Origin of the sequence: Chelativorans alearensis, assembly GCF_010993735.1 — a bacterium.
Classification (GTDB): Bacteria; Pseudomonadota; Alphaproteobacteria; order Rhizobiales; family Rhizobiaceae; genus Chelativorans; species Chelativorans alearense.
In genome coordinates this window covers 339,834-397,504 of sequence record NZ_WQNI01000005.1, presented here as the reverse complement: position 1 = coordinate 397,504, position 57,671 = coordinate 339,834, and the positions used below count along the sequence as shown (strand labels likewise).

General features: G+C 64.2%; 48 protein-coding genes (2 of these 48 cut by a window edge). 30 read left to right on the top strand and 18 right to left on the bottom strand.

All coding sequences use genetic code 11. The features are described 5' to 3' along the window. Window positions 1-2,173, top strand: partial view of a Wzz/FepE/Etk N-terminal domain-containing protein gene (locus GPJ75_RS10200; protein ID WP_163267668.1) — the 3' portion only. Its footprint begins 128 nt before the window's first position; only the last 2,173 of its 2,301 coding nucleotides appear in the window; the start codon falls outside the window, past its left edge; it ends in the stop codon at window positions 2,171-2,173. Here the strand turns inward: GPJ75_RS10200 and GPJ75_RS10195 are convergent. Beyond that, window positions 2,152-2,970 (bottom strand): metallophosphoesterase, encoded by an 819-nt coding sequence (locus GPJ75_RS10195; RefSeq protein WP_163267666.1) that lies wholly within the window; start codon window positions 2,968-2,970, stop codon window positions 2,152-2,154. The genes GPJ75_RS10200 and GPJ75_RS10195 overlap by 22 nt on opposite strands. A gap of 268 nt (window positions 2,971-3,238) precedes the next feature. On the opposite strand from GPJ75_RS10195, the gene GPJ75_RS10190 reads away from it, so the two are divergent. Then, a complete protein-coding gene (locus GPJ75_RS10190) occupies window positions 3,239-4,156 on the top strand; it encodes a polysaccharide pyruvyl transferase family protein (protein ID WP_163267664.1) in 918 nt (305 codons plus the stop codon). A gap of 96 nt (window positions 4,157-4,252) precedes the next feature. Here the strand turns inward: GPJ75_RS10190 and GPJ75_RS10185 are convergent, their stop codons facing one another. The 4 genes from GPJ75_RS10185 to GPJ75_RS10170 are packed head-to-tail and all read right to left on the bottom strand — an operon-like array spanning window position 4,253 to window position 8,206. Beyond that, window positions 4,253-5,023 carry an SDR family NAD(P)-dependent oxidoreductase gene (locus GPJ75_RS10185; protein ID WP_163267662.1) on the bottom strand — a complete coding sequence of 257 codons (771 nt, stop codon included), beginning with the start codon at window positions 5,021-5,023 and terminating at the stop codon, window positions 4,253-4,255. Window positions 5,024-5,072: 49 nt separating this feature from the next. Further along, window positions 5,073-5,627, bottom strand: a complete 555-nt coding sequence (locus GPJ75_RS10180; protein WP_425483139.1) for an SIS domain-containing protein — start codon at window positions 5,625-5,627, stop codon at window positions 5,073-5,075. A 34-nt stretch (window positions 5,628-5,661) separates the two neighbouring features. Then, window positions 5,662-7,077 carry a sn-glycerol-1-phosphate dehydrogenase gene (locus GPJ75_RS10175; RefSeq protein ID WP_163267660.1) on the bottom strand — a complete coding sequence of 472 codons (1,416 nt, stop codon included), beginning with the start codon at window positions 7,075-7,077 and terminating at the stop codon, window positions 5,662-5,664. A gap of 1 nt (window position 7,078) precedes the next feature. Beyond that, the gene (locus GPJ75_RS10170) at window positions 7,079-8,206 is read right to left on the bottom strand and encodes an ABC transporter ATP-binding protein (RefSeq protein ID WP_163267658.1); all 1,128 of its coding nucleotides are present in this window, start codon (window positions 8,204-8,206) and stop codon (window positions 7,079-7,081) included. Window positions 8,207-8,363: 157 nt separating this feature from the next. Here GPJ75_RS10170 and GPJ75_RS10165 point away from each other — a divergent pair, with 157 nt between their 5' ends. From GPJ75_RS10165 to xylB, 6 genes are all read left to right on the top strand, one after another. Then, window positions 8,364-9,707, top strand: coding sequence for an ABC transporter substrate-binding protein (locus tag GPJ75_RS10165; protein ID WP_163267656.1), 1,344 nt, complete (start codon window positions 8,364-8,366; stop codon window positions 9,705-9,707). A gap of 245 nt (window positions 9,708-9,952) precedes the next feature. Beyond that, a complete protein-coding gene (locus GPJ75_RS10160; protein ID WP_163267654.1) occupies window positions 9,953-10,879 on the top strand; it encodes a carbohydrate ABC transporter permease in 927 nt (308 codons plus the stop codon). Between the two features lie 3 nt (window positions 10,880-10,882). Then, a complete protein-coding gene (locus tag GPJ75_RS10155) occupies window positions 10,883-11,713 on the top strand; it encodes a carbohydrate ABC transporter permease (RefSeq protein WP_163267652.1) in 831 nt (276 codons plus the stop codon). Further along, complete coding sequence (locus GPJ75_RS10150) at window positions 11,710-12,510, top strand: HAD-IIB family hydrolase (protein WP_343036179.1); 801 nt, start codon at window positions 11,710-11,712, stop codon at window positions 12,508-12,510. Before GPJ75_RS10155 ends, GPJ75_RS10150 begins: the two co-directional genes overlap by 4 nt. Further along, window positions 12,507-13,496 (top strand): sugar-binding transcriptional regulator, encoded by a 990-nt coding sequence (locus GPJ75_RS10145; protein ID WP_163267650.1) that lies wholly within the window; start codon window positions 12,507-12,509, stop codon window positions 13,494-13,496. The genes GPJ75_RS10150 and GPJ75_RS10145 overlap by 4 nt, the downstream gene beginning before the upstream one ends. A 7-nt stretch (window positions 13,497-13,503) precedes the next feature. Then, window positions 13,504-14,985 carry a xylulokinase gene (gene xylB / locus GPJ75_RS10140; RefSeq protein WP_163267648.1) on the top strand — a complete coding sequence of 494 codons (1,482 nt, stop codon included), beginning with the start codon at window positions 13,504-13,506 and terminating at the stop codon, window positions 14,983-14,985. Window positions 14,986-15,006: 21 nt separating this feature from the next. Here the strand turns inward: xylB and GPJ75_RS10135 are convergent, their stop codons facing one another. Together GPJ75_RS10135 and GPJ75_RS10130 are read right to left on the bottom strand one after the other, a co-directional pair. After that, entirely contained in the window at window positions 15,007-16,749 is a 1,743-nt protein-coding gene (locus GPJ75_RS10135) for a M14 family metallopeptidase (protein WP_425483138.1), read from the bottom strand. Window positions 16,750-16,778: 29 nt separating this feature from the next. Next, window positions 16,779-17,216, bottom strand: a complete 438-nt coding sequence (locus tag GPJ75_RS10130) for an Lrp/AsnC family transcriptional regulator (RefSeq protein ID WP_163267646.1) — start codon at window positions 17,214-17,216, stop codon at window positions 16,779-16,781. Between the two features lie 131 nt (window positions 17,217-17,347). On the opposite strand from GPJ75_RS10130, the gene rocF reads away from it, so the two are divergent. Further along, window positions 17,348-18,268, top strand: coding sequence for an arginase (gene rocF, locus GPJ75_RS10125; RefSeq protein ID WP_163267644.1), 921 nt, complete (start codon window positions 17,348-17,350; stop codon window positions 18,266-18,268). A 5-nt stretch (window positions 18,269-18,273) separates the two neighbouring features. After that, the gene (locus tag GPJ75_RS10120) at window positions 18,274-19,353 is read left to right on the top strand and encodes an ornithine cyclodeaminase (RefSeq protein WP_163267642.1); all 1,080 of its coding nucleotides are present in this window, start codon (window positions 18,274-18,276) and stop codon (window positions 19,351-19,353) included. A gap of 27 nt (window positions 19,354-19,380) precedes the next feature. Here the strand turns inward: GPJ75_RS10120 and GPJ75_RS10115 are convergent, their stop codons facing one another. The 3 genes from GPJ75_RS10115 to GPJ75_RS10105 all read right to left on the bottom strand — a co-directional run bounded on the left by GPJ75_RS10115 (window position 19,381) and on the right by GPJ75_RS10105 (window position 22,236). Then, entirely contained in the window at window positions 19,381-20,457 is a 1,077-nt protein-coding gene (locus tag GPJ75_RS10115; RefSeq protein ID WP_163267640.1) for an NAD(P)H-dependent flavin oxidoreductase, read from the bottom strand. 163 nt (window positions 20,458-20,620) lie between these two features. Next, window positions 20,621-21,259, bottom strand: coding sequence for an NAD(P)-dependent oxidoreductase (locus GPJ75_RS10110; protein WP_163267638.1), 639 nt, complete (start codon window positions 21,257-21,259; stop codon window positions 20,621-20,623). Window positions 21,260-21,291: 32 nt separating this feature from the next. Beyond that, complete coding sequence (locus GPJ75_RS10105; RefSeq protein WP_246249007.1) at window positions 21,292-22,236, bottom strand: DMT family transporter; 945 nt, start codon at window positions 22,234-22,236, stop codon at window positions 21,292-21,294. A gap of 132 nt (window positions 22,237-22,368) precedes the next feature. Here GPJ75_RS10105 and GPJ75_RS10100 point away from each other — a divergent pair, with 132 nt between their 5' ends. After that, complete coding sequence (locus GPJ75_RS10100; RefSeq protein ID WP_163267636.1) at window positions 22,369-23,277, top strand: LysR family transcriptional regulator; 909 nt, start codon at window positions 22,369-22,371, stop codon at window positions 23,275-23,277. Here the strand turns inward: GPJ75_RS10100 and GPJ75_RS10095 are convergent. The 5 genes from GPJ75_RS10095 to GPJ75_RS10075 form a co-directional block, all read right to left on the bottom strand. Beyond that, window positions 23,271-24,593 carry a TRAP transporter large permease gene (locus tag GPJ75_RS10095; RefSeq protein WP_163267634.1) on the bottom strand — a complete coding sequence of 441 codons (1,323 nt, stop codon included), beginning with the start codon at window positions 24,591-24,593 and terminating at the stop codon, window positions 23,271-23,273. The two genes, GPJ75_RS10100 and GPJ75_RS10095, sit on opposite strands and share 7 nt — an antisense overlap. A gap of 4 nt (window positions 24,594-24,597) precedes the next feature. Further along, entirely contained in the window at window positions 24,598-25,164 is a 567-nt protein-coding gene (locus tag GPJ75_RS10090) for a TRAP transporter small permease (RefSeq protein ID WP_246249006.1), read from the bottom strand. Beyond that, window positions 25,161-26,198: a TRAP transporter substrate-binding protein gene (locus GPJ75_RS10085; RefSeq protein ID WP_163267632.1), complete on the bottom strand. Its 1,038-nt coding sequence runs from the start codon at window positions 26,196-26,198 to the stop codon at window positions 25,161-25,163. The genes GPJ75_RS10090 and GPJ75_RS10085 overlap by 4 nt, the downstream gene beginning before the upstream one ends. A 205-nt stretch (window positions 26,199-26,403) precedes the next feature. Further along, complete coding sequence (locus GPJ75_RS10080) at window positions 26,404-28,116, bottom strand: thiamine pyrophosphate-requiring protein (RefSeq protein ID WP_163267630.1); 1,713 nt, start codon at window positions 28,114-28,116, stop codon at window positions 26,404-26,406. 10 nt (window positions 28,117-28,126) lie between these two features. Continuing rightward, window positions 28,127-28,618, bottom strand: a complete 492-nt coding sequence (locus GPJ75_RS10075; protein WP_163267628.1) for a MarR family winged helix-turn-helix transcriptional regulator — start codon at window positions 28,616-28,618, stop codon at window positions 28,127-28,129. Between the two features lie 234 nt (window positions 28,619-28,852). Between GPJ75_RS10075 and GPJ75_RS10070 the strand changes: the two genes are divergently transcribed. Genes GPJ75_RS10070 through GPJ75_RS10060 form a run of 3 tightly spaced genes read left to right on the top strand, consistent with a single transcriptional unit; the run spans window position 28,853 to window position 32,628 of the window. Further along, window positions 28,853-29,845, top strand: coding sequence for an ABC transporter substrate-binding protein (locus GPJ75_RS10070; RefSeq protein ID WP_163267626.1), 993 nt, complete (start codon window positions 28,853-28,855; stop codon window positions 29,843-29,845). 12 nt (window positions 29,846-29,857) lie between these two features. Continuing rightward, the gene (locus GPJ75_RS10065) at window positions 29,858-31,561 is read left to right on the top strand and encodes an ABC transporter permease (protein WP_163267624.1); all 1,704 of its coding nucleotides are present in this window, start codon (window positions 29,858-29,860) and stop codon (window positions 31,559-31,561) included. Beyond that, on the top strand, window positions 31,549-32,628 hold the full coding sequence (locus GPJ75_RS10060) for an ABC transporter ATP-binding protein (protein ID WP_163267622.1): 1,080 nt from the start codon (window positions 31,549-31,551) through the stop codon (window positions 32,626-32,628). The genes GPJ75_RS10065 and GPJ75_RS10060 overlap by 13 nt, the downstream gene beginning before the upstream one ends. 111 nt (window positions 32,629-32,739) lie before the next feature. On the opposite strand, the gene GPJ75_RS10055 is transcribed toward GPJ75_RS10060, so the two are convergent. Further along, entirely contained in the window at window positions 32,740-33,771 is a 1,032-nt protein-coding gene (locus GPJ75_RS10055; RefSeq protein WP_163267620.1) for a hydroxyacid dehydrogenase, read from the bottom strand. Window positions 33,772-33,895: 124 nt separating this feature from the next. On the opposite strand from GPJ75_RS10055, the gene GPJ75_RS10050 reads away from it, so the two are divergent. From GPJ75_RS10050 to GPJ75_RS10025, 6 genes are all read left to right on the top strand, one after another. After that, complete coding sequence (locus GPJ75_RS10050) at window positions 33,896-34,954, top strand: LacI family DNA-binding transcriptional regulator (protein ID WP_246249005.1); 1,059 nt, start codon at window positions 33,896-33,898, stop codon at window positions 34,952-34,954. Window positions 34,955-35,027: 73 nt separating this feature from the next. After that, window positions 35,028-36,005: a sugar ABC transporter substrate-binding protein gene (locus GPJ75_RS10045; RefSeq protein ID WP_205602499.1), complete on the top strand. Its 978-nt coding sequence runs from the start codon at window positions 35,028-35,030 to the stop codon at window positions 36,003-36,005. A gap of 57 nt (window positions 36,006-36,062) precedes the next feature. Then, a complete protein-coding gene (locus tag GPJ75_RS10040; RefSeq protein ID WP_163267616.1) occupies window positions 36,063-37,055 on the top strand; it encodes an ABC transporter permease in 993 nt (330 codons plus the stop codon). Beyond that, entirely contained in the window at window positions 37,052-37,825 is a 774-nt protein-coding gene (locus GPJ75_RS10035) for an ATP-binding cassette domain-containing protein (protein WP_163267614.1), read from the top strand. The genes GPJ75_RS10040 and GPJ75_RS10035 overlap by 4 nt, the downstream gene beginning before the upstream one ends. A gap of 2 nt (window positions 37,826-37,827) precedes the next feature. After that, window positions 37,828-38,682 (top strand): sugar phosphate isomerase/epimerase family protein, encoded by an 855-nt coding sequence (locus GPJ75_RS10030; protein WP_163267612.1) that lies wholly within the window; start codon window positions 37,828-37,830, stop codon window positions 38,680-38,682. A 337-nt stretch (window positions 38,683-39,019) separates the two neighbouring features. Continuing rightward, window positions 39,020-40,312, top strand: coding sequence for an NCS2 family permease (locus GPJ75_RS10025; protein WP_163267610.1), 1,293 nt, complete (start codon window positions 39,020-39,022; stop codon window positions 40,310-40,312). Between the two features lie 31 nt (window positions 40,313-40,343). On the opposite strand, the gene bhcR is transcribed toward GPJ75_RS10025, so the two are convergent. Next, complete coding sequence (bhcR, locus tag GPJ75_RS10020; RefSeq protein ID WP_163267608.1) at window positions 40,344-41,168, bottom strand: HTH-type transcriptional regulator BhcR; 825 nt, start codon at window positions 41,166-41,168, stop codon at window positions 40,344-40,346. A 229-nt stretch (window positions 41,169-41,397) separates the two neighbouring features. On the opposite strand from bhcR, the gene bhcA reads away from it, so the two are divergent. The 10 genes from bhcA (at window position 41,398) to GPJ75_RS09965 (ending at window position 56,819) form a co-directional block, all read left to right on the top strand. Further along, entirely contained in the window at window positions 41,398-42,600 is a 1,203-nt protein-coding gene (gene bhcA / locus GPJ75_RS10015; protein WP_163267606.1) for an L-aspartate--glyoxylate aminotransferase BhcA, read from the top strand. Window positions 42,601-42,615: 15 nt separating this feature from the next. Further along, the gene (gene bhcB / locus GPJ75_RS10010; protein ID WP_163267604.1) at window positions 42,616-43,569 is read left to right on the top strand and encodes a beta-hydroxyaspartate dehydratase BhcB; all 954 of its coding nucleotides are present in this window, start codon (window positions 42,616-42,618) and stop codon (window positions 43,567-43,569) included. 31 nt (window positions 43,570-43,600) lie between these two features. Continuing rightward, window positions 43,601-44,755, top strand: coding sequence for a DSD1 family PLP-dependent enzyme (locus GPJ75_RS10005; RefSeq protein ID WP_163267602.1), 1,155 nt, complete (start codon window positions 43,601-43,603; stop codon window positions 44,753-44,755). A gap of 9 nt (window positions 44,756-44,764) precedes the next feature. Beyond that, window positions 44,765-45,730: an iminosuccinate reductase BhcD gene (bhcD, locus tag GPJ75_RS10000; protein ID WP_163267600.1), complete on the top strand. Its 966-nt coding sequence runs from the start codon at window positions 44,765-44,767 to the stop codon at window positions 45,728-45,730. A gap of 196 nt (window positions 45,731-45,926) precedes the next feature. Then, entirely contained in the window at window positions 45,927-46,205 is a 279-nt protein-coding gene (locus GPJ75_RS09995; protein WP_163267598.1) for a hypothetical protein, read from the top strand. A 575-nt stretch (window positions 46,206-46,780) separates the two neighbouring features. Beyond that, window positions 46,781-48,142, top strand: coding sequence for a TolC family protein (locus GPJ75_RS09990; protein WP_163267596.1), 1,362 nt, complete (start codon window positions 46,781-46,783; stop codon window positions 48,140-48,142). Further along, a complete protein-coding gene (locus GPJ75_RS09985) occupies window positions 48,139-50,334 on the top strand; it encodes a type I secretion system permease/ATPase (RefSeq protein WP_163267593.1) in 2,196 nt (731 codons plus the stop codon). Before GPJ75_RS09990 ends, GPJ75_RS09985 begins: the two co-directional genes overlap by 4 nt. Window position 50,335: 1 nt before the next feature. After that, complete coding sequence (locus GPJ75_RS09980; RefSeq protein WP_163267591.1) at window positions 50,336-51,544, top strand: HlyD family type I secretion periplasmic adaptor subunit; 1,209 nt, start codon at window positions 50,336-50,338, stop codon at window positions 51,542-51,544. 295 nt (window positions 51,545-51,839) lie between these two features. Then, window positions 51,840-55,487 carry an Ig-like domain-containing protein gene (locus GPJ75_RS09970; protein ID WP_205602498.1) on the top strand — a complete coding sequence of 1,216 codons (3,648 nt, stop codon included), beginning with the start codon at window positions 51,840-51,842 and terminating at the stop codon, window positions 55,485-55,487. Window positions 55,488-55,667: 180 nt separating this feature from the next. Continuing rightward, entirely contained in the window at window positions 55,668-56,819 is a 1,152-nt protein-coding gene (locus tag GPJ75_RS09965; RefSeq protein WP_163267585.1) for a polysaccharide deacetylase family protein, read from the top strand. On the opposite strand, the gene recQ is transcribed toward GPJ75_RS09965, so the two are convergent. Next, window positions 56,816-57,671 carry the 3' end of a DNA helicase RecQ gene (gene recQ / locus GPJ75_RS09960; RefSeq protein ID WP_163267583.1) on the bottom strand. Its footprint extends 947 nt past the window's final position, so the window shows 856 of its 1,803 coding nt (coding positions 948-1,803); its start codon lies off the right edge, out of view; it ends in the stop codon at window positions 56,816-56,818. The genes GPJ75_RS09965 and recQ overlap by 4 nt on opposite strands.

Below are 57,671 nucleotides of genomic sequence, written 5' to 3'. Positions count from 1 at the left end.
CGCGCTGGGCCTGGCGCTCGGAGTTGCTTATCTGCTCGTTACGCCGCCCGTCTATACCGCGGTCACCCGCATCCTGATCGATGAGGAACTGGCGAAATTCACGCAAGAGGAACCGCCCGTAGCCAACAGCATGCGGACCGATTCCATGATCCTGAGTGAAGTGGAAATTCTCAGGTCCGCACGGCTCGCCCGCACCGTCGTCCTCGCCGAGGGCCTGCATGAGAATGAGGTGTTCCTCAATCCGCCACAGGCTCCCGTGGCGTGGCTGAAGTCCAGCGTCAAGGCGGCGTTGAGAGTATTTACGCCGTCAAAGCCCGCACAGACCGGGGCGTCGGCAGAGGAGGCGGCCATCGGCAAGGCAACTGCCCTCCTTCAGCGATATATGTCGGCCGAGCGGGTCGGGCGCAGTTTCGCTCTCGAAGTGTCTTTAACCGCCTACGACCCGAAACTGGCCGGATCGATCGCGCGTGCGTATGCCAACGCCTATCTTTCCGATCAGCTCGAAGCCAATTTCGATGCCACTCAGCGTGCCATGGTGTGGCTGCAGAGCCGGCTCGATGAATTGCAGCAAAGCTCGCAGGCCGCCGCGCTTGAAGTCGAGACGTTCCGGGCCGAAAACGGGCTGACGGCAGCCAGCGGCGAACTGCTCTCCGAACAGCAACTGTCGGACCTGAACAACCAACTGATCCTGGCGCGGGCCGAGACGGCAAATGCGCGCGCACGCTACGAGCAATACAAGTCCATCATCGAAAGCGGGCCCGAAAATGCCGTGCGCAATGCCACCATCCCCCCGGACCAGCCCAACAGCACCCTCATCAACGAGTTGAAATCCCGCTATCTGACAATTAGCAGCCGCGCGGCGGACATCGAAGCTCGCTTCGGCGAGGAGCATCCGCAGCTCATCAACCTGCACCGCGAACAAGCCGAGCTCGAGCGGCAGATATTCAGCGAACTCCAACAGCTCACCGAGTCCTATCGCAACGAATATAACGTGGCTCTTGCCCGCGAGGAATCGTTAGGCGGCAATGTCGGAACCATGGCCGATGAAAGCTCGCAGACGGGCAGGGCTATGGTCAGGTTGCGTGAACTCGAGCAGAGATCGACCACCCTCTCCAATCTCTATCAGACCTACCTGGCGCGCTACGAGGAAGCCTCGCAGCAGCGTTCGCTGCCGATCGCCAAGGCGCGGGTGATCTCGGAAGCCGAAAACCCGGTTGGGCCTTCGAGCCCCAGCAAGACTATGGTACTCGCTCTGTCGCTCGTCCTGGGACTTTTCGCCGGCGGCGGCGTGGCGGTGCTGCAGGAGTTTCGGGAGCGCTTCTTCCGTACCGGCGAAGACGTCAAGGACGCGCTGGGCCTCAAGTTCCTTGGATATCTGCCGCTTCTCCAAGGGGCGGCACGGAGAGGAAAAAACTCCGGGAGCAAGCCGGAGGGCGAGAAGGCGATCACGATTTCGCCGGCCATTCTGCGTGTCACCAAGGACGCACCAGGGTCATCCTTCGCCGAAACCATGCGCAACGCGCGGCTTTCCGCCGATCTTGTGTTGCAGGGCACAAGCAGTAAGGTGATCGGCTTTGTTTCGGTTCTTCCCGACGAGGGCAAGACGACGGCCGCGGCGAATTTCGCCTGCCTCGCGGCCGCCAGCGGGGCGAAGACATTGCTGATCGATGGAGACCTGCGCCACCGGGGCCTCAGCCGAAGCCTTTCGGGTACACCCGGCGGGGGGCTTGCCGAAGCCGTGATGGGCGAAAAGCACTGGCCAAGCTACGTACGTATAGACCGCAGCATGCACCTCGCCATCCTACCCGCCAACGGCAAGCACTTCGCGCATACCAGCGAGTTGCTTTCGGGCCCCAGCATGCAGCGGCTCATCGAGGAGGCGCGTCGCATGTTCACCTACATAGTGATCGACCTGCCGCCGCTGGGGCCGGTGATTGACGCCAAGGCATTCGAGCCGATGGCCGACGGCTTCATCGTCGTGGCCGAATGGGGTGCCACGCCGCGTGCCCTGCTGCGCTCCACGCTCCAGTCGGATCGCCGGATCGCTTCGAAGACGATCGGCGTCATCCTCAACAAGGCCGATATGAAGAAACTCTCACGCTATGCCGCGCCGGGCGGGGCGGAAGGCTACATGGGCCGCTACGGCGCCTACTACGGGGACCGTTTTGAATGAGGAGGTCGCATCCTGGATGCGCGGCTTTGCAGGAAGCGTCCCTTGCCCCGCCAGATGCGCAAGGCCGTAAGCGGCCCTCCGAGACAGGCGCCGGTATCGATATTGCACCGCTTGCCTTCGAGGCGTGGCTCCGAGACCGGGGTGTGCCCATGCACCACAATTCGCTCGAGCAGATGCGCGCGTTCGTAGAAAGGCGAGCGAATGGAGACAAGTTGGTCATCCGATTGACGGTCGAGCGGAACATCGGGACGAAAGCCTGCATGCACGAAAACAAGCCTCGGCGTCTCGACCAATACCGGCAGGGACCGGAGGAAGGCGATATGCGAGCGCGGTATTGCCTTGCGGATGACCGTATCGATCTCGCTTGGCTGGCGGTAGACGTGCGACAGACGGTCATGATCGATGCCGTAAGACAGGAGCGTGGTCCCGGCTCCGAGTTCCAACCACTGCGAAAGCGCGCAGCGCCCTTCGAGGTAGGCGAGCATGAGCAGTTCATGGTTGCCCGTAAGACAGATGCGCTCGAATCCGGCCGGCGGTCGCCCTTCCAGATGGTCGAGTACTTGCGAGGAGGCGGGACCCCGGTCGACATAGTCGCCCAGCATGACGATCAGCTTTTTGCCCGGCAGCGTTTGCGCGTCCATGGCGATCTTTTGCTCCAGATCCAAAAGCTGCTCCAGGCAGCCGTGCACGTCGCCGACGGCATAAATCGCGGTATCCGGCTCGTTCAGCCGCAGCCTCGGACGCCGCTTCGGCGCCGTACGGCTGCTCAGCTTCAAAAGGCCGGTAAGTTTATCCATCGGCATCCTCATGGGCCTGTTGTGGCATACGCCTTTTCGCGGAACCCGGTTTCTTCTTATCCCAAGCGCGCTGGATGGGCGACTGTCGGAGGCTTCATGCATCTGCGCCTGAGTGACGCTGCATCGAACGGAAAAGGCGAAATTCCGCGCTGCCCGCACAAGGTGGGCGCCTTGTCGTCGCCTTCCGGGGTCTCCTCATGGGTGTGACGACGGCGCCGAGAACGCCCAGGCGCGTGCTGTCGGGCGCGGCATTTCACAGGAGACGTGGATGAAGCTCACCTACTTCCAATGCAAGATTCCCAATTTCGGCGACGATCTCAACGCTTATATCTGGCCACGGCTCCTGGAGGAGGGGTTCTTCGATGACGACGAGCGCGAGCTTTTCGTCGGCATTGGTTCGATCATCTACGACAGCTATCCGCGAGAGGCTTACAAGATCGTCGCCGGCTCCGGCTACGGCGGCTATACCGACCCGCCCGACGTGCATGACGGCTTTTGGGAGTTCGTCTTTGTGCGCGGACCGCGCTCGGCGGATATCCTGAAGATACCGCGCGATCGGGTCATCACCGATGGCGCCGTGCTTTTGCGGGCGGTAGAGCTTCCGCCGCCGGCGCCGGAAACGTCTGTTATTTTCATTCCGCATTTCCAGAGTCTCGACCGGGGCAATTGGAAGGAGACATGTGCGCTAGCCGGAATCCGCTTCGTCGATCCTTCGAGCGATGTGGAGACTGTGCTCAGCGAGATACAGGGCGCGCGTCTGGTGATCACCGAATCCATGCATGGCGCAATTGTGGCTGACGCCCTGCGAACTCCGTGGGTGGCCGTCACACCCATCGCGAAGGTGCATCGCTTCAAGTGGACCGACTGGGCCGAGTCACTGGACGTCCCGCTCAGGGCGCACAAGCTCTTTCCCTCCACGATGCGCGAGGCCTGGTCGGCACTCTCGGGTGGCCAGGGAACCGGCCATAGGAGCCGCAGCTTAGACCGCTCACCAGTGGCGCGCCCCTTCAATCTGGCGCTGAAGCAAGCCGCCGCTCGCGGTCTCCAGCGGCTTGCGGAACAGGAACCGCAATTGAGCGCCGATACGACCATCGCACGCGCCACCGAACGCGCGGTCGCCGCTGTGGAAGCGATCAGGCTACGGCATCTCAAAGTGCGAAAAGCTGCACAGACGATGTCACGATGAAGGTTGATCCCTATCAAGGTCACGATCGTCATTCCGCCGCCGCACGAGCTGCGCATCGTCTCGCAACCGGACGGCGGCCCCAGCGTGGCGCGCCGCTCAAAGGGAGGTGTAGCCTCCCTCGATCATGATCAGCGCACCATTGATCAGGTCGGAAGCGGGGGAGGACAGATAGAGGGCACAGTCGGCGACTTCGACCGGCTCGCCGAACCTTCCGGCCGGCGTCTTGGCGAGCATGGGACCGCTCTTTTCCGGCGGGCTCCACACGCGCCGTCCCATGGGCGTCATGACCACGGTCGGGCATATGGCGTTGATCTGGATGTTGTGGCGCGCCCATTCGGCGGTCATGGACTTTGTCAGCGCGTTGAGTGCCGCCTTCGAGCTGGCGTAGGCGGCATGGTCCTCCAGCGCCACGACGCCGGTCTGCGAGGAGATGTTGACGATCTTACCCCGGCGCTGGGCAATCATGGCAGGCGCGACAGTGCGTGCGATGAGGAAAGGCGCGCGCAGGTTCACATTCATCGTCGTGTTCCAATCCTCGACCGATAGATCGAAGATCGGAGCCACATGCGCGACGCCGGCACAGTTGACCAGAATGTCGATCGTGCCGAAGTGAGCCAGCGCCTCTTGCGCCGCCAAAACGGGTCCCTCGACGTCTGCAAGATCGGCTTCGATGCAGATGAGGTCGCGGCCTGCGGAGGCGGCCTCTTCCTTAAGCGCAGCCAGTCCGGAAGGGTCGCGCCCGACCGCTGCGATGTCGGCGCCGGCATCGAGAAAGACCCGCGCGATCTCCGCGCCGATACCCTTGCTCGCGCCCGTCACAAGAGCGTGCTTGCCGGTGATGGAAAAACGTTTGCGCCACTCGTTCATCTGCGCAGGAACCTCCTCCGGCGCGAAGCCAGGATAGGCTGGCGGTGTATCATTCAAGGTTCGTGTGCCGTGCCCGCATCGTTTCGGCACTTTCGCCCAGCCGCTCCTTGAGCGCCAGGACCAGAAGCTCGAAGGCGACATACTCGACACCCTCGAAGAGGCTGCCCATGGGCAAGGTCGAGGTCGCCTCGTGGCCCGTGTCGTCGGCCATCGTCTGCGCCGGCAGGACCAGAACCGCATCGCAGGCGCGGGCGCTGCCCCCGTCAGCCTGCGCGGTGATGCATAGGGTCTTTGCGCCGGCCGCTCGCGCAGTTGCCACGAGCGCTGAGACCGTCGAGAAATAGCCGGGCCCGGCGCTGACGATCAGGAGATCGCCTTCGCCCAGCGGTGGTGTGGTCATGTCTCCCACCACGTGCGCGTCCAGGCCCAAATGGAAAAGCCGCATGGCGAAGCCCTTCATCATCAGCCCCTCGCGCCCGACGCCGTAGAGTGCGATGCGCCGCGCATCGGCGCACATGGCGACGGCTCGTGCCGCCGCGTCTTCGTCGATTTGCGCCAGCGACCGCGCGATTTCACTTGTGGCTTTCGCCCCTACCTCGGCGATATCGATCAAAACGCACCTCCCTTAATCGCGGAAGTCAGGAATAGAGCGGAGCCCCGTCAGGAAAACAGGCTTCGACAGCGGGTTCAAGAAGCCCGGCATCGGCGAGCAGGTCGAGCAGGGTGTAGCGCCTGCGAATCCAGCGGGCATTGCGCATGGTCGCCCGATGCCGCTCCGGCGAAAGCCCGATCTCGCGCGTGGTGACCGGCGCGCCGGCGGCCGCCAGGAGGTCGCGCATCTCGATTTCGCGCATGAGATGGGAGGCCAGCACATCGCGCAACGCCGGCCAGCCGTCCCTCAGCCTTGCCAGGCGGACAGTGAGGGTTTCGTGCTCGACCCATTTCTCGCGCATTTCCTCCTTGGCACGCCGGGCAACGTTGGCGTTGGGGAAGGCCGCATCGATCGCCGCTTCAACGGCGGACCAATCCGGAGCGCGAGAGGTGGCCGCCGCGGGGTCTATGGCTGAAATGTCCTGGTCAAGCAGCCAATCGTATAGGCTCAGCATCGACAGGCTGCCGATTGCGACGCAGGCGCCATGGGAGACCTTTTCCCCCTCGTGAGACAGATCCTCCATCTCCCATATATGGGCGATCTGGTGCTCCGCACCGGATGCGGGGCGCGAAGAGCCGTAGACCTCCATGGCCACGCCCGAGACCGCCAGTCCGATGAAAAGGTCGGCGATGGCCGCGCCATCGCCACGGCGCACGCCATTGGGGTCCGAGAGCCAGCCGCGCAATTCGTTCTGCACCATCGGCCAGGCCGTGTCATCGAGGGCTTCCACCCCCAGCGCGTCGGCGACGAGCCAGTCTCCCCCTGCCGGCACCTTGCCGGCAAGGTCGCCATACCCCCAGCCGCTCATCCTGGCCGGTGCGCCGGCGACGACATCGAGGTCCGCCAGGATGACACGGGGCGGGGCGCACTGGATCGTGATCTTGAAGCCCTCGTCCGACAGGGGAGCGCCGGCGCTCGTGTAGCCATCCATCGATGCCGCCGTCGGGACGCTCATGAAGCGGGTACCGGCGGAGAAAGCCGCATAGCGCGTCAGATCGTTGATGACGCCCGAACCGACCGCCAGGGGAACCGGGTGAACGCCGTCGTTCGCCGCGCCCATTTCTCCGATCCGTGCCGCGATGTGCTCGGCGGTCAGGCGATCAGGTGCCAGGCGCGGCTTGGCGGGCAATATCTCCACTTCGGCGTTGATGCCCGCCTCAACGAGGGTGGCGCGCACGGCCTCGCCGGCGGCCCCGTAGGTGTTCTCATCGGCAACGATCAACGCCGGCGCTGCGCCGAAATGTCGGCGAAATACCGCCCCGGCCTCCTGCAGGCACGCGTGGCCCACTACCACGCTTTCTATCGCCTTCGATTGTTCGACCGCAGGGATCGCGTAGCGCCGGTCGCGCACGTCTTCCGCGCGCGCCTTTCGCTCAATCCGCTGGGAACTCTCTCCGTTCATTTTACCCTTCACGGTTGGTCAGTGTGATGCCATCGGCGTCGAACAGATGAATGCGTTCAAGGGGAATGGACACGGTCACCGGGGTCCCCCTGTCGATTGCCGTATCACCGTCCACCTTCACGGTCACGCGGTCGCCCTCGCGCGTATCCACATAGAGGATCGTTTCGCCGCCGAGCGTCTCCTTGACGGCGACCGTGCCGCCCAACGCACCGGCCGAAACCTGTGCCCGGCCATTTGTGCGAAGGCCCCCATCTTCGGTGGGCGCGATATCCAGGTGCTCGGGCCTGACGCCGAGCGTGACATTTCCAGAAGCTCTGCCCCGCACACCCTCGGGAAGCCTGATCTCGGTTTCGCCGTAGCGTCCGACCGAAGCGCCGCTATCGGAACCGCCCAGCAAAACGGGCAGGAAGTTCATGGATGGCGAACCGATGAAATCGGCGACGAAGCGTGTTGCCGGTGTGTGATAGAGCTGCATCGGCGTTCCGATCTGCTCGATGCGGCCGCCATTCAGGACGACGATCTTATCTGCCATGGTCATGGCTTCCACCTGGTCGTGCGTGACGTAAATCATGGTCGCGCCGAGCTGCTTGTGCAGGCTCTCCAACTCGATGCGCATCTGCACGCGCAGCTTGGCATCGAGATTGGACAGAGGTTCGTCGAAGAGGAACACCTTCGGCTGGCGTACGATGGCTCGGCCGATGGCCACACGTTGGCGCTGGCCGCCGGAAAGATGCGCGGGCTTGCGGTCGAGATAAGGTTCGAGTTGCAGGATGCGCGCGGCATTGGCGATGCGCTCTTCCCGCTCATCTTTGGGCACGTTGTTGACCTTCATGCCGAAGTCCATGTTGTCATGCACGTTCATATGCGGATAGAGCGCGTAGGACTGAAAGACCATGGCGACACCGCGGTCCGAGGGCGCGGCGCTGCTGATGTCCTGTCCCCCGATTTCCATCACGCCCGTATAGCTGCCTTCCAAACCGGCAAGCGTTCTCAGGAGCGTTGACTTTCCGCAGCCGGATGGACCGACGAAGACGACGAACTCGCCATCGGCAATGTCCAAGTCGATGCCGATCAGCGCATGGAAGTCGCCGTAGTACTTGTTGATGTTTCGCATCTTTACGGACGCCACCCGCTCCTCCTCCCTCATTTGAGCGCCTGAAACAGCCCACTGCGGCTTTCCCCGGCCGTGGTGGCGCAACGGCGTTTCCGCGATTGACTTTTACAAATGTAAATGAAAAAATGTAAATGTAAAGATCGATAGGTATGACGCTTCTGGGAGGAAACAGATGAGTATGAAGTCAACGATCAAGAGGCTGACGGGAGGTGCCGCCCTGGCGCTTGCGCTCTCGCCCGTCACCGCCTTCGCCTGGTCCTTGGAGGAAGCCGCGCAGCCTTATGCGGGCACGACAGTGGATGTCGTCTTCCTGCTCAGGCCGGGTTATGAGGCGGCGAAGAAGATGTTGCCGGAGTTCGAGGAAAAGACCGGCATCAAGGTCAACGTTACCGACATGCCTTATGAGAACGCGCTTGGCGAACAGGTGCGCGATTTCGTTGCCAACGGCGATTTCGACATTGCGCTGGTCGATCTGGTGTGGATAGGCAATTTCGCCGAGAACGAGTGGATCGTGCCGGCCGAGAAGTTCATCAACGATCCGGCGCTCGCCGACCCCGATCTCGATCTGGAAGACTTCTTCCCCTTGGTCCTGGATGCCTTCGGATCATGGGGCGGTACGCTGTACGGCCTGCCCTTCGACAACTATTCCGGTCTTCTGTTCTACAACCAGTGCATGCTGGAGGAGGCCGGTCTCGATGGTCCGCCGGAGACCTGGGGCGAACTGAAGGACGAATACGGCCCGGCCCTGACAAAGGACGGCAAATACGCCTTTGCGCTGCAGTCGAAGCGCAACGAGACCCAGTCGGCGGATAGTTTCGCACGAGTGCTGTGGCCCTTCGGCGGCTCCTTCCTTGACGATGAATTCAGGTCCAACCTGATGTCGGAGGAAAGCCAGGCCGGCCTCCAGTTCCGGCAGGACCTGATGCAGTACATGCCGGAAGGCATCGTCGCCTACGACCACGCCGAGGCGGTCAACGCCCTGGCGCAGGGCGATGTGGCGATGATCACCGAGTGGTCGTCCTTCTATTCGACGCTGAAGGACCCCGCGACCTCGACCATCGGCGATTGCCTCGCAGTCGCGCCCGAGCCGGAAGGTCCGGCCGGCCGCAAGCCGGCGCTGGGCGGTTTCTCGCTCGCCGTCGCCTCGCAGGCCGATGAGAACGAACAGGCGGCTGCCTGGCTGTTCATCCAGTGGGTCACCTCGAAGGAGAACGCGGCGAAGTATCTGGAGCTCGGCGGCGTGCCGGCGCGTCAGTCCGTCTACGAGATGGAAGGCGTGGCGGAGAAATACGACTTCGTGCCGGCATTGGTGGAGAGCTGGCAGGAAGGTGTGCCGGAGTTCCGCCCGCGTTTTGCCGAATGGCCGGAGATCACGGAGATCGTGCAGGAGTGGGGCACCAAGATGATGCTCGGCGAGGTCTCCACGGAAGAAGGTGCCAAGCAGATCGGCGACCGGATGGAAGCGGTCCTGGAAGAAGCGGGCTACTATGACGGTGAAAAGCCGTTGGTGCAGTAGGCCCACAGCGCTTCGGCACGGCGGCGCCGTGCCGCGACGTGGTGCTCAGCCGGTTCTCCTCCTTGCCGGCTGAGCATTCCCGGAAGCCGGCATCGCCGGTCGGAACGCACCGCATCTTCCGGTAATATGCGTGGCACTACCAGGCGTGGGGGAAGGACGGGGTCAACACACCCCGGTGACGAACGGGTATGCGGGGTCTGAAGGCGGGCTCCGTGTCCGGCGCTGCGCGGGAGGTCAGGATATCGATGCTGCAGAAAACACAAGATCTTGAACGGCCGGCGCCGAAAGAGAGCTCGAACGCCGGCACCGTGTCTCTCGGCACCTTTCTCGGCTTCCTCAGCCCCGCCGTGGTGACGCTGGCTGCTATCGGCATAGCTCCGCTCGCCTTCGCGATCTGGACCTCGATGCGGGACTACAATCTGACGCGGCTGCAGCGCACGCCTTTCGTCGGCTTGGAAAATTATGCGACTGTTCTCACCGACTCGGTGTTCTGGGACGCGATGGGGCGCACCTTCACGCTGCTCCTCATCGCACTGCCCATGCAGATCGCGGCGGGGCTTGGCATCGCCCTCATCCTGCACCGTCCGGGGCTGACGTTTCTCAAGACGATTGCGCGGCTCTCGCTGGTCATTCCCATGGCGACAACATACGCCGTCGTCGGCCTTCTCGGCCAGATCATGTTCAATCTGAAATACGGCGTCGTGAACCAACTCCTGGGTTTCATCGGTATCGCGCCGGTCAACTGGATCGGCGATCCGACGAATGCTTTCGCGGCTATCGTCTTCTGGGACGTCTGGCAATGGACGCCGTTTTGCGCGCTGGTGTTCCTGGCGGGATTGACGACCGTGCCCGGAGAGATCGAGGAGGCCGCGCGGTTGGAAACGAAAAGCTGGTGGACGGTACTGCGGTACGTGCAACTGCCGTTTCTCGTTCCCGGCCTTACCGCCGTTCTCATCCTGCGTACCGCCGACACGCTCAAGCAGTTCGACATGGTGTTCACCATGACGCGCGGCGGGCCGGGCTCTTCCACCGAGCTTATCAGTCTGCTTATTCAGCGCATCGGCTTCCGCGCTTTCGATCAGGGGCTGGCCTCCGCCCAGGCGGTGATCCTGCTCGTCATCACGATCGTTCTCAGCCGGCTTTACATCCACTTTTTCTACCGGGAGATCTGAGAGATGCGCGAACACACGACCACCACGCCATCCCTTGCCGCCCAGGTGGTCCTTCTGGCGGCAATTATCCTGTTCTGCCTGTTTCCGTTCTACTGGATGGTGCTGACGAGCCTGAAAACGCAGATCGTCGCGCTGCAGACGCCGCCGGCCTGGATCTTCGATGTCACCTTCTCGAACTACTACGATGTTCTGTTCGACAATGCGGTTGCCAGGAGCCTCGTCAACTCGCTCATCGTCGCCGTCCTTACGACCTTTCTGGCGATCCTTCTGGGCACCCCCGCCGCCTATGCGCTGGCGCGGTTCGAGTTTCGCGGCAAGAAGGAATTGTGGTTCTGGTTCATCACCAACCGCATGGTCAGCCCTATCGTTTTGGCGCTACCCTTCTTCCTGATCGTGCGCAGCTTCGATATGCTCGACACGCACGTCGTGCTGATCCTCATCTATCTGACGTTCAATCTGCCGATCGTTATATGGATCTGCACCGATCAGTTCCGTTCCATCCCGCGCGAGATCGACGAGGCGGCGATCCTCGAAGGCGCCTCGCAGTGGCGCATCTTCTTCTCGCTGTGCCTGCCGCTGGCCGCACCGGGCATCGCCGTGTCGGCAATCTTCTCCTTCATCTTCTCGTGGAACGAGCTGATGTACGCGCTGGTGCTGACGCGCAGCGCGGCCAAGACGGCGCCCGCCATGGCCGTCTCCTTCATGGAGGGCTACTCGCTGCCCTACGGCAAGATCATGGCCACGTCGACGTTGATCGTCGTGCCGGTCATCATCTTTGCGCTGATCGCCTCGAAACAGCTCGTGCGCGGGCTGACGATGGGCGCCGTGAAATGATGCGGCCGCTGCGCGAATTTCCGGCCGCCGAACGCGCCGCGCTGCGCTTCGTCCTGACCGACATCGACGACACGATGACCACGGACGGTCTTCTGCCGAGCAGCAGCCTTGCGGCCCTGGAGGCGCTGTCGGAGGCGGGGCTCAGGATTATCCCCGTGACAGGCCGGCCCGCCGGCTGGTGCGACCACATCGCGCGCATGTGGCCGGTCGATGCCGTTGTGGGGGAGAACGGCGCATTCTGGTTCGCCTATGACCGTGAAAGCCGGGAGATGCGCAACGGCTTTGCCAAGACGGATGCGGAGCGGCAGGCGGACAGGGAGCGTCTGAAGACGCTGCGGCACCGTATCCTTGCTGAAGTGGAGGGAACTGGGATCGCCTCGGACCAGGATTATCGGGTTGCCGACCTCGCCATCGACTTCCGCGAGGATGTCGCTCCGCTCGATGACAAGGCGGTGGAACGCATCGTCGCGCTTTTCGAAGAGGGCGGCGCCACCGCCAAGGTGTCTTCGATCCATGTGAACGGGTGGTTCGGAGCCTATGACAAGCTCTCCATGGCGCGCATCTGCCTCAAGGAGAATTTCGGCGTCTCTATCGACGATCCAGACACGAACGCACGCGTGGTCTTCGTCGGCGACAGCCCCAATGACCAGCCGATGTTCGCCTTCTTCCGCAACAGCATCGGCGTCGCCAACGTGCGCGACTTCCAGTTGGAAACCCCTCCTCGCTGGATTACCGCCAGCAAGAACGCTACTGGGTTTCGCGAGGTTGCCGCGGCACTGCTGGAGGTCAGGAAATGAAGGATCTGATGGTCGAAGAAGCCATCCCGCCCGACGAGGAAGCGCACTTCCTGGCCCGCGTCGCCTGGCACTACTACGTGGAGGGCATCAACCAGCAGGCGGTGGCCGACAGGCTGGCCACCAACAGGCTGCGCATCAACCAGGCGCTGCGCGATGCGCGCAGGGAAGGGGTCGTGCGCATATCGATCGAGTCACCCTTCTTGCGCGCAGTCGAGCTGGAGGCGCAGATGCGCGAGCGCTTCGGCCTGGAGCGTGTGCGGATCGTGCCTAGCCCGAAGGACAAGACCAAGGTACAGACGAATGTCGGCGCCGCACTCGCCATGGAGCTGTCTCCGCTCCTGGCCGACACCAGAGTGAAACGTTTTGGCCTGTCCTGGGGCATGACCATCTACAACGCATCGCGCTTTCTGCGCCCGGCAGCGCGGCCCGATCTTGAATTCGTTTCGCTGCTCGGCGGCCTGTCGCAAGGCTCCGACGTCAACTCCTTCGACATCGTCAAGGCGTTCGCCTCGCAGTTCGACGCGCAGCGCACCTATTTCACCGCGCCGATCTATGCGCCGTCGAAGGCCGCGCGCGACGCGATCATCGACACCGAGTTTTTCGACGACGTGTTCGAGCGCATCCGCTCGGTGGATGCCTGCGCCCTTGGTACGGGCGACATGTCGCGGGATTCGCTGTTAATCCGCTATGCGCTCCCCTCCGATGTCAGCATAGAGGAATTGATTGAGGCGGGTGCGGTCGGCGACATTCAGGGGCAGTTCCTCAATGCCCGGGGTGAGTTGGTGGATCACCCTATCAACGACCGCATCATCGGCATCGGGCTGGCGGATGTCGGGCGTATTGGCAACGCGATCCTTGCCGCCGGTGGTCCCGGCAAGATCCCGATCATCCGCGCCGCTCTGCTCACGGATGCCTTCGAGGGTCTCGTCACCGATGAGGCGACAGCGGAAGGTGTATTGGCGGGCCTTGAGCCGGCAGAAGGCTAGTCGAGCCATGTTTGCGGGCATCGACATTGGAACTTCCGGCGTCAAGGCGATCCTGGTCGGCGACGAGCACGAGGTGCTGCAGACAGCGACGAGAAACCTCACCGTCACGCGCCTCAACGACGGCTGGTCCGAACAGCACCCCGACGAGTGGTGGGAAGCGTTTTGCGCGGCGTTCGACGAATTGGCCGCGGCGCGGCCGGTCGAAATGTCGGCGCTGCGCGGCATCGGCCTGTCGGGCCAGATGCTGGGAACGGTCCTTATCGATAAGGGCGACCGGCCGATCCGGCGCGCCATCCTCTGGAACGATGGACGGGCGGTGGAGGAGGCCCGCCGCTTACAGGCGGTCGTGCCCGATATGGGGCAGCGCTCCTGCATCGATCCCGATCCCGGCTTCGGCGCGCCAAAGCTTATGTGGCTGGCACGGCACGAGCCGGAGACGATCGAAAGAACGGACTGCCTGCTTTTGCCGAAAGACTATGTGCGGCTGAAACTGACAGGAGAGCGCGCCAGTGAGCCCAGTGACGCCAGCGGCACGCTCCTCTTCGACAACCGCCAGATGGCCTTTGCGCGCGATCTCGCCGAGGCCGCCGGCTTCGCGATGGAAAAATTGCCGGGGCTCGTCAACGCCTGGGAGCCGGCGGGCCAGCTGCGGCGCGACCTGCGTGAGCGATGGGGCATCCGGGGACCCGTCGTCGTTGCCGGGGGCGCCGGCGACAATCTGGCCTGCAAGATCGGCGTCGGGGCGGCCCGTCCCGGACGCGGGGTCCTGACGATCGGAACTTCGGGCGTTCTGTGCGTCTCGACGCCGACGTTCCGGCCAATCCCCGGGAAAGGCGTGCAAACCCCGCCGCACGCCGCCCCCGGCCAGTTTTCCTCGCAAGGCGTCGTCATGAGCGCGACGAGCGCCGTCAACTGGATGGCGACGATCATGGGGACGAACGAAGCGGAGTTGGATGCTGAAGCCGAGGCGCTTCTTGCATCACCGGACGGCGCCCGGCAGATCGCCGGCGCGCCGGTGATCCTGCCTTACCTCGACGGCGTGCGCACACCGCACAAGAATGCGCGCCTGCGCGGACTGGCGGACATGCTGTCACTCTCGACAACGCGGGAGATGCTGGCATGGGCGGTCTTCGAGGGCGTTGCCTTCCATTTCGCGGAAGTGGTCCAGACCCAGCGCAACCACGGCATATCCTGCTCGCAGTTGCAGGTGGTCGGCGGCGGATCGCAATCGCGAATCTGGCCACGCATGATCGCCGCTTTGTACGGCATACCGCTCGTCCTCTCCAAGGGCCGTGCGCATGCGGCGGCAATGGGCGCGGCAAAGTTGGCAATGGCTGCCGCTTCTCGGGGCGACCCGCTCGACCTCCTGGCGGCCGAACCCGAGCTCGACCGCCTGATCGAGCCGGAACCCGATCTCGCTGCCCTGTTGAGCGATCGCGGTGGAAAATACGAAAAAATCAGAGATATTGCACTGGAGCGTGCCACCTGAGCGCCCGATGCGAGGCCGGCCTCAACCTGCGGCCGACCCTGAAATCGTATTGTAGGCCCCATAAGCGGCGAGGGCAGCTTCCATCTGCGCTGTATGGGCGAAGACAAACGCCTCTCCATAGATCGTTTCGTCGGGAAACTCCGTTATCAGCGTCATCGGCACGGCATAACGATCTTCTTCGCTAATCAGGCAGGGAAAGTCGTTGATCATGGTGAACGCCGTCTCGCCGGTGTGCACTTCGAACACGGAGAGGTGTTGCCGGTTATACTCGATGAGCCCCGGAAGAGCCGCAAGTCTTGCAGTCACGGCGTCGACGAGCCTTAAAGCTGGCTTGCGCCAGGCCGCGTGATGGCGCATGATGAGAAAGAAGCCCCTGGGGATCGTCCACATCTCGAAGTTCCGGGGGATGTAGCCAGAAAGCGGACGGGTCCATTCATGCGACGGATAGCCGTGCAGGTTGACGTGGAGCTTCGCACCCGTCAGCCTCAAGGCTTCGTGCCGGGCGCTGAGTTCGTACAACGGCTCGTTCACCCGATATTCGAGATCGTCCCCAAAGGCCGTGTAGCGGGCTGCATGGAGCATGTGACGCGGCTGATGCGCGCTTAGGCGTAGATGAAGGGCATAGCCGTCCGGATTCTCAAGTGGGATGACGGCGAAATGGGCGCCGAGACGTGCAGCAAGCGCTTCGGCTGCCCGCAGCGCACCCACCACGCCCGATGTTTCGTTGCCATGCTGGCCGGCGCTAATCAGCACAGCCGCTTCCGTTCCCCGACGATAGATCCCCTGAACCGCCCGTCCTGCACGAGAGCGCGCCTCGAAGCTGGTGCCGCCCAACGCGGCAAGCTCACGCTGAATCTGCGCGATACCCAGCGGAGTGGGCGCGGTGGCGAACGGCTGACGGGGAACAACCGTCTCCTCGGTCGTTAAAGGCTCTGCGCTTACCCGTACCCGCAGTGTGTCACCATACGCGCGGACATCGGCAACGATCTGTCCAGGCTGAAAGGTCCTGTCTCCGGCCGTGCGCCCGGCGCGATGCTGAAAAATCTCCAGAAGCGAAAAATACACATCCTCGTGCAGCGCCTCGTGAAGGCTTACTGTCTCCTCACCGTAGCCAAGCGGCCGGTCTCGCCCGGGTAGGTCGATCCTGATGCGAAGCTCCTCGAAGTATGGCTCGACCGCCGGCCAGGAATGGGTGCTGACGGCGGCGATCACACGCTCAAACGCGCTTTCGTAATCGGTCGCAAGACGGCAGTCCGTGTCGCCGCCGCCTGCGTGCCCCGCGGTCTTGAGCCAGCCCGTCGGGGAAAGCAGGGTTTGTCCGAGCAGATCGACGTGAAGCCGGTTCGGCGCGAAGACGCGATGCTCCTCCATCGTTCTATCTTTGCGGACCAGCGTGAGGAAATACTCGAGCTCCTCCTGGTCGCCGGCCTCGAAGGTGGTTTTCGCCTCTTTGAGGAGGGCGGCGAGGGGATAGGCTTCCAGTAGGAAGCGCTGGCACGGCGCGTTCGGATAAAGGGGATAGCGGATCGTCACGCTCGCCAAGGTGGCAAGGTCGACCTCCTCCAGAAAGAAATGCAGAAGCGGTTTGTAGGCGCTGCGCAAGCGGGCTTCCACGCCGGCGGCTGCGAGACGGCTTTCAGCCGCCCGCCGCGCGGCTTCATCCTCGAACAACCATGCTTCGACCCGCGCCCCGCGATAGGCAGGCAGCGTCAGTTCGGAGACGAGGGTCTCCAGCGTTCGCGGAATTGTTTCGTCCAGGATCATCGGCAGGTCGATCGCTCGCAACGCCAATATCAGAGCCGCGCCTTCGTGCTGTGGGGTGTGGCCAGGAGCAGGCTGGTCTCGCTGGCCATGATACCTGGAATGAGGCGGATGCGCCGCAGAACGGCGTCCAAATCGGCGAGCGCCGCCGTGCCGAGTTCGACGATGATGTCCCAACGTCCATTGGTCGTGTGGATCGCCGAGACCTCCGCAAGTCCGCTGAGCGCGTGGACGACCCGGTCCGCCATGCGTCCCTCGATCTCCACCATCATGATGCCGCGCACGGGAGAATCGACGGCATCCGCACGCAGGACGACGGTGTAGCCGAGGATGGCGCCTGACTGTTCGAGGCGCGCCATGCGCGCTCGCACCGTAGCGCGCGATACGCCGAGATCGAGCGCCAGGTCGGAGATGCCGCGCCGCGCGTCGTGGCGAAGAAGCGTGATGAGACGTTCGTCGAGCTGATCCATTATCGGCCAATATGGAAGCGATTATTGCCATATTGATAAATAGTTTCGACATATCTGTCAAATTGGCTTGTTCAATCTGTCGGGTAACCGAGGTCGAATAGGGGTGTTCGCAACATTGGTGGAGTTGGGCGGTGCACTGCAAGATTCTCGGCATACCCGTTCAAGACGGGGCTGGCCGCATGGGCTGCGAGATGGGGCCAAGCGCGCTTCGCACGGCGGGCCTTGTCGCGGCGCTGACCGATCTCGGACACGAAGTGAGCGATCTCGGCACCGTCTCGCCGGCGCCGCGGCGACCGCTTACCCACGGCAATACCGCACTTCGTGCGCTACCGGAGATCGCCGCATGGACAACCGCCATCGCCGAGGCGACCTACGCGGCGAGCGGCGAGGGGACGCCCATCTTTCTGGGCGGCGACCACAGCATTTCCGCGGGATCCGTCTCCGGTCTCGCGCGGCGCGCGACCGAGATCGGGCGGCCGCTCTTCGTCCTGTGGCTCGACGCCCATCCCGACTTCCACACGCTCGAGACCACGGCAAGCGGCAATCTGCACGGCGTGTCGCTCGCCTATGCCTGCGGCCGAAAGGGGTTCGAGGGCTATTTCCCGGAGCTACCCGCACCCGTCGATCCGCGCCATGTCTGCACCTTCGGCCTACGCAGCGTCGACCCTGCCGAGCGCCAGGCGCTTGCCGCCGCCGGTGTCACCGTGCACGACATGCGCGCCATCGACGAACACGGCGTGGCGCCTTTGCTGCGCGCTTTCCTGGAGCGGGTGGCGGCGGCGAACGGCCTGCTGCATGTCAGCCTCGACGTCGACTTCCTCGACCCCTCCATCGCGCCGGCGGTGGGCACCACGGTCCCCGGCGGCGCCACCTTCCGCGAGGCGCATCTGGCTATGGAGATGCTGCACGACAGCGGCCTCGTCACCAGTCTCGACCTCGTCGAATTAAACCCATTCCTCGATGAAAGAGGGCGCACCGCCACCCTTCTCGTCGACCTCACGGCAAGCCTGATGGGTCGCCGCATCATGGATCGCCCCACAAGGAGCCACTGATCCCCATGGCCGACCATCTCAACCTCGTTCCCTTCGTCAGCGTGCATCACATGATGCAGCTCGTTCTCGAGATTGGCGTCGAGCGCTTTATGGGTGAGCTTACCGCCTACATCGAGGAGGACTTCCGCCGCTGGGAGAAATTCGACAAGACGCCGCGCGTCGCCTCGCACAGCCGCGAAGGCGTCATCGAATTGATGCCGACGAGCGACGGCAGGCACTACGGCTTCAAATACGTCAACGGTCATCCGAAGAACACCCGCGAGGGGCGGCAGACGGTGACAGCCTTCGGCGTGTTCGCCGATGTCGGCAACGGCTATCCGCTGCTGATCTCGGAAATGACAATCCTGACGGCGCTGCGCACGGCGGCGACCTCGGCGCTGGCAGCGAAATTTCTGGCGCCGAAGGGGGCGGATTGCATGGCGCTGATCGGCAATGGCGCGCAGGCCGAGTTCCAGGCCATGGCCTTCAAGGCGCTTCTCGGGATCCGGAAACTGCGCCTCTACGACATCGACCGCGGGGCGACCGAAAAATGCCGGCGCAATCTGGCCGGCCTGGGTTTCGAGATGACGGCCTGCGCCAGCGGCGAGGACGCGGTGGAGGGGGCACAGATCATCACGACTGCCACGGCCGACAAGCAGTACGCGACGATCCTGACCGACAACATGGTGGGCGCCGGCGTCCACATCAACGCCGTGGGAGGCGACTGTCCGGGCAAGACGGAGTTGCACCGCGACATCCTTCTGCGCTCCGACATCTTCGTCGAATACCCGCCGCAAACGCGCATCGAGGGCGAGATACAGCAGCTCGACAAGGATCATCCGGTGGAGGAGTTGTGGCGCCTGATCGCCGGCAAGGCTGTGGGCCGGCGCGAGGCACGGCAAATCACCTTGTTCGATTCGGTCGGTTTCGCCACAGAGGATTTTTCCGCGCTACGCTACGTGCGCGACAAGATCGAGCAGACGGGTCTCTACACCGATCTTGACCTCCTGGCCGATCCCGACGAGCCACGCGACCTCTTCGGCATGCTTCTGCGCTTCCCAGGCTCGTCCCTCTTGGCGGAGAAGGAGAGGGGGCTGGTCCAGTAGGAGCTTCGGGCGGTTTGCGGCGGAGGATCAACCTTGGATACGCCGAAACACGTCCAGTGCCTCCTCCGCAAGCTTCTGCGTCAGCGCACCGGCCGGCAACGGCTTCGCCAGGGCTGCGGCCTGTCCGGCCCACAGCGGGGAGAAGTCCGCTGATCCCGCGGCCTCCGCTTCTTTTCGCAAGGGCATCACCGCTGCGGTGGCCATGGGGAAAGCCGGTGCTTCCGCACACATGGGGCCGATCTCGCGCATGAGGCGGTTCATGATCCCGCGAGCGGGGCGTCCGGTAAACACGTTCGTCAGCGCGGTGTGGTCGTCGCGGGCGGTCGCGAGCGCGGCGCGAAGGCCCTCGCCGGTAAGAGCTTCCGGGCAGCGCAGATAGGCCGTGCCGATCTGCACGGCGGCTGCGCCTAGCGCGAAAGCGGCGGCGATCCCGCGCCCGTCGGCGATGCCGCCGGCAGCGACGACGGGAACGGAAACGGCATCGACCACCTGCGGCACAAGGGCGAAGGTTCCCGGTTGGCACGCGATGCTTGACCCGAGAAACACGCCGCGGTGGCCGCCGGCTTCGGCACCCTGCGCGATGATCGCGTCGCAGCCGTGCGCTTCCAGCCATTGGGCCTCTTCGACGGTGGTCGCTGAGGCGATGACGGTCGCTCCGCTCGATTTCACACGGCCGAGGAGGGTCCCTTCCGGCAATCCGAAATGGAAGCTCACGACCTCCGGTCTGAACTCCTCCACTATTTGACAGGCAGCCTCGTCGAAGGGCGTGCGCCCTGACCCGGCAGGCGCTGCGTCGGGGTCGAGGCCGAACTCGCGATAGTATGGCGCCAGACGCCGCCGCCACGCCGCCTCGCGTTCAGCGTCGATGGCAGGCGGTGTGTGGCAGAAGAAGTTCAGATTGATCGGCCCACGCGTGTTCTGGCGTATAATCCCCAGCTCAGCGCGGATCTGGTCCACACTCAGCATCGCGCAGGGCAGCGATCCCAGCCCGCCCGCCTCGCAAACGGCGATAGCGAGATCGGCACCTGACGAACCCGCCATCGGCGCCTGAATGATGGGCAGCCTTATCGATAGAAGGTCAAGGATTCGCGAGTCGGGCCACATGCGCTTTCTCCCCGGGCTGAGCGTTCCCGCAAAGGATCGCACGGCAATAGGAGGCGTCAAGGTTGTTCCTCTTTCGCTATTGCGCCCGCAACGCTCTCTCTTGCGGTGGGCGGAGCGATCCGAGAGCAAGCATCCACTCGTGCACGCGCTGTCCGGCAAACGCTCAGTAGGCGACAGTGAATCTGGTCCGGTGGTGCCTTGGCCGCTCGGCTTCGTTGAGGAGCGCTACCGCCAGGTCCGCCACGGAAACTCTCGAATCGCCGGCTGCGTCGACAAGCAGTTCGTCGCCGCCCAGCCGAAAGCGTCCCGTGCGCTCCCCCGGCTCCAGCTGGGCTGGCGGGCTCAGATAGGTCCAGTCCACCGCCGTGTCAGTGCGGCAGACTTCAAGTTGATCGCCGCAGGCAAGCGCGATGTCCCGGTAAGCGGCAGGCATGTAGCGCGGATCGTCCACGAGGTGGCAGCCCGTATCGGGCACGATCAGGCTGCCGGCACCGCCGACAAGCAGCAGCCGCACGCCGGTGCGGGCGAGCCCGTCCAGGAGCGCCTCGGCCGTGGTCACGAGATCGCGTTCGCTGCCGGGCGCTGGGCGGGTGGCGCTGATCACCAGATCCTGGCCGGCGCTCAGCGCGGCAACATCGTCGGCGTTCGCGGCATTGCCCGTGCGTGCGGTGGCCGCGGCGGGCAGCTCTGCAAACCGGGCCGTATCGCGCGCGACGGCGGTGACGTGGTGGCCGCGTTCGAGCGCCTCGGTCACGACGTGACGCCCGACACTACCTGTGGCTCCGAAGACGGTGATGCGCATCGGCCCTAGTCCTCTTAGATCGGTTGGATTGTTCAGGAAGAAGGTGCCGCGCGCCATCGGGACGGCGTGGAAGGTGCGCGGCGCAACAGGAGCGCGATTGCCAGCACCACCATCACGGCGCCCGGCAGCCACTGCCAGCCTATGCGCCCGGGCTCACCGGCAAAGAGGAGCAGCATGGAAACGAACGGAACGAGATAGGTGTAGGCCGTGACCGCGCCCGGGGTTAGCACGGCGGTTGCCCGCTGCATCAGCCAGAAGGTGACGCCACTTGAGAACACGCCCAGATAGGCCACCAGCAGGAAATCGAAAAGCGTCATGGCGGCGAGCGCCCGCGGCGTCTCCATGGCCAGCCCCAGAAGGCCGATCAGCACGCCGCCGGCAACCAGGCTCCAGAAGGTACGCAGCGCCGCTCGATCCGAAAGCCAGCCGTGCGCCAGTCCCCACTTGGTCAAGACCGGGTACAGCGCGGAAGCCACGCAGCCGAGAAAGAATGCCGCTTCGGCGATACCGAACTGCAGCCCGTCGAGCGTGGCGCCGCTTTCCGCAAGGGCGAGCCCCAGTGCGCCGATCGCGCCGAGGGCCAGGATGGCAAGCAGGCGCCCCGCCGGGTTTTCCACGCCAAGCCCGCGGCCGAGGCAATAGGCGAGCAACGGGACACTGACATAGAGGGTTGCCATCGACAATGCGGTGGCGCGATGCGCGGCCCAGAACATGGCGCCGAAGAAGCCGGCAAGGCACAGTCCCATGACGGCATAGAGCAGGAGCCCCGGAAGGCTTGGCCAGCGATCAGGTGTCCGCCAGACGAGTACGCCAATGGCGAGGGCGGCGATGGCAAAGCGGATCGCCGTCAGAAGCAGCGGCGGCAGGCCCTCGCTCATCAGCCCGACAGCCGGGAACGACAGCCCCACGATCAGCGCCCACAGGAGCATACCGGCGTGCGTGCCGCGCGCGCCTTGCGTTATCCCGGACATCGTCATGGCACACCTCCTTGGCTTCCGCACCGAAAGAGCGGAAGAACACCCATCCGCGCAGGGCCAAAGCTAATAGATTGCCAATTCACCGATAATATCTGATCTTTTGGGGAGACTATCTACTGAAAGTGAAGAATTGTGGATCGCTTGACCGCATTGAAGGTCTTTCGCCATGTGGTGGAGCTTGGCAGCTTTGCGGAAGCTGCCCGGCAGCTCCGTCTTTCACCCGCGGCCGTCAGCAAGAATGTGGGCGAGTTGGAGGCTCATCTCGCCGTGCGGCTTCTCAACCGCACCACCCGGCGCATGAGCCTCACCGAGGCGGGCTCGCTCTACTACGATCAGGTCGCGCGCATCCTGGACGAGCTGGAGGAGGCGGATAGCTCGCTCGGGCCGCTGCAGGAGAGCCCGAGCGGTCTTTTGCGGGTCAGCGCGCCGGTGACGCTGACGTTGGTCTGTCTCTCCCAAGCACTGCCTGGCTTCCTTGGCCGCCATCCCGACCTCACCCTTGACCTGAGGCTTGACGATCGACGGGTCAACATCGTCGAGGAGGGCTTCGACATCGCCATCCGTGCCAGCGGCAGCCTCGAGGACTCCAGCCTGATCGCGCGAAAGCTCACCACGATCCCGCACGTCGTCTGTGGCGCGCCGTCCTATCTCGAACGCGCAGGCACACCGGTGAGCCCCGAGGAGCTCAAGCACCACTGCTGCATCCAATTCACCTTGTCCGGCCATGCCGATGAATGGGCGTTCGAGAAGGCTGACCGCCATATCCGCGTTCCCATAAGCGGCCGCTACAAGGTGACTTCGAGCCTGGCTGTTCGCGATGCCCTGAGCGCCGGCTTCGGTCTCAGCCTGATCCCCTGGGCTTACGTCCGCGAAGATATCGAGCAGGGGCGCCTGCGCACCGTTCTCGGCGAGTGGTCGGCGGTCGCGCTTTCCGTCTACGCCGTCTATCCGTCGAGGCGCTACGTCGTTCCCAAGGTGCGCGCTTTTCTCGACTTTCTCGTTGAGGAATTGGGCGAAGGAGCAAACCCGCTCGCCTATTGAAGGAGCCGCGGCAGCAGCAGCGTAATCCCCGGAAAGGCGATGAGCAGTGTGACACGGACGATCTCGGACGCGAAGAAGGGCATGACCCCCTTGAAGGTCTCGCGCATCGGCACATCCGGCGCCAGGGAGTTGATGATGAAGACGTTGAGACCGACGGGCGGTGTGATCAGCCCCAGCTCCACAACGACGAGAATGATGATTCCGAACCAGATCTTGAGCTCTTGCGGCCCGAGGCCGAACTCGAGGCCCGCGACGATCGGCCAGAAGAATGGGATCGCCAGGATGACCATCGACAGGCTGTCCATCAAGCAGCCGAGGATCAGGAACGCGACAATGATCATCACGAGAATGGCGAGCGCCGGAAGCGCACTATCGTGCAAGGCCGCCGCCGCTGCCTGGGGAACGCCGGCGCGTGCCATGAATATCTTCAATAATTCGGCGCCCAGCAGGATGAGGAAGATCATGCCGCTGGTGCGCGCCGTCTCCAGGAGCGCGCCGCGAAACCCGGACCAGTCGAGCCGCCCGCGCACGATGCCGTAGGCGCCGACCAGGAAGACGCCGATGGCGGCGGCGGGCGTAGGATTGTAGATCCCGGCATAGATGCCGCCGATGACGATACCGAAAATGACGAACACGGGAATGATGGTGAGGGTCGCCTGCAAGAGCTCGTCGCGCGGCACTTTGTGGCCCGTGGGCCCGGCGCCCGGTACGGCCCAGACGTAGACGGCGATGGTGGCAATGAACAGCACCATTGCCAGGATGCCGGGCAGCAGGGCTGCGGCGAACATGGTGACGATGTTCGCCTCGACGATGATGGCATAGACGATCAGCACCACTGACGGCGGGATGAGGATGCCCAGTGTGCCGCCGGCGGCGACCGTGCCGGTGGCGAGCGCCGGCGAGAATTTGTAGCGCCTGAGTTCGGGCAGGGCGACCTGGCCCATGGTCGACGCGGTGGCCGTGGAGGAGCCGGAAAGCGCGCCGAAGCCGGCGCAGGCGGCAACTGCCGCCATCGCCACGCCGCCCGGAAAGCGTCCAAGCCAGGCGTTCGCCCCGCGGAACAGGTCGCTCGAAAGGCCGATACGTGCCGCAAGCCCGCCCATCAGGATGAACATCGGGAGCACAGTCAGGTCGTAGTTGGAGAACTGGGCGTAGGCCAAATCCTTGAGCTGGTTGAGCACGATCGCCGGCCCTGTCTGCAACATTGTGCCGATAATGCCGACAAGGATCATCGTGTAGGCGACCGGCACGCGGATGGCGATCAGGGCCAGAAGGGCAAGGAGGCCGGCAAGTCCAAGGGCGAAGCTGTCCATCATGGTGTTATTCGGTCGTCCTTCCACGTTCGCCAAGCGGCAAGGCCGACCTTCCGCGCATCATCCGCCAGCTGTTGAGCAAGGTAATGAGCGCGGCCACCAGGAGCAGGACGAGCGAAACGAGGATCGGCGGAAAGGCGGTCCACAGGGGCAGCCGAAGGACCGGCGTGATCTCCGGATATTGCAGATAGCCGAGAAAGCCGAGCCACATCTGCCTGAAAAGCAGCAGCGCGAACGCGGCGGCGAAGAGCGCCGAGAGCATGGCCATGGCCGCCTTTTTCCCCTCGCTCATATTTTCGGTGAAAATGTCGACGGCCACATTGGCACCGGTGAGCTGGCAATAGGGCAGGAACATGAAGATGACGACCGCCACGAAATGCTTCACCAGCTCGTAGTCGGCCGGAAAGGGCGCCGCAAAGAGCAGGTTCGACGCCGCGCTCGCAGCGGTCATCACGGCAAGCCCGGCGGTGATCAATCCGCCGAGCAATGCCCAATTGCGGATAAGCGAGGCGAGGATGGATATCACCCTCGCCCCATCGCCGCCGGGGGCCCGATACTGGCGTTCGCCACTCAAGATGCGTTGTTCGCTATCGCCGCCTTGGCGGCCTCGGCGAGGGCGGCGGCATCGAAGTCCGTGTGGTCGGCAATCCACTTGTCGACCACTGGGGCGAGCGCCTCGTTGAAGGTATCCATCTCCTCCTCGGTGAGCACGATGTACTCGTTGCCCGCGTCGACGGCGATCTGAATGCCTTTGTCGTCCCCATCGCGCCAGATCTGCGCCACCTGCCGCAGCCACTCCTCGTCGGAGTTCTTCGCGAAGACCTCTTTCAGATCGTCGGGGAGCGATTCCCAGCGGGCCTTGTTCATCGACACCTGGAAAGTCGTGGTGCCGAAGCGTGTCATGTTGGGCCCTTCGATCTGGTAGTCTGTCACGTCCTGAAGCTGCAGGGCGGGGATGATCTCCCACGGGATCAGCGCCCCGTCCACCGCATTGGTGGAAAGCGCCTGCGGCAGATCGGGCACTGGCATGGTGACCGGGGTGGCGCCCATCGCCTTCACGACCTCGTTGCCGGTCGGTCCCGGCACGCGCAACTTCTTGCCCCGTGTGTCGGCGACGGTGTGCACTGGTTCCCGCGCCATGTGCAGTGCCTGGCCGGCGTGCACATGGTTGAAGAGCACATGCATTGCCTCGTATTCGGGCGCCAGGAATTCATCGAACAGCTCGCGCATGGCCAGGTTGGTCGCCACGATGTCGTTGGTGAAGATGGTCGGCAGCTCGAAGATCTCCGAGCGCGGGAAGAGACCCGGCGTATAGCCGTTGACCGTCCAGACGATGTCCACCACGCCGTCGGCTACCTGACGGACGAGCTGCGGCGGCGCGCCGCCGAGCGACATCGAGGGATAGATATCGATCTTCACACGCCCGCCGGAATCCTCTTCGATGGAGCGTACCCACGGTTCCAGCATCTGCGTGTGGGCGGGCGCCTGGGGGCCAAGCAGGTGATGCAGCTTCAGCGTCACCTCCGCCTCCTGGGCGAAGCCGGGACGCAGCAGCGCCGGCGTTGCCAGAGCCCCGGCCGTGGTAATCAGGAATTCGCGCCTTTTCATGTGTCTCCTCCTCCGTTCCAGCGCCGAGTGGCGCCCCTCCCGCCAGGCCTGGCGCCCGGTTCTCGTCGCCGCCCGCACGGATGCCGCGCGGGCCGCAATTGTTTTAGGACAAACTATGCTGCCACAGGACGCACCGGTTTTCCATCCTGTCGTTCATCGTGCCTCCTCTGCCGTTCCTCCTTCTTTCAACCTCACAAATGCGGGCTTATAAATGCGGAAGCCAGACGTCGAGCACCGCCGCCCGCTCCCCCTTGCGCACGGTCTCGAAAGCTTCCCCCACCGCCTCCTCCACTTCTTCCGGCCTTTCCACCTTTCGCGCATAGGCGGCGCCGGCGGCGGCGGCGATGCCGGCATAGTCCGGCGGTGGATCGAAGGCGACGTCGATGTCGTTCGCACGGCTCGCATAGCCGTCGGGATGGACGGCGAGCGTGGAAAAGCGCGGCGCCTTCCAGCCGCGGTTGTTGTAGACGATCTGCAGGAACGGCGTGTTGTACTTCGCGGCGATCCAATGGACGCTCGAGGGTACGGAGAACATGTAGGAGCCATCGCCCGTCAACGAGACCACCGTCTTGTTGGGTGCCGCAAGCTTGGCGCCGATCGCCGCCCCGCCGCTCCAGCCGAGCGAGCCGCCGCCGGCGGTGAAGATCGAACCAGGCCGGCGCATGGCCAGGTGATTGAAGATCGTCGGGTAGTTGGTGATGCCCTCGTTGAGCACGATGGTGTCGTCGTCGATGTGGCGGCGCACACAGGCGGTCAGGAATTCCGGCGTGATAACGGCGTCGGCCTTCTCGAGGGCGTCCAGCGCCTTTACGCGCTCGCTACTTGTGCGGCGGTAGTGCTCGACACGGGCGCGCACTCGCTCCGCGTCGGGCTTGCGGCGCGCCAGGGCCGCATTGAGTTGGCGCAGCGCCGTCTCGGCGTGGGCGCGAAAGCTCGCCCGCGCGCCGATGTACCACAAAGGCATGTTCTCCTTCAGCGGGTCGACGTCGATGTGGAAGATCGGTGCCTCCTCGCGCGGGCGGCTGACGGTCGGGATCCACGGCACGTCGCTGTCGATCACCAGGATGCAGTCGGCCTCTGCGAGGGTGGCGTTCTGGTGCGGCTCGTTCCACTGGTTGCCCTGGTAGAGCGGATGGTCGTGGGGGAAGTTCATCGCATTCGGCACCGATTCCAGAACGCCGACACCCAGCGCCTCGCACAACAGGACGAGCTGCTCCGCCGCCTTCGGATTGCGCCCGAGATAGGAGGTGACGACGAGCGGGCGCGCTGCCCCTTCCAACGCCGTCAGCAGCGTCTCCACCGCCTCTTCGGGGAGCGGGGAAGGGGCGAGCGGACGCCACCCCGCGGGATCGATTTCGACGGGCGAGGAAAGCGTCTCCTCCATCACCTCGCGCGCGCCCATCAGATAAGCCGGGCCTTTGGGATCCGAGCCGGCGATCTGCAGGGCCCTGTGCACGAGCTGCTTGATGTTCCTGCCGGTCCTGATCTCGTTGTCGTATTTCATGTAGCCGCGCACGATGCCGCGTTGGTCGTGCACGTCCTGGATCCATTGGATGAATTCGTTGCGGCTGCCCTTCATTTCGCCTTCCTGGGTAAAGGGCGAGGCGCCGGCAAAGACGAGCATGGGCGCCCGCCCCTTGGCCGCGTTGTGGATGGCGCCGGCGAGCGCCTGGGTGCCGCACTCCACATGGACGAGCACGGCCTGCGCCTGGCCGGAAACCTGAGCAAAGCCGTGTGCGGCGCTCATGCCGACCATCTCGTTGGGACAGGTCACGATCATCGGCACCTTGCGTCCCTCTGCCCGTGCCTCGGCGATCGCCTCGATGAGGGCAGGGTGGTCGCTGCCGAAATTCGCGAAGATGTGGCTGACGCCTGCTTCACTCAGCGCTTCGAGAAATGCTGTGCTGGCCGTGTACATCTTGCCGTCCTCAATCCAGTACGGCGACGATCCGGCGCAGAAGCCGGATCAGCTCCTGCTTCTTGTCGCCGACGATCTCGTCCAGTTCCCGGTCGTGCTCGGCCGCGCAGGCCGCCAGATGCGCCAGCTTCTCCTCGCCATGGGGCGTCAGAAACAGCGCGTAGCTGCGCTTGTCCGCGGGGTTTGCGCTGCGCCGGACGAGCTCTTCGCGCAGCAACTCTCGCAGCACCGGTGTGATGGTCGACTTGTCGCGGCCGCTGGCGCGGCTGAGCGCCATCGGCGTGATGCCCGGATTGTTGTGGATGATGGCCAGTACCGCAAACCAGCCCGGCCGCAGGTCGCTCTCACCCGTAAGCCGCCGGAAGGCCTTGAAGGAGGCGCTCTGCGCCAGCCGCAGGTGAAAGCCGACATAGTTTTCCAGCTCGCCCAGCAGCACCGGCTTGCCGTCATCCTTCACTCGGGCTCGGGCACTGCCGCCTTTGGAAATCTCCGTCTTGTCCATCGCTCCCGACGTTTCACGCGGGGACAATCTCCACCGCGCGCCTCCCTCGCGGCGAACCGCGCCTCGACAAGAACTATATGGCAAAGGCCAAGGTCCATCAACTTAGTTTTATATCAAACCAGTTTGAGCGCCCTAATCGCAGCGGCTGTTACCTCGTTGTCATACTGCGCATGCACGGGAGGAGTTCTGGCGATGCGATCGCCGGGAGATGCAAACGAGAGGAGTCCATTTCCTATGGAACGCAATTATACGATCCGTAAGGCCGCATTGGCGGCAGCGATGCTCGCATCCGTGGCCTTCGCCCCTGCGGCCTCCGCCGATAATCTGGTGCTCTACACCTCGCAGCCCGATGCGGACGCCGCCCAGACGGTCGATGCCTTCAAGGCGGCCAATCCGGGCGTCGAGGTCGAAATTTTCCGCTCCGGCACCAGCGACCTCCTGACCAAGCTGGCCGCCGAGTTCGCGGCCGGCAGCCCGCAGCCCGACGTGCTGTTGATCGCCGACGCCGTCAGCATGGAGACGCTCAAGAAGGATGGCCGTCTCATGGCCTATCCCGAGGCCAACCTCGAAGGTTTCGAGGAGGCCGCCTACGACGCCGATAAGACCTATTTCGGCTCCAAGCTCATCACCACCGGCATCGCCTACAATACCCGCGCCGCCGAGAAGCCGGGGCACTGGTCCGATCTTTCAGGAGACGCCTACAAGGACCTGGCGATCATGCCGAGCCCGCTCTACTCGGGTGCCGCGGCCTACATGCTTTCGGCCTTTGTCGGGCGCGACGATCTCGGCTGGGACTATTTCGAAAAGCTCCAGGAAAACGGCCTGGTCAGCGTGCGCGGCAATGGCGCCGTGCTCAAATCGGTGGCGAGCGGCGAGAAGGCCTACGGCATCCTCGTTGATTTCATGGCGATGAATGCCAAGAAGGACGGATCGCCCATCGAGTTCGTCTTTCCCGAGGAGGGCGTGACGGCGGTGACCGAGCCGGTGGCCATCATGTCGACAGCGAAGAACCCGGACGCGGCCAAGGCATTCGTCGACTTCATCCTTTCCGACGAGGGCCAGAAGCTGGCCTTGAGCCAAGGCTACCTGCCGGCCAAACCTTCGGCCGGGCGTCCCGACTGGCTGCCGGAGGGCATCGCGATCAACGTCATGTCGGTCGACGTGAAAAAGGTGGTCGAAGAGATCGACGCCAACAAGGAAAAATTCTCCGCCATGTTCGGCGGCTGAGGACGTACCCAAATGTCGGTTCCGCGCCAGGAGCGTCAGGGCCAGGATATGGCCCTGACGGTGGGGATTGTCGCGATCATCGCGGTCTTCTCGCTGTTGCCCATGGTTCGGCTTCTGCAGGAGGTCGTTCTGCCGGGCGGCAGGTTTTCCCTGAACGTTATCCACGCCGGCATTGTCGGCAGCACCACGTGGCGAGCCACCTGGAACACGCTTTGCGTGGGCCTGGGCGGCACCGCCTTCTCCCTCATTCTTGGGGTGGCGGTGGCCCTCCTGGTCTCGCTCACCGACGTGCGGCGGCGTCAGGCGTTCGTCCTGTGCTTCGTCACCCCGTTGATGATCGCCCCGCAGGTCACAGCGCTTGCCTGGCTGCAGCTTTTCGGTCCCTCCAGCCCGCTGCTCGATCTCCTGGGCCTGGCGCCGCCGCTCGGCGCGCCCAACCCGCTCTATTCGCCCGAAGGCATCGTTCTGCTGCTCGGCATCCAGTACGCACCGCTGGTCTTCCTCATCGTGCGTGCCGGCCTTCGCAAGCTGCCGCGGGAGCTGGTCGAGGCGGCGCGGTCGGCCGGCGCCGGCTGGTTCACCGTGCTGCGCACCGTCATCCTGCCGCTGATGACGCCGTCCATCGTCGGCGCGGCGGCACTCACCTTCGTTTCCTGCGTCGGCAATTTCGGCATTCCCGCCTTTCTCGGTATTCCGGCCAACTATCTGGTGCTGCCGACACTCATCTATCAGCGCCTGGCCGGCGGCGGGCCGGCGGTGCTTTCCGAGGCGGCGTTCCTTTCCGTGCTGATCGGCGTGGTCGCCATGGTCGGTATCGTCCTGCAGGACAGGATCAGCCGCCGGCGCGACTTCCGGATCACCGCGACATCGCTGCCCGCCGCGCCTTATTCGCTCGGCCGCTGGCGGCACCCGGTCGAGCTGGGCATGTGGTTGCTGATCGTGATTATCCTCGTCCTGCCGCTGGTCGGGCTGGTGCTGACGTCGCTGGTGCGCGGCTACGGCGTGACGCTGAGCGCCGATACGGCGACGCTGGAGAATTACCGCTTCATCCTTTTCGAGCACGCCGCCGCGCGGCGCGCCTTCGTCAACAGCCTGTACCTGTCGTTCGGTGCCGCCGCCTTCGCCGTCTTCGCGGCGATCCCGCTCGGCTATGCCATCGCCTGGGGCAAGAACCGCTGGATCAAGGTGCTCAACCTGGCGGTGGAACTGCCCTACGCGCTGCCGGGCGTGGTGCTGGCGATCGCCTCGCTGCTGCTATTCCTGAAGCCTGTGCCGATCACCGGCATCCACATCTACAACACGGTCTGGATCATCCTCTACGCCTATCTGGCGCGCTTCCTCGTCTTGGCGGTGCGGCCGGCGGTCAGCGGCTACCTGCAGCTCGACCGGGCGCTGGAGGAGGCGGCGCAGGTGGCGGGCGCGGGGCTGTTCACAAGGTTGCGCACGATCGTTTTCCCCCTTGTCGCGCCGGCGGCCATCGCCGGCGGGCTGCTCATCTTTATGACGGCGTTGAGCGAGCTGACGGTCTCCGCGCTTCTATGGTCATCCGAGGCGGAGACCATCGGTGTCATCATCTTCGCGTTCGAGCAGGGCGGCGATTCCAAGTATGCCGCGGCCGTCTCCGCGATCATGGTGGCCAGCACCTTTCTCCTGATGCTTCTGGCCAACCTTCTTGCAGGCAAACTACCGAGCGGAGTGCTCCCATGGCGGGACTGAGCATCAAGGACGTGACCAAGCGCTTTGACGGGGCCAGCGCGCTCGATGGGGTGTCGATCGACGTGGCCGACGGCGAGTTCCTTGCCGTTCTCGGGCCGTCGGGTTGCGGCAAGACCACGCTCTTGCGGCTCATCGCCGGGTTCGAAACCCTGACCGGCGGATGCATCCGCATCGGTGAGCGCGAGGTCTCCTCCCGGCACGTCAACGTGCCGCCAGAAAAGCGGCGTGTCGGCATCGTCTTCCAAAACTACGCCCTGTGGCCGCACATGACGGTGGCGGAGAACATCGGCTACGCGCTGAAGGTGGCGCGTATCAGCCGCGCCGAGCGCGAAGAGCGCGTCCGCCGCGCCCTGGCCCTGGTCGACATGGAGCGGTATGGCGGCCGTCGGCCAGCCAGTCTTTCCGGCGGCCAGCGGCAGCGCGTGGCGCTCGCGCGCTGTCTGGTGGCCGAGCCGCGGCTGGTGCTGTTCGACGAGCCGCTCGCCAACCTCGACGTGCACCTGCGCGCCTCCATGGAAGATGAGTTCGCCGATTTTCACAAGCGGACCGGCACCACCGTCCTCTACATCACCCACGACCAGGCGGAGGCCATGGCACTGGCCGACAGGATCGCCGTGATCGACCACGGCCGCCTCATGCAACTCGCCACCCCGCAGACGATCTATCATGAGCCGGCCAACGAGATGGTCGCCTCCTTCATTTCCCAGGGCATGGTCCTGCCGGCCACGGTGGAAAGCCCGGAAGCCGACGGCCATTGTCGTGTGCGCGTGCTCGACCAGGATCTGGTGGTGCGCTGCCGCAAGGGCGAGCGCCCTCGCGATAAAGCGCGCATCTGCTGCCGTGCCTCGCAGTTGACAGCTGTCACCGCCAAGAAACCGGGCTTCGACGGCACGGTGAAGCGCGCCGTCTATCGCGGCGGCGCGGCGCGGATCGAGTTCGAGCCGGACGGCGCACCGCATCTCGGCCTGCATTTCGAGCGGCCGGATCCCGTCACCTTCGCAGCCGGCAGCCGGGCGCGGCTCGCCCTAACGTCGGGATGGCTCATCCCGGCGGTCGAGGCCGCCTGATGCTGCAGAGGGTCTGTCGGCGGCATTATCGCCAAGCGCAGGAGATAGCCGCCTTCGGCAGGTCGAGCATAGCACGTGCCTCCGCCGGGACGACGATGGCAAAGCCGCCGCTTAGTTCCTCTCGACCGGCTTCGAGCGCATACGCGAGACTGTCTCACGCTCGGCGCGCTTGCAGCGCATCGGCGGCAGTCCGCGGTCCATCAGCGCCATGTCTTCGAGCACCATGTCGCCCATGCGCTTGAAGGCGATGTCGAGGGCGCCGGCGCGATGCGCGGAGCGCAGGAAGCCGTCGAGGGAGCGGACGGGATGATCGGCGGGCAGGGGCTCTTCGGGGAAGACGTCGCTTGCCGCCACGATATGGCCGCGCCGCACGGCCTCTATCAGGGCGTCGAAATCCACGACGCCGGCCCGGCTGAGCAGGATGAAGGCGGCGCCCGGCCGCATCTTCTGAAAGGCTTCGGCGCCGAGGAAGCCGCGGTTCTCGCTCGTCACTGCCGCGACGACGAAGACGAAGTCGCTTTCAGAAAGCACGGTGTCGAGCGGGGCCGGCTCCACGCCCGCTTCGCGCAGGATGGAGGGCGGCAGCCACGGGTCGAAAACCCGGACCGTGGCGCGAAAGCCGGCAAGCACGCGATTGAGCGCGCGGCCGAGATCGCCGAAGCCGACAATGCCGATCTCTGAGCCCGAGACGAGGCGTGCGGAGGCATTGCCGTCGCCGCCCCAAAGCTCGCGGCCTTGGCGGAAGTCGAGATCCGCGTCGACGATGCCGCGCGCGAGATTAAGTGCCAGCGCCAACCCCATCTCCGCCACAGGCTCGGCAAACACCGCTCCGGTGGTCACCACGTGTATACCGCGCTCGAAGAGCCTCTCGTAGGGCATGTTGTTGATGAGATTGGTTTCGACGTTGAAGACGCAGCGCAGGCTTTTCATCCGGCCGAGCGTTTCCGGCGAGATCGGCGGCTGCCCGATAATATAGCGTGCGAGGCCAAGCACTTCCTCATCAAGGCGGTGCAGCTGCGCGGCCTCGGTCTCGCGGATGTCGTAGCCCTCATGCAGCCGACGCCGGGCCTCGGGCGTGAAGATCAGGTCCAGCGTGCGCGGTTCCGGTGCGCTGATGACCAGCGGCCTCGATGTCTCGGCCATAATTTTTCTCCCTGCACGATTTGCGGACAGTATCAGGCACACATCCACGATAAAACGATTTACAGCACTGAAAAATCGATTTATCAATAGTTTGGCTTGGAAAAGCGAGCTTTGGGAGGAGCGTTTGTCGAGCGGTGCCGTGCACAAGCGGCCGTCGATCCACGACGTGGCGAACCATGCGGGCGTGTCGGCGGCGACCGTCTCGAAGGTCATGCACGGCGTGCCGACCGTGAAGCCGGAGAACGCACAGCGCGTTTTCGAGGCGGTGGAGCGGCTGGGCTACCGGGCGGACCCGCTTGCCTCCGACTTGAGGCGCGCCAAGCGCCGCATCATTGGAGCGATCCTGCCGGAATTCGAAAGCGAGTTCTTCGGCTCCATGGTCACGCATCTGGAGCGTCTTGCGGAACTGCGCGGCTATACGCTGGTGGCGGCGTCGAGCGGCGAATCGGAGGAGCGCGAAGCGGAAATCCTGAGGCGCATGCAGGACTGGCGCGTGGCCGGTGTCGTGCTCGCCCCCGTACGCGACGAGCATGGCCGGGGCGGCGAATCGATGCGGGCGCACGGGATGACCGGCGTGATGATCGACCGGGTGCTCTCCGACAAATCCTTCGACACGGTTTCGGCCGACAGCCTCTCGGCGAGCGCGGAGGTCGCGCGCGAGCTTATCGGGCGTGGCCACCGCCATGTGCTGGTGGTCGGGCTTGGAGAGCAGGGGGCCTGCGTGCGGGCACGCCTGGAAGGGTTCCGCAAAATGGCGGAAGCGCTGGATCCGAAGGTGCGGATAGACGTGATCCTGTGCGAGAGCGACGTGGAGCCGTTGCGCGCCTCGATCCGCGACTACTTCTCGCGCGGCGAGCGGCCGACCGCGGTTTTCTCCCTATTTCTCAAAGGGACCCTCGTCGCCTTAAGCGAGTTCCGCCGCCGCGGCTGGCACTGCCCGGACGACATCTCGCTGGTCGGCTTCGACGATGCGGAATGGATGTCGGTGACATGGCCGACAATCGCCGCCGTCGTGCAGCCGGTCGGCCAGATCGCCGCCCAGGCCATGGATATGCTTTTTCGCCGCATAGACGGCGAGAGCGGGCCGCCGACGGCACGGCTCGAACGATGCCAGCTATTGGTGCGGGAATCCGTTGGAGCGCCGAGCAGCGGCCCGCACTCGGGGGGAGGAACAGGACAATGACCCCGATTGTCAAAACCCGAAATGACGCCGCGCTCGGCCTGAAAGGCGGCGTCGCAAGTCTGTGGAGGAGTCAATGATAGGCAAGATGCTGAGAATGAACCTGATTTCGGCGGCGGCGCTGTCGCTCTCCGTGCTGGGCGCCCATGCCCAGGATGGCCAGTACGGTGTGCTGATGAAGACGCTTTCCAACCCCTTCTGGGGTGCGATGGGGCAGGGCGTTGAGGACGGCGCCAAGGAAGCAGGCGTCGACTATTTCGTGCAGGCGGTCGAGAGCGACCAGGCCGCAGAGCCGCAGCTCAACGTGTGCAACACGATGCTCGAGCGCCAGCCGGTGGCGATGATCACCGCCGCCATCAACTCCACCAACCTGCTTCCGTGCCTGAAGGCCGCGCAGGAACAGGGCATCAAGGTGGTTGACCTCGACGGCAATCTCGACCAGGCGATCCTCGACAAGGAAGGGATCGAGATCACGTTCCGCATCGGCTCCGACAATGTGGCGGCCGGCGCGCAAGGGGCGGAGTATCTCGTCTCCCAGCTCGGCGCCGATGCCACCGGGGCAGTGCTGGTCATCGAGGGCCTGTCGGGCAACATCACCGGCCAGATGCGTGCGGAAGGCTTCGCCGACAAGCTCGCCGAGCTGGCGCCGGGGCTGGAGATCGTAGCCTCTCTTCCGGGCGACTGGGACCGCGGCAAGGCGGCATCCATCACCAACGACATCTTGACCCGCAATCCAGACCTTGTCGCCATCTTCGCGGCCAACGACGGTATGGCGCTGGGCGCGGTGGAGGCGGCCTATGCGGCCGGCAAGGGCGATCAGATCGTCATCATCGGCGTCGACGGCAACTCGGACGCGGTGAAGTCGATCAAGGACGGGCGACTCAACGCCTCCGTCGCTCAGCTCCCCTATCTCGTCGGCAAGCAGGCGGTCGAGAACGTCAAGAAGGCGCTGGCCGGCGAAGAGGTGCCGTCGGACATTGCCGTGCCGACTCTCGTGCTCACGCAAGAGGTGCTCGAGGACGGCAACGAGCCGCTGCTCGAATACGTCAAATAATCCTCCCGAAACCTGGCTGGCGCGAGAGGCGCCAGCCCCTTTTCCGGTCGAGGCACAATGTCTTCTGATCTTGCAACACCGGGGGTGTGGACGCGGGCCCAGCGCGCCTCGGTCGAACGTCTGCACATCAGGCTCGAGTCGTTCCTGGTGCTGGTGGCGCTCAGCGCCCTTATGGCGGTCCTGTCTCCGTATTTTCTGTCCTTCAGCAACCTCCTCAACATCCTGCTCGCCACCTCGACGATCGGCATCCTGGCCATCGCCGCGACCTTCGTCATCGGCTCGGGCGGTCTCGACCTGTCGCTGGGCTCGGTGATGGGGCTTTCGGGAGTGGTGGGCGCTTTCGTCGCCGTCAATCTCGGGGCACCATCCGCGCTGGGCGTCATCGCCTGCATCCTGGCGGGCGGCATTGCCGGCTATATCAACGGCCAGCTCGTCACGCGCGCCTTCGTCCCGGCCTTCATTGTGACGCTCGGCATGTTGGGGCTGGCGCGTGGGCTGGCGCTCGTCATCTCGGGCGGCCGCGTCATCTATGGCTTGCCGGAATTCATGCTCTACCTCGGCCAGGGCCGGCCCTTCGGCATTCCGATGCCGGTCATCATCTTCGTCGCCACGGCGGTCGTCGCCCATTGCGTGCTGGCCTATACGCGCTTCGGCAGGCACACGCTGGCGCTGGGCGATTCCGAGGGGGCTGCGCGGGCCGCCGGCATCCGCGTCGAGCGGCAGCGGCGCATCCTTTACACGCTGTCCGGGGCGCTTGCCGGCCTTGCCGGCCTGCTCTTTTCCGCGCGCATCAATTCGGGCGACCCGACCGCCGGGCTCAACTACGAGCTGACGGCGATCACGGCGGCCGTCATCGGCGGCACGAACCTGTTCGGCGGGCGCGGCTCCATCCTCGGCACGATGATCGGCGCCCTCATCATGGGCGTGCTGCAGAACGGCCTCAACTTGCTGGCCGTGCAGTCCTACTACCAGCAGATGGCCATCGGCGCGGTGCTTATCCTCGCCGTCTTCATCGACCAGTACCAGGTGAGGAAGGAGAGCCGGGTATGACCCTTCTCAAGCTTGAGGGCATCCGCAAGAGCTTCGGCGCGATCGACGTGCTGCACGGGGTCGATCTCGCCGTGAAAGCCGGTGAGGTCGTCGGGCTGGTCGGCGACAACGGCGCCGGCAAGTCCACCTTGATGAAGACGATCACCGGCATCTATCAGGCGGACGCCGGCTCGATCGCCTTCGACGGCCGGGGCATCCTCGATCTCGATCCCGGCGAGCGCCGGCGGCTGGGTATCGAAATGATCTATCAGGACCTGTCGCTCGCCAGACAGCAGGACGTCTCCAGCAACATCTTCCTCGGCCGCGAGCCGACAAGGAAGCTCTTCGGTCTCTTCCCCTTCGTCGACAAGGCGGCGATGGACCGCCAGGCGGCGCAGATGATCGAGCGGCTCAACGCGCATCTGCCGTCGATCAACCGCGCTGTCGGCTCCTTTTCGGGAGGCCAGCAGCAAACAGTCGCCATCGCCCGGGCGCTCACCTTCAACCCGAAGCTCGTCATCATGGACGAGCCGACGGCCGCGCTGGCCGTTCGCGAAGTGCAGAGCGTGCTCGACCTGATCCGCCGACTGAAATCGGAAGGTATCGCGGTCATCCTGATATCGCACCGCCTCAACGACGTGCTTTCGGTAACGGACCGGATCGTCGTCCTGCGCCATGGACGGGCCGAAGCCGATCTCGTCACCGGCAAGACCAACATGAGCGAGGTGGTGAGCCGCATCGTCGGCGGCGGAGATATGGCCGCGGCAGCCTCCCACGAAGCAAGAGGATAACGATGAACACGCTCGGACTGCATACCTTCGCGATCTCACCCATGTGGGAGGTCGCGCGCATCGAACCGCAGATGGAAGCGCTCAAGGCGCATGGCGTCGGCCTGTTCGAGATCCCGTTGCTCCGACCGGAGGAACTCGACGTTGCCGCCGCGACCGCCTTTGCGGCACGGCACGATGTCGAGCTCATCTGCTCGCTCGGCCTGCCGGCAAGCCTCAACGTGGTGGCGCGGCCCGACGAGGCGCTGGCATTTCTGGAAGCCGCTTTCCGCGCAACGCGGGCCGTGGGCAGTGGCGCGCTTTGCGGCGTCACCTACGGCACGATCGGCAAGACCACGGGCCGCGCGCCGACGCAAGCCGAGATCGACGGCATCTGCCGCTTCCTCGAACGCGCGGCAGCGCAGGCCGCCGGCCACGGCCTGCGGCTCGGCATCGAGCCGTGCAACCGCTACGAGACGCACCTGATCAACAGGGGCGTCGACGCGGCCCGGATCATCGAGCGCGTGGGCGCGGAGAACGTTTTCATCCATCTCGACACCTACCACATGCATATCGAGGAGGAGAGTTTCGAGACGGGCTTCCGCGCCGCCGCCCCTTATCTCGGGTATGTTCACGTCTCTGAAGCCAATCGCGGTGTCCCCGGCCGCGGGATGGTCAATTGGCCAGCCGCTTTCGAGGCCATGGCCGCGATCGGCTACGAGGGGCCGATCGCGCTCGAAAGCATGAACCACGTCGATGCCGACATCGCCGGCGGGCTCGCCGTGTGGCGGCCGGTGGCGGAAAACCCGCAGGATGTCATCGACGTCGGACTGCCATTCCTGCGCGAGGCGGCGCGGCAGGCGGGGCTGACGCTCGGGTGACCTTCGGGAAGGTGACGGGGCGGGGTATCTCATACAGCCCCAAAGGCTTCCGCCCCGCCTCCCACCATCTTTTTTTGAAACTCCTTCCACCTCCACGCTCTTGCCGTTTGCGCGAACGGCTTTAGCTTCGCGCTGCTGGCAACCCTGGGCGGTCCGTCCAGCGCGATGATGCCTCGGAGGTCGTCCGCGGTGTCGCTCATGCGGCTTCGGGAGTGAGGATACGAAGCCGGAAAGGTGAGGCGTCTGAGGAGCGGTGTTCCGCTTCGCAAGCGACAGGCAGGCCTATTCACCAACGCAAACGCTGCAGCCGGTTCGCCGCGCGCAGGCGGGAGGAGAAATGTTCGAAAAGCTCTTTGATCTGCGGGCCCACGGTACGTCGGTGCGCACCGAGGTGATCGCCGGCGTCACCACGTTCCTGACGATGGCTTATATCATCTTCGTCAATCCGGCGATCCTCTCCACGACGGGGATGGATCGCGGCGCCGTCTTCGTGGCGACGTGTCTGGCCGCCGCGCTTGGCACTGTCATCATGGCGCTGTTTGCGAAGTGGCCGATCGGCATGGCGCCGGGCATGGGGCTCAATGCCTTCTTCGCCTTCACCGTTGTCGGCACGATGGGGTTTTCCTGGCAGCAGGCGCTGGGGGCGGTTTTCGTTTCCGGCGTCATCTTCCTGATCCTGACGGTGACCGGCGTCCGGCGCTGGCTCATCTCCGGCATTCCGCAATCCATGCGCTGCGCCATCGTCGCCGGCATCGGGCTGTTCCTGGCGATCATCGCGCTCAAGAGCTCCGGCATCGTCGTCGCCTCGGAGGCCACTTTCGTTACCCTCGGCGATCTCTCCCAGGCTGGCCCCATGCTTGCCATTCTCGGCTTCTTCATCATCGCCGGGCTGGACGCCCTCCACGTGCGCGGTGCCATCCTCATCGGCATCCTGGCGGTGACTGTCCTGTCGATGCTGTTGGGCATAAACGAGTTTCAGGGCGTCATCTCAGCCCCGCCGAGCATCCTGCCCACCTTCATGCAGCTCGACGTCTGGGGCGCGCTTTCCGCCGGGCTCCTGCATGTCATCCTCGTCTTCGTCCTGGTCGAGGTTTTCGACGCCACGGGCACGCTGATCGGCGTGGCCAAACGCGCCGGGCTCATGAAGCCCGACCGGCCCAATCGTCTCGGCCGCGCGCTGATGGCGGACAGTACGGCGATCGTTGCCGGCTCGCTGCTGGGAACGAGCAGCACGACGGCCTATGCCGAAAGCGCCTCTGGTGTTCAGGCAGGCGGCCGCACGGGGCTCACGGCGCTGGTGATCGCCGTTCTGTTCCTTGCGGCCTTGATGTTCTCGCCGCTCGCCGGCTCAGTGCCCGCCTATGCAACGGCGCCGGCGCTGCTTTACGTGGCCGCTCTGATGATGCGTGAACTGGTCGAGATCGAGTGGGAGGAGACGGCCGAGGCGGTGCCGGCCGTGCTGACGGCAATGATGATGCCGTTCACCTACTCGATCGCCAACGGGTTGGCCTTCGGTTTCGTCAGCTACGCAGTGATCAATACCTTGGCAGGGCGTCCGCGCGCCGTGCATCCGGCGACTTGGAGCGTCGCGGCACTTTTCGTCCTGCGGTTCGCCTTCGTATCCGAATAGCGAAGCCTGTCCGAATAGCGGGGGCTGGATGTTAGGGCTGCGGCCAGCTCCCGCCGATGGCTCGGGTGATCTCCTCGGCCGCCTCGCGCACGAGGGTGCCGTATTCGGCGTCGCGCTCGGGCATGACACGCACCGACGGGCCGGACAGCGAGATGCCGGCCGTCGCCTCGCCAAATTGGTTGAAGATGGGGGCGGCGATGCAGCGCATGCCGGGTGTGCGCTCTTCGTCGTCGATCGACCAGCCGCGGGTGCGGATGCGCTCGAGTTCCGCAAGGAGCGCCTCTTTCGAGGTGATTGTCTTGTCGGTGAAGGCGGTGAGCGCCCGTCTCTTGAGAACCGCCTCGATCTGCGCCTCGGGAAAGAAGGCGAGCAAGGCCTTGCCGATGCCCGAAGCGTGGATCGGGCCGCGTGTGCCGGGCCGGAAGAAGGCGCGGATCGGCTCATGCGTTTCGACCTGGCTGACGAAGATCACCTCGCCTTGATCGACGATGGCCAGATTTGCGGTCTCCCCCGTTGCCGTCATGATCCGCTGCATGACCGGCCGGCTTTGCTCGACGACCTGCGTGCGGCCGAGCAAGCTGCTGCCGATGCGGAATGCCTCCAACCCCACCTGCCAGAGCTGCGCCGGCTCATCGAACTGGACGATGCCGTGTTTCTCCAGCGTAATCAGGATTCTGTAAGCCGTCGACGCGGACTGGCCGGACGCCTCGGCGATCTCCGTCAGCGACATCCCGCGGCCCTTCGCCACCACCTTGAGCACATCCATTGCGCGATCCAGCGATTGGATAAGCGTGCTTTTCGACGTGTCGTTGAACGAGCGCGGCCTTCCCCGCGCGCGGCTGATATGGGGCGGCATGATCTTCTCCCAGTTGCCGCGAAGATTTATGCGCCCTCGCTCCGCCGTCAAGGTTTCAGAAATGATTTGCGCAGGGCGCAAAATTTAAAGACGTAATAAAATCAATATTCTATATGGAATGTCGAGAAAATAAAAATATTTTCCAAAAAAATTGCCTTCGCTCCAATACCTGTCTTAATCTGCCTGTTGGAACACCGCTGCTCTCGACCAGGTCTCGGAGACAATGCCGATGTCGACACAAAACCCGATTTTCGTTCCAGGCCCCACGAACATCCCCGAAAGGCTCCGGCGTGCCGTGGACTATCCGTCGATCGACCACCGCTCGCCCGCCTTCGCGCAGATGTATAAGCCGGCGCTGGAGGGTGTGCGGCGCGTCCTCAAGACGGAGGGTGCGGAAATCATCCTTTTTCCCGCCACCGGCACCGGCGCCTGGGAGGCGGCGGTCACCAACACGCTCTCTCCGGGCGACAAGGTTCTCGCAGCGCGCTACGGCATGTTCTCGCACCGCTGGATCGACCTCTGCCGGCGGCACGGCCTCGATGTTCAGGTTATCGAGACGCCGTGGGGCGCCGGCGCTCCGGCAGCGGAATTCGAGCGCGCGCTGAAGACCGACAGGGAGCACCGGATCAAAGCCGTGCTCGTCTGCCACAATGAAACCGCCACCGGTGTGCGAAGCGACATCGCCGCCGTACGGCGTGCCATCGATGCCGCGAAGCATCCCGCACTCCTTTACGTCGACGGCGTCAGCTCCATCGCCTCCATGGATTTCCGCATGGACGAATGGGGCGTCGACATCGCCATCACCGGTTCGCAGAAGGGCTTCATGCTGCCGGCCGGTCTGGCCATCCTCGGCGTCAGCCCGAAGGCCATGGAGGCGACGGCCTTGGCGCGATGCCCCCGCTGCTTCTTCGATTTCCGCGACATGCTGGAAAGCGCGGCCGCCGGGGGCTTTCCCTACACCCCGCCGGTCAATCTCATTCGCGGGCTCGGCCAGTCGATCGCCATGCTGGAGGAGGAGGGGCTGCCCCATGTCTTCAGCCGCCATCGCAGGATCGCCGAAGGCGTTCGCAAGGCGGTGGAGGCGTGGGGCCTCTCGCTCTGCGCAAGAGAGCCCTCCCTTTACTCCGACACGGTGAGCGCCGTCACCGTGCCCACGGGCTTCGACGCTACCAGGATCGTCACGCACGCCGCCGAGAAATACGGGGTCGCTTTCGGCGTCGGCCTCGGCGAGGTGGCCGGCAAGGTGTTCCGCATCGGCCATCTGGGCAGCATGACGGACGTCATGGCGCTCGCCGGCATCGCCACCGCCGAAATGGTCATGGTCGATCTGGGCCTTTCGATTACATTTGGCTCCGGCGTAGGTGCCGCGCAGGAGTTCTATCGCGCCGGTCACAGCGGGGACGACGCCTCGGCCGTCCCCGCTGCAGCGTGAAGGGAGCCGGAACGGATGGAAATCCCCACCTACGACGACGTCGTGTCCGCGCATGCGCGCATCGCGCCACATATCCACCGCACGCCGATCTTCACCAGCACGTTCCTCGACAGTCTCACCGGCGCCACCCTGTTCTTCAAGTGCGAGAACTTCCAGAAGGCCGGCGCGTTCAAGGTGCGCGGCGCCTCCAACGCCGTGTTCGGCCTGGATGAGGAGAAGGCGGCGGCAGGTGTTGCCACCCATTCATCGGGCAACCACGCGCTGTCGCTCAGCTATGCTGCCGGCAAGCGCGGAATTCCGGTAACCGTGGTCATGCCGAAAACAGCGCCGGAGCCCAAGAAGGCGGCGGTGCGCGGCTATGGCGGCAGGATCGTCGAATGCGAGCCCAGCACATCCTCGCGCGAGGCCGCGCTCGCCGCGGTGGTGGCCGAGACCGGTGCTGAATTCGTGCACCCGTACAACGACCCCCGCGTGATTGCCGGCCAGGGCACCTGCGCGAAGGAAATCGTCGAGGAACTGGGTCCGCTCGATGCCGTCATCGCCCCCATCGGCGGCGGCGGCATGATCTCGGGTTGCTGCCTGACCTTGTCGGCCATCGCCCCGCAAGCGAAGATCTATGCGGCCGAGCCCAAAAACGCCGACGATGCCTACCGCTCCCTCAAGGCAGGCCACATCATTGCCGACGATGCGCCGCAGACGGTGGCGGACGGGCTGAAGGTGCCGCTCAAGGAGCTTACCTGGCACTTCGTCTTCCGCCACGTGGAAGACATCCTCCTCGCCACCGAAGAGGAGATCGTCGAGGCGATGCGGCTTATCTGGCAGCGCATGAAGATCGTCGTCGAGCCATCGAGCGCCGTCCCCTTGGCGGCAATTCTTAAGAACAAGCATATTTTTGCCGGCAAACGGGTCTGCGTCGTCCTCACCGGCGGCAATGTCGACCTGGGCAAGCTGCCCTGGATGGCGGCCTGAGCGCCGTGCCTGAAGAACAAGGAGGAATGCCATGAACGCCCTCAACAAGACTGCTGTGCCCGTCGTCGGCCTGAACATTCCGGCTGCCGTCGGCATGAATCTGGAGGAGGTGCAGACGCCGGCGCTGATCATCGACCTCGACGCCTTCGAGCGCAATGTGAAGCGCATGCGCCGCTTTGCCGAGGAGATGGGCGTTCGCCACCGGGCGCATGCCAAGACGCATAAGTCCGCCGATATCGCACGCATTCAGATGGAACTTGGCGGGGCGGTCGGCGTGTGCTGCCAGAAGGTGTCGGAAGCCGAGGCGATCGTCGCCGCCGGTGTGCGGGATGTCCTCGTCTCGAACCAGGTGGTCGATCCCGGGAAGATCGACCGTCTGGCGCAGCTTGCAGGCCGAGCCCGCACACTCGTTTGCGTCGACGATCTCGGCAATGTCGAGGATTTGTCCAAGGCGGCACAAAGGCACGACACCACGATCGAATGCCTTGTCGAGATCGACTGCGGGGCAGGGCGCTGCGGCGTGCAGTGGGGCAAGCCGGTGGTCGACCTGGCAAAGAAGATCGCTGCCGCCCCTGGGCTGAAATTCTCCGGCCTGCAGGCCTACCAGGGCGCGGCCCAGCATGTTCACGACTACGGGGAGCGCAAGGCGAAGATCGAAGCCGCCATCTCCCAAGTCGCTGCCACCGTCGCCATGCTGAAGTTGGAAGGCCTGGAATGCGGGATCGTCGGCGGCGCCGGCACGGGCTCCTACTATTTCGAGGGCACGTCCGGCGTCTACAACGAGCTGCAATGCGGCTCCTACATTTTCATGGATGCCGACTACCAGAGGGTGCGGGACGAGGACGGCGATTTCATTCATGCGTTCGAGAACAGCTTATTCATTTGGACGTCGATCATGTCCAAGACCAAGGCCGACAAGGCGATCTGCGACGCTGGCCTCAAGGCGCAGAGCGTGGATTCCGGCCTGCCGGTCATTTACGGGCGCGACGATGTCGAATACGTCAAATGCTCCGACGAACACGGCGTCATCGCCGATCCCGGCAACGCGCTGAAGCTCAATGACAAGCTGAAGCTCGTGCCCGGCCATTGCGACCCCACATGCAATATCTACGATTGGTATGTCGGCATCCGCGACGGCAAGGTGGAATGCCTTTGGCCGGTCACGGCGCGCGGCATGGCCTACTGAGGCGCCGCCATGCTGGTCGTCACGGAGGAAACCTGCAGCAACGTCATCACGCGCGAGGACGCTTTTACTGCCGTGGAGGGCGTTTTCGCCGCCATGGCCAGCGGCGAGGCCTCCAACTTCCCGGTCATCCGTGAGGCGATCGGCCATGCGGACGCGCTCTACGGCTTCAAGTCCGGCTTCGACCGTGCGCATGGCGTGCTGGGGCTGAAGTCGGGCGGCTATTGGCCAGGCAACGAGAAGCGGGGTCTGACCAACCATCAGTCGACCGTCTTCCTCTTCGATCCCGATACCGGGCGACCGCAGGCAATGGTCGGCGGCAACTATCTGACAGCCATGCGCACCGCGGCGGCCTCTGCCGTCTCCATCCGCTATCTGGCGCGCCCGGATGCCAGGGTGCTCGGCATGGTCGGTGCCGGCTTCCAGTCCGCCTTCCAGATGCGGGCAGCGGCGGCGCAGCGGGAGTTCGAGAAGGTGATCGGCTGGAACCCGCATCCCGAAATGCTCTCACGGCTGAAGGAAACCGCGGCGGAGCTCGGCTTGCCCTTCGAGGCGGTCACGCTCGAGCGGCTCGGAGCGGAGGCCGACATCATCATCACCATCACCTCGAGCTTCGCGCCGCTCCTGACTCTGGATCACGTGCGGCCGGGTGTGCACCTGGCTTGCATGGGAAGCGACACCAGGGGCAAGCAGGAGGTCGCCGCCGAACTCGTTGCCGCAGCAAAGCTCTTCACCGATGAAGTCGCCCAGGCGGTCAGCATCGGCGAGTGTCAGCACGCGGTAGCGGCAGGCCTGATCGAGGAAGCGCAGATCACGCCTATCGGCACTGTCGTCAACGGCATGCACCCCGGGCGCTCGTCGCCGGACGAGATCACCCTGTTCGATGGCACCGGCGTCGGCCTGCAGGATCTGGCCCTTGCCTCCGTCGCTGCCTCCGCCGCCCGCAGCAGAGGCCTTGCCACCGAGTTGCCCCTCTAACCAAACCCAATGCGCATTCTGCCAAGCGCAAGCCGCGCGCAAGGTTTCTGCCTTACATTCAGGAATTGGGGGCTGCACTGTTTCCGGGTGTACGCATGGGCGGGGTCTGTGAAACCGGAGACGCTTTGCAAGCCTATGTGCCTGAGCCCGCGGGTGGCGAAACGCCCGAAGCGGCCGGCCGACACGTAGGAAAGCGATGGCGGAGGATAGCAAGGCGAAAAAGGTTTGGCGCTGCGACGGATGCGGCGACGAGCGAACGCTTCGTAAGATCGACGAACACCGGATCGTCGCCATCGTCATCACGTCAGGGCCCGGAGAGACCCGGTTCTCCCGAAAATGCCAGCTCTGCCCGCACTGCCAGCTCCGCCTTGTTCGGCAAGCCGACCCGATGAGCTGGTCCGGCATCGACACGGATGCGGGCACCGGCTTGGCAGACAGCCTCGTTGATGTTCGGCCCAGTCGAGGAGCCGGGTGAGAAACAGCGCTACCGCTCTTCGCCTCCCTGCCATGTAGGTTGTTGGATATCCCACCATCGCTTCCCTACGTGCCGGCAGGCCGTTTCGAACCCGCTGGAAGAGCGGCGGTGCGTCTGCTTGCGCCCAAAGAGAGAAGCATCCGGCATAAATTGACCGCGTAGGCACTCGACAAGTGCAGATATTTCGTTTATGGCAAACGAATATATAATCCCTGTATAACTCATAACTATTATGGAAAATTATAGATATTTTAACGTATTAGCCCCATGAAGAACAGGTATCTGGATTGGCGCATAGATAAACAAAAACCGCCTCGCAGGTATGGTCCGGTTCTCCCGTAAACGAGCAGTCACAGCAACAGAGTTCGGTTTTCCGCGTCGAGCGGGTTCAGACGATCTGGCTGCTGGCGCCCTTCATGACAGCGGCAGTGCATCCCCTTCGTGGGGTTGCGGTGCCGGGTTTGCGTCGGCTCATCCGCGACATCGTCCTCTCCTCGTTGGTCATGCATATCGTCATCAAGCAGGAGCAGAATTTGATCCCTCTACGAAGCCACTCCGGCTCAAGAGAGCGTCCGATGCCCATAGTGTTCACCCTCACGGCAGGTTTGGTGCTGCAGGCATGCGCCGGCGGCATGCCCGCAGCTCAGAAGCCCGGCCCCTCCAGCGGACGGGCAAGCACTTCGGCCATCGCTCAGACAGAGCCGCACGATGCCACTGCCACGCCCATGCAACGGTCCGCGGTAAACCGCGGTGGTGCCGCGACGGCAGAGGCGGGAAGCTTGCGGGCATCGGTCATCTCCGCACTTAGCCATAGCTCCACCGTACGGCGTGCACAGGCCGACCTTTCCGCCGCCGCTGTCGACGTCAAGATCGCCTATTCCGGCTATCAGCCGTCGTTGCAAAGCAGCGCCGCCGTGGGAACACGAGATTCCTATGACTACCGTGTCTCGCTCGCCCAGCCGCTTTACGATTGGGGGCGCACCGGCGCACAGGTCGATCGGGCCGAAGCAGGTCAGGCGGGGGCGCTGGCGGAATATACGGAAGCCCGCGAAACGGCAGCTCTGGAGGCGGCGGCCGCCCATATCGCGGTAAAGCGCAGCGAGGAATTGATCGCGGCGGCCGAAAGAAACCTCGCCGTTTACCGCCACTTTGCGGCGCTTGCCAAGCAGCGTGCCAGTGGCGGCGTCGGCGATGCGACAGATCTCGAACTCGTCGGCGTGCGGCAGGGAGAGGCGGAATCGGCCCTTGAGGATGTCCGCGGCGCCCTGCGCAAGGCGCACAGTGTTTACCTTCTGCGCATTGGTGCCGAGGCCGATGGTCTGTCGGAGGTGCCGGAGCTTCCGTTGACGCTGGATACCGGCGTGGATGTAGCCGTTTCCGAGGCGCCGGCGGTAAAGGCAGCGCGCGCCCGCGAGGCCGCGGCTCGTCAGGCGGTGAAGTCGGAGCAGGCGGGCCTTCTGCCCAAGGTGAGCGCGGAAGCTTTCGTGCGCGGCGACCAGAATTCTGGCGGAGCAGACACTGGGGTTGGCCTGCGTATAACCGGGCCGACCATGGCCGGTCTGAGCAATTTCAACAAAGTCGAGGCGGCGCGTCTACAGGCCGATAGCGCGAAATGGGCTGCCGAGACGGCGCGGCGCGGTGCCAGCCTTCAGGTCCGCCAGCTTTTGGACCAGGAGCCGACACTGCGCAGGCGGCTGGGAATTCTCGGCGCAGAGCTTAAGAGAGCCCGCGCGTTGCGCGCGCTCTACGAGGATCAGTTCAAGATCGGCGAGCGGAAAGTTGCCGATCTCGTCAATATGCAGGCGGACATCTTCCGCATCGAGAGCAGCCGCGTAAACGCGCGCTACGACATTCTCGATCTGCAGTATGCGGCGGCGGGAGCCGTCGGCACATTGCTCGGTTCGCTGCAACTGGCTCCCCCGGGAGAAGCCCCATGACCGCCGGTGAGAGCCATGATTGGACGGCGAGGCCTGAGCGTTTCGCGGCCTCTGGCCGCGATCCGCAGGACGCTCTGCTCGAGGGCCTTCTGCTGCTTTGCCGGCTCTATGATCGCCCGTCCACGGCCGGCGAATTGACCGCGGGCCTTCCGCTTGCGGAAGGGCGTATGACGCTGACTCTCCTGCGGCGGGCCGGTGCCCGGGCGGATCTCGACGTCCGGGTAAAGCACGAGAAAAGGCTCGGCTCAATCGCCGCGGAACTGCTGCCCGTTCTCCTGGTCCAGCGGGACGGGACCGTATGCGTGCTGTCGAAAATCGAGGACGGGCGTTGTACGATCCTCCTGCCGGATATGGAAAGCCGCGAGCATGTCGTATCGCGTAAGGACCTCGAGGAGGAGCATTCCGGTCTCGTGATCCTTGCCGCACCGCTGGTGCGCGCCGACGGTCGCGCGGAGGGTTTTGCCGGGGAGCCGCGGCGGCACTGGTTCTGGGGAGAGTTCGCGCGCTACAAGTGGAACGTGCTGGAAGTCGCCCTCGCAGCCGCCGTCGCCAACTTGCTTGCGGTGACCACCTCACTCTTTTCGATGCAGGTCTACGATCGGGTAGTGCCCAATCTGGCCTTCGCCACCCTGTGGGTTCTTGCCGTTGGCGTCGGGCTTGCCATCTTCATCGAAGCCGTGATGCGGATCGTGCGCAGCCATCTGGTGGATATCGTCGGCCGCAGGCTCGATCTCGCCCTGTCATCGCGGGTTTTCGAAAGGGCACTCGGCATGCGGCTGGAGGCGCGGCCGAAGTCGACCGGCTCCTTCACCAACCAGGTTCGCGAGTTCGACGCGGTTCGCGAGTTCTTCACCTCGACGACGATCGGCGCGCTTAGCGACTTTCCCTTCGTCCTTCTCTTCATCGGCATCATCGCCATGATCGGTGGGCCGGTGGCCTGGGTTCTGGCTGCCGCCGTACCCTGCATCGTCCTGCCCGGCATCTTGGCGCAGTGGCCGCTCTCGCGCATGTCGCGCATGCACTTGAAGGAAGGTTCGATCCGCAACGGCCTTCTGATCGAGGCGATGTCGGGTGCCGAAACGGTCAAGACGCTGCAGGGTGAGGGGCATTTCCAGCGGCTTTGGGAGGAGTACACCGCGCTCCTCGCCGGCAACGGCGCGCGTATGCGGGCGTTGTCCAGCACGCTCACCTATTCGGCCACGGCGGTGCAGCAGTCCTCCTATGTCTTGGTCATGGTCGTCGGCGTTTATCAGATCGCTGCCGGCCACATGACGTCGGGCGGGCTGTTGGCCTGTGCGATCCTTTCCTCGCGCACGACCGCACCGCTGACGCAGCTTGCCGGGATTTTCTCGCGCTGGCAGCACATGCGCGCGGCGCTCAAGGGGATGGAGGCGATCATGCAGGCGCCGATCGACCGGCCGGCGGAGCGGAAATTCGTTCACCGCCCCCGTCTTGCCGGTGCCTATCGACTTGAGGAGATGGCGTTCCGCTACGATCAGGACAGTGAGCCGGCTCTGCGGATTCCAGCCCTCGCCTTCGAGCCGGGCACGGCAACGGCGCTGCTCGGCGCCAACGGTTCCGGCAAATCGACGCTGCTCAAGCTCTTGGCTGGGCTCTACCAGCCCGCACAGGGGCAGCTTGTGCTCGACGGTACGGACATCCGCCAGATCGATCCGGCCGACGTTCGTCGGGCCATTGCCTATCTGCCGCAGGACGTGCGGCTGTTTTACGGCACCTTGCGCGACAATCTAAATCTGGGGCTGACGGCGCGCGGGGACGAGGAGCTTCTGGAGGCGCTGGCCTTCGTCGGTGCGGAGGGCCTGGTGCGGGACCATCCGCTCGGCCTCGATCGGCAGATCGGCGAAGGAGGAGCAGGCGTTTCGGGCGGACAGCGCCAGTCGATCGGGCTTGCCCGTATATGGCTGCGCGACCCGCGGATCGTGCTCCTGGACGAGCCGACGGCGGCCATGGACCAGGCGCTCGAAATGCGTGTCATCAACAATATGCGCGTGTGGCTCTCCGGGCGCACACTGGTCGTGGCCACGCACCGTCAGCCGGTTCTTTCCCTCGTGCGGCGAGCGATCGTCGTCAAGAACGGACGGCCGGTGGCGGACGGCCCGGTGGAAGGCGTGCTGGCCGCCCTTTCCTCCAACCGGCCGCGAGCCGCCGTCGCACCAGCCGAGGAAGCGTAGAATGACCGACGATCTCAGGGACGCGGCGGGCGACGGGCCGGATCAGAATCGGCTCGTTACCAAACCCTTTCAAAAGCGTGGCCTGCAGCGCCCCGTGCTCTGGCTGACAGCCTTTACGGTTGTCGCCTTCTTCGTCTGGGCGGCGAATGCGCCACTCGAGGAGGTGACCCGCGGCATGGGCAAGGTCGCGCCGTTGAGCCACGGGCAGATCATCCAGAGCCTGGAGGGGGGCATCGTCAGGTCCATCGCGGTGCAGGAAGGCGAGGAGGTCGCTGCCGGGCAGACGCTGGCGGTGCTGGACGACACACATTTCCGCGCGGCTTTCCAGGATCTGAAGGGGCAGACGATCACGCTGCGCGCCGCCCTCACCCGCCTTCATGCCGAACAGGCCGCTGCCGAAACGGTCGAATTCGATGCCGAGATAGCCCAAAACAAGGATGTGGTGGAAGCGGAGCGGGAGCTTTTCCAGGCACGGCGGCGCAAGCTGGCCGAAGCCACCGCCTCCCTGCGTGAGCGACTATCGCTTGCCGAAAGCCAGCTCGCCCTCGTCCACCCGATGGCCGAGCGGGGGGCGGTGAGCGCGGTGGACGAGATTCAGCTGGAGCGCACCATCGCGGATCTGAAGGGCGAACTGGCTGAAATGGAGAACGGCTACGCCCAGGACATCAGCAGCGAGATCGCCCAGAAAGGCGCCGAGCTGTCGAGCCTCGAGCAGCAGCTCGCCCAGAAGCGCGACACGCTGGAGCACACGGAGTTGAAGTCGCCTGTCCGAGGCATCGTCAAGAACCTGAAAGTAACGACCCGTGGCGGCGTGGCGGCGCCTGGCGAGACGATCATGGAAATCGTGCCGCTGGACGATCAGCTTTACGTGGAGGCGGAAATCCGACCGCAGGACGTTGCCTTTCTAAGGCCGGGCCTGCCGGCAACGGTGAAGATCACCGCTTACGATTACACGATCTACGGCGCGCTGAGCGGCAAGCTTGTCTTCATCAGCGCCGACACGATCAGGGACGAGACCCGCCGCGACGGTGAACCCTATTACCGCGTCCGGGTGCTCACCGATTCGGCCGCGCTGAAGGGCCCCAAGGGCTTGTTGCCGATCAAGCCGGGCATGGTCGCCGAGGTGGACATCCAGACCGGGAGCAAGACCGTGCTGGAGTATCTGCTGAAGCCGCTTTTGAAAGGCCAGGAGGCGCTGGGGGAGCGATGAGGGATCCTCCAGGATTCGTTTGTATGGCAATGTATACGTATACGAGCGAAGTTATGTAAACATTATGCTTGACAAGAAGGGTTTGTCGTGGCCTAGCGGGCACACTTTTAGCCCTTCTGGTGCTTCCTGCGGTTCGGCAGTAGCATGTGCCGTGCATATGCAGCGCGGCCGCGAGGCGGGTGGGTGCTGTCCACGCGCCCGGAGACGCCGTGGGTATGTTGGCCACCGGGACTTTTGCGGCGCATCGTTTACCTCATAACCGATTTAAATATAAGATATTTATTAGGGAACTATCATGAATATCCAGGCTGAAGTCATTCATACCGGTTCGTCCACTCCTCAAACGGCAGTGCTTGCCGGGCCGTCCTCTCTCCTGAAAGCGGGCAACGCTGCGCGCGTGACGCTGCTCATTCCGGAGACCGATGTTGTCGTTTACGAGCGGCTGGGCGACGACTTGGTCCTGACGCTCGCGGATGGCAGGAAGATCCGCCTCGAGGATTTTTTCCGGAACGATGCGGACGGCGAGCCTTCCCTCAGGTTCGTTGACGGGGAGCACGCGGGCGGTGGCGACTTCGCCGACACGTCGTTTCACAACGCTCCCCAGGGGATCGTCGAGCCGGCCATTTCCGGTCAGAGCCACGTGGGCGCGTCGGCTGCGGTGGGGCTGATGGCGCTCGCGGGCGCTGTGGTCGGCGGCGCCGCGGCGGCCAGCTCCAGCCGCGGTAAGGACGACGACAACACCGGCGGTACAGGCGGCGGCACGGGCGGCAGCACCGGTGGCGGTACAGGCGACGGCAGCACCGGCGGCGGCACGGGCGGCAACACCGGCGGTGGCACGGGTAACGGCAACACCGGCAGCGGCACGGGCGACAGCACCGGCAGTGGCACGGGCAACGGCAACACCGGCGATGGCACGGGCGGCAGCACCGGCAGTGGCACGGACAATGGCAACACCGGCAGCGGTACGGGCGGCAGCACCGGCGGTAGCACGGGCAACGGCAACACCGGCGGTGGCACAGGCGGTAACACGGGCAATGGTGGCACGGGCGGTGGCAGCACTGGTGGCACGGGCGACGGCAATACCGACGGCGGGATGGGCGACGGCAACACCGGCGGCGTCAAACGCGGCATCGAGCAGAGTGTCGAGATCACGGCGGTCTCCTCCGGCACAGGTGAATCGAGCAGCGACTTCGTCACCCGAGAGATGAATTTCGAGATCCGCGGCAAGGCGACCTTGGACGCCGGCGACACGGTACAAATCCACCGAAGCGGCTGGACCGAATGGAAAACCGTGGAGGTTGCGGACGACGGGACCTGGCACTTCGTGGATCAGGCTGTCGACGGCAGGTACACATATGAGGTGCGGGTGCTCGACCATGAGAACCACCTGATTGCCTCAGCCCGGGACCGCCAGGAGGTGGAAGTCGACACACAGGCGCCTTCGCAGACAGTCGAGGTCATGACGGTGGACAGCCGTCCCGGGAGCGACGGTGGCTTCATCACCAATGAAGAGACGCCGGTCATAACGGGCAAGCTGTCATCCAGCCTCAAGAAAGGCGAGAGCCTGCAGATCAAGGTCGACGACGACGTCAACGTGGAAGGCTGGAGTAACGTCGAGGCGGTCAACGGAGTGAACTGGTCGTACAATGTCGCCGGTGATCTCACCGAAGGCGGGCACACCGTTCACCTGAGGGTGGTCGATAAGGCCGGCAATACGGGCAATATCGTCGACACGGCAGTTGAAGTCGACACAACGCCGCCGCCGCTCGACGTGAGCTCGACCAACGATGGTAAAATCCACGTCGAATCGGAAGGCGGTACCCTGGTTACCTTCAAGCCCGTCAAGGGTTCCAATGGAGGCGCAGCGAGCGCCGGTGCGATCTCGTATACCGTGCCTGACAACGGCGTGCTTGAAATCCCGGCAAGCGCGCTGGCCAACCTTGGCGAGACGTTCACTGTGTCGGCCGAAGACGCCGCCGGCAATGAGAGCGAGAACAAGTCTTTAACCGTCGCAATAGATCCCTCCGCTGCGGTGCACAAACCGAAGGTGGACGCTGTCTTGCCCAGCGAGATCAGCGGTAAAGGCGTTGCCGGCGATATGTTGCGGGCGATCAACGAGACCACCGGCCAAACCATCGGTACCGCAACCGTGGATGACGATTATACGTTCTCGATCACGCCCGGCAGCGGCTCTATCTCGGGCGGTGACAAGATCAGGATCGAAGCGGTCGACTCCAACGGAACTTCGCTGGCTTCGAGCGATCTTCGGACGGTCACGTCCGATCTCATGTATACGTTTGACCATTCGACTTTTAGTGAGGCGACGATAACCAGCTTTGTCGGACACGAGATAACGAATACGGCGGGAGACAAGCTCACCGCCAACTTCGCCAGCCAAAAGGAAAGCAGAATATCTGGATCCATAGTCGATCGTAACGGTACTAAGTACAACGAAGGATATGCGGGCAACGACGGCGCTCGAACGACAACCCTCGGCGACTTCAACGGTGATGGAATATCCGATATTTTGTTCTCCATCGACGGTTTCCACGATACGATCATAAATGTTTTTGCCGGAAAGCCCGACGGCGGCTTCGAGGCACGCGGAATCTCGACGGCCTTGAAGGAGAAAACATCGGGTCAGGACAATTCGCAATCGACCCTTACCGCGGATGTCGATAACGATGGCATCCTGGACTACGTGCATACGCATGATACGGTTTCAGCGATGCAAATGGATGTATATCTGGGAAAGGGCGACGGAAGCTTCGAGGACGACCCCGTTACCCATACTTTCAGTCATAACGCAACGGTCGGTTGGGACCTGGAAGGGCAATCGGACGACCAAAGCACGTTCCTGGCCGATATGGATGGAGATGGGAATGTCGACTATGTCTACGGTAAGAACGGGACGGATATAAGGGTTCTCCTTGGCAACGGCGACGGAACCTTCTCCAAGACCCCAAAGGTGACCGATGAATATAAGAAGGCGGGATATAACATAGACAAGGCAACATTTGTCGGCGACTTCAATGGAGATGGCATTGGCGACTATCTTTATGCGGAGCGTGTCGGCGAAGACACGCGTATAGATGTCCTGCTCGGCTCCAGCGATAGGCGGGGTGAGTTTGATCCGAAACCCATCAGCAGCACGCTGAAAGGAGACCGGGTCGGCATTGCGGCGTGGACTGGGGCCTCACTCGACCAATCCACCCATGTCTTCGACGTGAACGGCGACGGAAGGCTCGACTACGTGTTCATCCACGATGGGAACCCTACGAATAACGGAACCGACCGCAACAGCGAGGGCGTTTTGACCGCCTACCTTGCGGACGAAAAAGGTGAGTTCTCCGATGATCGCGTTATCGAAATGGATTTGCCGAAAGGCATGGTCGGCATGCAGGCCAACTTCGAACTCTATACGCCCCTCCTGGGCAACCATTTCGTCTATGCGACGTATAAGACGCAGGAAGGTACCACCGCGGGCGAACCGCTCAACGGTGGCAACGACGCGGATCGCCTGATCGGCCACGGCGGGAAGGACACAATTTCGGCCGGAGGCGGCGATGACCTGATCTTCGTGCCCGATCTGAACTTCACGAGCGTCGACGGCGGATTGGGCGTCGACAGGCTAGCGGTGACGGACCTTGAGGATCTTTCGGGCCTTGCCAAGGTGAACATCTCCGGCGTGGAGATTCTTGATCTGACCGGCTCCGGCAAGAACACGCTGACGCTGGACCCGGGCCATGTGAAACAGCTGAGCAAGAATATCACCGGGATCCTGCGGATCGACGGCGATAGCGAAGACGTGGTCACCCTCCACGGCTTCCGCCACGAAAGCAAGCCGACCGAGACCCAGCCGAGTGGAGATACCGCCTACGAGCTTTACACGCAGGGCAATGCGCAGGTCTGGGTGGATACCGATATCCAGGTCGTGGTTTGACCTAACACCGAAAGCACTTGGTGGCCGAAAAGCGGCCGCCCCCTCCACACGTCACACAAGCCCTTCCCGCTGCCACAGCGGGGAGGGCTTTCTGTCAGGGGCCTCACTCCGAAACCGCCTCTAAAGGTTTTTGGCGTATCGGTGACGCCGGTTGGGGATAGAGGTATCAGGCCGGGGCGGATGGAAAAGGGCATTTCACGAAGCGGTCGCGCGGGCTACCCCGCCGCTTTCCGTGTCGGCCCGGCGAGCCGGCCCGCGCTTCTCCATTCAGCCCGGGAATTCCTCAAATACGCGGCCATTCGAGCCGGTCTCGAAGCTGTCGCCCACACCCATGCACAGGCTCTATTTCCCGCCCTTGGCGGGCGCGGCGTCATCTTCACGCTGCATCACGTGAGGCCTGTCGAGGCCCCGCGTTTTGCTCCCAACGCTCATCTCTCCGTCACCCCCGATTTTCTAGCGCAGGCCATCGTCGCGGCACGCGAGTGCGGCCTCGTGCCGGTGCACCTTCACGACCTGCCGGCACTCTTGTCCGACCCGGCGGACAAGCGGAAGTTCGCCGCCTTCACGCTCGACGACGGATACCGCAACAACGCCACGTTCGCCGCACCCGTCTTCCACAAGTTCGATGTGCCCTATACGATTTTCCTCACCGCCGGCTTCGTCGAGCGCACACGCACCATCTGGTGGGAGACGGCGGCCGCGCTCGTGGACAAAAACATGGGGCTGACGTTCGATTTCGGCGACGGCCCCGAAAAGGTCGCAACCACGACTGCCGCGCAGAAGCGGGCCGCCTTTGCGCGCCTCGCGGCCTTCGTGGGGACGGTCGACGAGGACGAAGCGGTGGAGCGGATCGACCGGGCCTCCCGCGCCGCAGGTATCGAACCCGCTGCCATTGTCGACGAACTCGTCATGGACGAGGCCGATCTCCGCGCGCTCGGCGAGGATCCTCTTGCCCATTTCGGCGCCCACACGCTCACCCACGTCAACCTCCGGCGCGTCGGCAGCGAGCGGCTGCGCGAGGAGGTGGAGGCATCGGCGCGCGCCGTCGAAAGATATGTCGGCCGTCCCCCGCGCTCTTTTGCCTATCCCTATGGCCAGCCTTGGTCGCTGGGAGAGCGCGAGGTACGGGCGGTGGCGGAGGCGGGGTTCCCCCTCGCCGTGACGACGCAGCCCGGCGTTTTAAGGCAGGCCAGCCTTGAGCGGCCGACGGCCTTGCCGCGCGTCTCGCTGAACGGCCGCTTCCAGGCAAAGCGCCACGTCAAGGCGCTTGTCTCGGGCCTGCTGTTCAAGCGCACTCTGGCTAGGCCGGCACCGCGCTATCCCCGGAACTAAGCCCCATGCCGCGCAATCACGCCGAGAAAGGCATCGCCGTAGCGCTCCAGCTTGGCCTCGCCGATGCCGGAGATGGCGGCGAGCTCCAGCCGGCTGGCCGGGCGGGCGGCGGCCATTTCGATGAGCGTCCTGTCGTGGAAGATCACGTAGGGCGGCAGGCCCTGATGGCGGGCAAGTTCGAGCCGCTTTTCGCGCAGCGCCTCGAACAGGGCGCGGGCGGCGGGCTCCATATTGCTGGCGGCCTCGCGGCGCGCGGCTTTCTTGCTCGTCCTGGTGGCTTGCCTCGGCACGCGCAGCATCAGCGCCGGCTTGTCGCGCAGGAAGTCGCGCCCACGGTCTGAGATCGACAGGCCGCCGTGCCCGGCAAGATCGACGGAGACCAGGCCGTGGGCGACGAGCTGGCGCAGGATGGAGCGCCAAGTACGCGCGTCGTACTCTTTGCCGATACCGTAGGTGGATACCCGGTCATGCCCGAAGCGGGTGATGCGCTCGTCTTCCTCGCCGAGCAGGACGGCGGCGATATAGGCCTGTCCGAAGCGCTCGCCGGTACGGTAGATGCAGGACAGCGCCTTTTGCGCGGCAATCGTTCCGTCGAAAAGCTCGGGCGGAGCGGCGCAGTTGTCGCATTTGTTGCAGGGTTCGTGCGCGTCGCCGAAATAGTTGAGCAGCACCTGGCGGCGGCACTGGCCGGTCTCGGTCAGGCCCAGAAGCGCGTCGAGCTTCTGCCGCTCCATGCGCTTGCGCTGTTCCGGCGCGTCCGATTCGTCGATGAAGCGGGTGCGCAGCGCGATGTCGTCATAGCCATAGAGCATCAGGGCTTCCGCCGGCAGGCCGTCGCGGCCGGCACGGCCG

What these genes read in the sequence shown, in the direction of transcription:
- GPJ75_RS10195 (WP_163267666.1), bottom strand. Translation starts at nt 2,970, where the DNA reads ATGGATAAACTTACCGGCCTTTTGAAGCTGAGCAGCCGTACGGCGCCG.
- GPJ75_RS10190 (WP_163267664.1), top strand. Translation starts at nt 3,239, where the DNA reads ATGAAGCTCACCTACTTCCAATGCAAGATTCCCAATTTCGGCGACGAT.
- GPJ75_RS10185 (WP_163267662.1), bottom strand. Translation starts at nt 5,023, where the DNA reads ATGAACGAGTGGCGCAAACGTTTTTCCATCACCGGCAAGCACGCTCTT.
- GPJ75_RS10175 (WP_163267660.1), bottom strand. Translation starts at nt 7,077, where the DNA reads ATGAACGGAGAGAGTTCCCAGCGGATTGAGCGAAAGGCGCGCGCGGAA.
- GPJ75_RS10165 (WP_163267656.1), top strand. Translation starts at nt 8,364, where the DNA reads ATGAGTATGAAGTCAACGATCAAGAGGCTGACGGGAGGTGCCGCCCTG.
- GPJ75_RS10160 (WP_163267654.1), top strand. Translation starts at nt 9,953, where the DNA reads ATGCTGCAGAAAACACAAGATCTTGAACGGCCGGCGCCGAAAGAGAGC.
- GPJ75_RS10155 (WP_163267652.1), top strand. Translation starts at nt 10,883, where the DNA reads ATGCGCGAACACACGACCACCACGCCATCCCTTGCCGCCCAGGTGGTC.
- GPJ75_RS10150 (WP_343036179.1), top strand. Translation starts at nt 11,710, where the DNA reads ATGATGCGGCCGCTGCGCGAATTTCCGGCCGCCGAACGCGCCGCGCTG.
- GPJ75_RS10145 (WP_163267650.1), top strand. Translation starts at nt 12,507, where the DNA reads ATGAAGGATCTGATGGTCGAAGAAGCCATCCCGCCCGACGAGGAAGCG.
- xylB (WP_163267648.1), top strand. Translation starts at nt 13,504, where the DNA reads ATGTTTGCGGGCATCGACATTGGAACTTCCGGCGTCAAGGCGATCCTG.
- GPJ75_RS10135 (WP_425483138.1), bottom strand. Translation starts at nt 16,749, where the DNA reads ATGATCCTGGACGAAACAATTCCGCGAACGCTGGAGACCCTCGTCTCC.
- GPJ75_RS10130 (WP_163267646.1), bottom strand. Translation starts at nt 17,216, where the DNA reads ATGGATCAGCTCGACGAACGTCTCATCACGCTTCTTCGCCACGACGCG.
- GPJ75_RS10120 (WP_163267642.1), top strand. Translation starts at nt 18,274, where the DNA reads ATGGCCGACCATCTCAACCTCGTTCCCTTCGTCAGCGTGCATCACATG.
- GPJ75_RS10115 (WP_163267640.1), bottom strand. Translation starts at nt 20,457, where the DNA reads ATGTGGCCCGACTCGCGAATCCTTGACCTTCTATCGATAAGGCTGCCC.
- GPJ75_RS10110 (WP_163267638.1), bottom strand. Translation starts at nt 21,259, where the DNA reads ATGCGCATCACCGTCTTCGGAGCCACAGGTAGTGTCGGGCGTCACGTC.
- GPJ75_RS10105 (WP_246249007.1), bottom strand. Translation starts at nt 22,236, where the DNA reads ATGACGATGTCCGGGATAACGCAAGGCGCGCGCGGCACGCACGCCGGT.
- GPJ75_RS10095 (WP_163267634.1), bottom strand. Translation starts at nt 24,593, where the DNA reads ATGATGGACAGCTTCGCCCTTGGACTTGCCGGCCTCCTTGCCCTTCTG.
- GPJ75_RS10085 (WP_163267632.1), bottom strand. Translation starts at nt 26,198, where the DNA reads ATGAAAAGGCGCGAATTCCTGATTACCACGGCCGGGGCTCTGGCAACG.
- GPJ75_RS10080 (WP_163267630.1), bottom strand. Translation starts at nt 28,116, where the DNA reads ATGTACACGGCCAGCACAGCATTTCTCGAAGCGCTGAGTGAAGCAGGC.
- GPJ75_RS10075 (WP_163267628.1), bottom strand. Translation starts at nt 28,618, where the DNA reads ATGGACAAGACGGAGATTTCCAAAGGCGGCAGTGCCCGAGCCCGAGTG.
- GPJ75_RS10070 (WP_163267626.1), top strand. Translation starts at nt 28,853, where the DNA reads ATGGAACGCAATTATACGATCCGTAAGGCCGCATTGGCGGCAGCGATG.
- GPJ75_RS10065 (WP_163267624.1), top strand. Translation starts at nt 29,858, where the DNA reads ATGTCGGTTCCGCGCCAGGAGCGTCAGGGCCAGGATATGGCCCTGACG.
- GPJ75_RS10060 (WP_163267622.1), top strand. Translation starts at nt 31,549, where the DNA reads ATGGCGGGACTGAGCATCAAGGACGTGACCAAGCGCTTTGACGGGGCC.
- GPJ75_RS10055 (WP_163267620.1), bottom strand. Translation starts at nt 33,771, where the DNA reads ATGGCCGAGACATCGAGGCCGCTGGTCATCAGCGCACCGGAACCGCGC.
- GPJ75_RS10045 (WP_205602499.1), top strand. Translation starts at nt 35,028, where the DNA reads ATGATAGGCAAGATGCTGAGAATGAACCTGATTTCGGCGGCGGCGCTG.
- GPJ75_RS10040 (WP_163267616.1), top strand. Translation starts at nt 36,063, where the DNA reads ATGTCTTCTGATCTTGCAACACCGGGGGTGTGGACGCGGGCCCAGCGC.
- GPJ75_RS10035 (WP_163267614.1), top strand. Translation starts at nt 37,052, where the DNA reads ATGACCCTTCTCAAGCTTGAGGGCATCCGCAAGAGCTTCGGCGCGATC.
- GPJ75_RS10030 (WP_163267612.1), top strand. Translation starts at nt 37,828, where the DNA reads ATGAACACGCTCGGACTGCATACCTTCGCGATCTCACCCATGTGGGAG.
- GPJ75_RS10025 (WP_163267610.1), top strand. Translation starts at nt 39,020, where the DNA reads ATGTTCGAAAAGCTCTTTGATCTGCGGGCCCACGGTACGTCGGTGCGC.
- bhcR (WP_163267608.1), bottom strand. Translation starts at nt 41,168, where the DNA reads ATGCCGCCCCATATCAGCCGCGCGCGGGGAAGGCCGCGCTCGTTCAAC.
- bhcA (WP_163267606.1), top strand. Translation starts at nt 41,398, where the DNA reads ATGTCGACACAAAACCCGATTTTCGTTCCAGGCCCCACGAACATCCCC.
- bhcB (WP_163267604.1), top strand. Translation starts at nt 42,616, where the DNA reads ATGGAAATCCCCACCTACGACGACGTCGTGTCCGCGCATGCGCGCATC.
- GPJ75_RS10005 (WP_163267602.1), top strand. Translation starts at nt 43,601, where the DNA reads ATGAACGCCCTCAACAAGACTGCTGTGCCCGTCGTCGGCCTGAACATT.
- bhcD (WP_163267600.1), top strand. Translation starts at nt 44,765, where the DNA reads ATGCTGGTCGTCACGGAGGAAACCTGCAGCAACGTCATCACGCGCGAG.
- GPJ75_RS09995 (WP_163267598.1), top strand. Translation starts at nt 45,927, where the DNA reads ATGGCGGAGGATAGCAAGGCGAAAAAGGTTTGGCGCTGCGACGGATGC.
- GPJ75_RS09990 (WP_163267596.1), top strand. Translation starts at nt 46,781, where the DNA reads ATGCCCATAGTGTTCACCCTCACGGCAGGTTTGGTGCTGCAGGCATGC.
- GPJ75_RS09985 (WP_163267593.1), top strand. Translation starts at nt 48,139, where the DNA reads ATGACCGCCGGTGAGAGCCATGATTGGACGGCGAGGCCTGAGCGTTTC.
- GPJ75_RS09980 (WP_163267591.1), top strand. Translation starts at nt 50,336, where the DNA reads ATGACCGACGATCTCAGGGACGCGGCGGGCGACGGGCCGGATCAGAAT.
- GPJ75_RS09970 (WP_205602498.1), top strand. Translation starts at nt 51,840, where the DNA reads ATGAATATCCAGGCTGAAGTCATTCATACCGGTTCGTCCACTCCTCAA.
- GPJ75_RS09965 (WP_163267585.1), top strand. Translation starts at nt 55,668, where the DNA reads ATGGAAAAGGGCATTTCACGAAGCGGTCGCGCGGGCTACCCCGCCGCT.